This window comes from Arthrobacter sp. UM1 (assembly GCF_020483305.1).
In the GTDB taxonomy this organism is placed as follows: Bacteria; Actinomycetota; Actinomycetes; order Actinomycetales; family Micrococcaceae; genus Falsarthrobacter.
Window position 1 is genome coordinate 1 of record NZ_JACWAB010000012.1, and the last position, 41,679, is coordinate 41,679.

General features: G+C 70.0%; 33 protein-coding genes. 16 read left to right on the top strand and 17 right to left on the bottom strand.

Annotated features, from left to right (window positions below; genetic code table 11):
• Positions 1–99 precede the first annotated feature (99 nt).
• The 3 genes from H9I38_RS10445 to H9I38_RS10455 are packed head-to-tail and all read right to left on the bottom strand — an operon-like array spanning position 100 to position 2,524.
• Positions 100–861, bottom strand: coding sequence for an SDR family oxidoreductase (locus H9I38_RS10445; RefSeq protein ID WP_226338797.1), 762 nt, complete (start codon positions 859–861; stop codon positions 100–102).
• Positions 862–866: 5 nt separating this feature from the next.
• Positions 867–1,937: an NAD-dependent epimerase/dehydratase family protein gene (locus tag H9I38_RS10450; RefSeq protein WP_226338765.1), complete on the bottom strand. Its 1,071-nt coding sequence runs from the start codon at positions 1,935–1,937 to the stop codon at positions 867–869.
• 2 nt (positions 1,938–1,939) lie between these two features.
• A complete protein-coding gene (locus H9I38_RS10455) occupies positions 1,940–2,524 on the bottom strand; it encodes a dihydrofolate reductase family protein (protein ID WP_226338766.1) in 585 nt (194 codons plus the stop codon).
• Positions 2,525–2,782: 258 nt separating this feature from the next.
• Between H9I38_RS10455 and H9I38_RS10460 the strand changes: the two genes are divergently transcribed.
• Positions 2,783–3,721, top strand: a complete 939-nt coding sequence (locus H9I38_RS10460) for an EamA family transporter (RefSeq protein ID WP_226338767.1) — start codon at positions 2,783–2,785, stop codon at positions 3,719–3,721.
• Positions 3,722–3,746: 25 nt separating this feature from the next.
• Here H9I38_RS10460 and H9I38_RS10465 read toward each other — a convergent pair whose 3' ends face one another.
• Together H9I38_RS10465 and H9I38_RS10470 are read right to left on the bottom strand one after the other, a co-directional pair.
• On the bottom strand, positions 3,747–5,804 hold the full coding sequence (locus tag H9I38_RS10465) for a DUF6541 family protein (protein ID WP_226338768.1): 2,058 nt from the start codon (positions 5,802–5,804) through the stop codon (positions 3,747–3,749).
• 63 nt (positions 5,805–5,867) lie between these two features.
• On the bottom strand, positions 5,868–7,961 hold the full coding sequence (locus H9I38_RS10470) for a DUF6541 family protein (RefSeq protein ID WP_226338769.1): 2,094 nt from the start codon (positions 7,959–7,961) through the stop codon (positions 5,868–5,870).
• A gap of 224 nt (positions 7,962–8,185) precedes the next feature.
• Between H9I38_RS10470 and H9I38_RS10475 the strand changes: the two genes are divergently transcribed.
• Positions 8,186–9,280, top strand: a complete 1,095-nt coding sequence (locus H9I38_RS10475) for a glutathione S-transferase family protein (RefSeq protein ID WP_226338770.1) — start codon at positions 8,186–8,188, stop codon at positions 9,278–9,280.
• A 180-nt stretch (positions 9,281–9,460) separates the two neighbouring features.
• Positions 9,461–9,868, top strand: coding sequence for a hypothetical protein (locus H9I38_RS10480; protein WP_226338771.1), 408 nt, complete (start codon positions 9,461–9,463; stop codon positions 9,866–9,868).
• Between the two features lie 27 nt (positions 9,869–9,895).
• On the opposite strand, the gene H9I38_RS10485 is transcribed toward H9I38_RS10480, so the two are convergent.
• From H9I38_RS10485 to H9I38_RS10500, 4 genes are all read right to left on the bottom strand, one after another.
• Positions 9,896–10,063, bottom strand: coding sequence for a hypothetical protein (locus H9I38_RS10485; protein ID WP_226338772.1), 168 nt, complete (start codon positions 10,061–10,063; stop codon positions 9,896–9,898).
• Positions 10,064–10,312: 249 nt separating this feature from the next.
• On the bottom strand, positions 10,313–13,306 hold the full coding sequence (locus tag H9I38_RS10490; protein WP_226338773.1) for an exo-alpha-sialidase: 2,994 nt from the start codon (positions 13,304–13,306) through the stop codon (positions 10,313–10,315).
• Positions 13,307–13,473: 167 nt separating this feature from the next.
• Positions 13,474–14,190: a FadR/GntR family transcriptional regulator gene (locus tag H9I38_RS10495; RefSeq protein ID WP_226338774.1), complete on the bottom strand. Its 717-nt coding sequence runs from the start codon at positions 14,188–14,190 to the stop codon at positions 13,474–13,476.
• Positions 14,191–14,598: 408 nt separating this feature from the next.
• Complete coding sequence (locus H9I38_RS10500) at positions 14,599–15,579, bottom strand: PRC and DUF2382 domain-containing protein (protein WP_226338775.1); 981 nt, start codon at positions 15,577–15,579, stop codon at positions 14,599–14,601.
• Positions 15,580–15,996: 417 nt separating this feature from the next.
• On the opposite strand from H9I38_RS10500, the gene H9I38_RS10505 reads away from it, so the two are divergent.
• Positions 15,997–18,516, top strand: coding sequence for an MDR family MFS transporter (locus H9I38_RS10505; protein WP_226338776.1), 2,520 nt, complete (start codon positions 15,997–15,999; stop codon positions 18,514–18,516).
• A 208-nt stretch (positions 18,517–18,724) separates the two neighbouring features.
• Positions 18,725–19,999 carry a kynureninase gene (gene kynU / locus H9I38_RS10510; protein WP_226338777.1) on the top strand — a complete coding sequence of 425 codons (1,275 nt, stop codon included), beginning with the start codon at positions 18,725–18,727 and terminating at the stop codon, positions 19,997–19,999.
• Positions 20,000–20,031: 32 nt separating this feature from the next.
• Here the strand turns inward: kynU and H9I38_RS10515 are convergent, their stop codons facing one another.
• From H9I38_RS10515 to H9I38_RS10525, 3 genes are read right to left on the bottom strand one after another with little or no spacing between them, the layout of a single operon-like run.
• Positions 20,032–20,904, bottom strand: a complete 873-nt coding sequence (locus H9I38_RS10515; RefSeq protein WP_226338778.1) for an alpha/beta hydrolase family protein — start codon at positions 20,902–20,904, stop codon at positions 20,032–20,034.
• An 11-nt stretch (positions 20,905–20,915) separates the two neighbouring features.
• The gene (kynA, locus tag H9I38_RS10520) at positions 20,916–21,854 is read right to left on the bottom strand and encodes a tryptophan 2,3-dioxygenase (RefSeq protein ID WP_226338779.1); all 939 of its coding nucleotides are present in this window, start codon (positions 21,852–21,854) and stop codon (positions 20,916–20,918) included.
• Between the two features lie 42 nt (positions 21,855–21,896).
• On the bottom strand, positions 21,897–22,517 hold the full coding sequence (locus tag H9I38_RS10525; protein WP_226338780.1) for a hypothetical protein: 621 nt from the start codon (positions 22,515–22,517) through the stop codon (positions 21,897–21,899).
• A 6-nt stretch (positions 22,518–22,523) separates the two neighbouring features.
• Between H9I38_RS10525 and H9I38_RS10530 the strand changes: the two genes are divergently transcribed.
• From H9I38_RS10530 to H9I38_RS10545, 4 genes are all read left to right on the top strand, one after another.
• The gene (locus H9I38_RS10530; protein WP_226338781.1) at positions 22,524–22,853 is read left to right on the top strand and encodes a hypothetical protein; all 330 of its coding nucleotides are present in this window, start codon (positions 22,524–22,526) and stop codon (positions 22,851–22,853) included.
• A 498-nt stretch (positions 22,854–23,351) separates the two neighbouring features.
• Entirely contained in the window at positions 23,352–23,822 is a 471-nt protein-coding gene (locus H9I38_RS10535; RefSeq protein ID WP_226338782.1) for an SRPBCC family protein, read from the top strand.
• 249 nt (positions 23,823–24,071) lie between these two features.
• A complete protein-coding gene (locus H9I38_RS10540; protein ID WP_226338783.1) occupies positions 24,072–24,578 on the top strand; it encodes a mycothiol transferase in 507 nt (168 codons plus the stop codon).
• Between the two features lie 127 nt (positions 24,579–24,705).
• Complete coding sequence (locus H9I38_RS10545) at positions 24,706–24,918, top strand: hypothetical protein (RefSeq protein WP_226338784.1); 213 nt, start codon at positions 24,706–24,708, stop codon at positions 24,916–24,918.
• Between the two features lie 198 nt (positions 24,919–25,116).
• Here the strand turns inward: H9I38_RS10545 and H9I38_RS10550 are convergent, their stop codons facing one another.
• Together H9I38_RS10550 and H9I38_RS10555 are read right to left on the bottom strand one after the other, a co-directional pair.
• Positions 25,117–26,439 (bottom strand): phytoene desaturase family protein, encoded by a 1,323-nt coding sequence (locus tag H9I38_RS10550; protein ID WP_226338785.1) that lies wholly within the window; start codon positions 26,437–26,439, stop codon positions 25,117–25,119.
• Positions 26,440–26,534: 95 nt separating this feature from the next.
• Entirely contained in the window at positions 26,535–27,647 is a 1,113-nt protein-coding gene (locus H9I38_RS10555) for a type I restriction endonuclease (protein ID WP_264177611.1), read from the bottom strand.
• A 223-nt stretch (positions 27,648–27,870) separates the two neighbouring features.
• On the opposite strand from H9I38_RS10555, the gene H9I38_RS10560 reads away from it, so the two are divergent.
• Positions 27,871–29,289: an MFS transporter gene (locus H9I38_RS10560; RefSeq protein WP_226338787.1), complete on the top strand. Its 1,419-nt coding sequence runs from the start codon at positions 27,871–27,873 to the stop codon at positions 29,287–29,289.
• Between the two features lie 74 nt (positions 29,290–29,363).
• The gene (locus tag H9I38_RS10565) at positions 29,364–30,659 is read left to right on the top strand and encodes a M20 family metallo-hydrolase (RefSeq protein ID WP_226338788.1); all 1,296 of its coding nucleotides are present in this window, start codon (positions 29,364–29,366) and stop codon (positions 30,657–30,659) included.
• Positions 30,660–30,670: 11 nt separating this feature from the next.
• Here the strand turns inward: H9I38_RS10565 and H9I38_RS10570 are convergent, their stop codons facing one another.
• Complete coding sequence (locus H9I38_RS10570; protein WP_226338789.1) at positions 30,671–31,225, bottom strand: hypothetical protein; 555 nt, start codon at positions 31,223–31,225, stop codon at positions 30,671–30,673.
• Between the two features lie 513 nt (positions 31,226–31,738).
• Between H9I38_RS10570 and H9I38_RS10575 the strand changes: the two genes are divergently transcribed.
• The 4 genes from H9I38_RS10575 to H9I38_RS10590 all read left to right on the top strand — a co-directional run bounded on the left by H9I38_RS10575 (position 31,739) and on the right by H9I38_RS10590 (position 35,328).
• Entirely contained in the window at positions 31,739–32,878 is a 1,140-nt protein-coding gene (locus H9I38_RS10575) for a FecCD family ABC transporter permease (protein ID WP_226338790.1), read from the top strand.
• Positions 32,875–33,750 carry an ABC transporter ATP-binding protein gene (locus tag H9I38_RS10580; RefSeq protein ID WP_226338791.1) on the top strand — a complete coding sequence of 292 codons (876 nt, stop codon included), beginning with the start codon at positions 32,875–32,877 and terminating at the stop codon, positions 33,748–33,750. The genes H9I38_RS10575 and H9I38_RS10580 overlap by 4 nt, the downstream gene beginning before the upstream one ends.
• A gap of 9 nt (positions 33,751–33,759) precedes the next feature.
• Positions 33,760–34,785 (top strand): ABC transporter substrate-binding protein, encoded by a 1,026-nt coding sequence (locus H9I38_RS10585; protein WP_226338792.1) that lies wholly within the window; start codon positions 33,760–33,762, stop codon positions 34,783–34,785.
• Between the two features lie 93 nt (positions 34,786–34,878).
• Positions 34,879–35,328 carry a hypothetical protein gene (locus tag H9I38_RS10590; RefSeq protein WP_226338793.1) on the top strand — a complete coding sequence of 150 codons (450 nt, stop codon included), beginning with the start codon at positions 34,879–34,881 and terminating at the stop codon, positions 35,326–35,328.
• A gap of 128 nt (positions 35,329–35,456) precedes the next feature.
• Here H9I38_RS10590 and H9I38_RS10595 read toward each other — a convergent pair whose 3' ends face one another.
• Positions 35,457–36,731: a hypothetical protein gene (locus tag H9I38_RS10595; RefSeq protein ID WP_226338794.1), complete on the bottom strand. Its 1,275-nt coding sequence runs from the start codon at positions 36,729–36,731 to the stop codon at positions 35,457–35,459.
• A gap of 254 nt (positions 36,732–36,985) precedes the next feature.
• On the opposite strand from H9I38_RS10595, the gene H9I38_RS10600 reads away from it, so the two are divergent.
• Positions 36,986–37,141 (top strand): zinc transporter permease, encoded by a 156-nt coding sequence (locus tag H9I38_RS10600; protein ID WP_226338795.1) that lies wholly within the window; start codon positions 36,986–36,988, stop codon positions 37,139–37,141.
• 376 nt (positions 37,142–37,517) lie between these two features.
• On the opposite strand, the gene H9I38_RS10605 is transcribed toward H9I38_RS10600, so the two are convergent.
• Complete coding sequence (locus H9I38_RS10605; protein WP_226338796.1) at positions 37,518–41,123, bottom strand: SdrD B-like domain-containing protein; 3,606 nt, start codon at positions 41,121–41,123, stop codon at positions 37,518–37,520.
• Between the last annotated feature and the right edge of the window lie 556 nt (positions 41,124–41,679).

Sequence of the window (41,679 nt, forward strand, 5' to 3'; positions counted from 1 at the left end):
GCGTTTCGTGCGATTTCAGGCCGAATTCCGCACGAAACGCGCCACAAACCGGGGGGCTTGGGGGCCCAGGGGGCCCGGGGCGGGCTTGGGGCCGGGCCCTCAGCCCTGGGCCGCGATCCACTCCCGCAGGGTCTGCGCGCCGCGGCGGACGTCCCCGTGCGGCACGAGCGAGTCGTCCGTGATGGGCGCACCGAAGTAGGGGGCGTCCTCGGCGGGCTCGACTTCCCACTGCTCGCCCTTGGCCTGGAAGACCTCGCGGATGGCCTGCGGCATGGGCAGGCGGTCCGGGCCGGCGATCTCGACGACGGCGTCGTGCGCCGGGCCCTCCGCAATCTCGGCCACGTAGTCCGCGACCTCCGCGAGCGCCACGGGCTGGAACGCGTGCCCCGGCGCCACGATCTTCTTGCCGCGGGCCGTCTCCTCGACCATGGACATGGACATCATCTCGATGAACTCGAAGAACTGCGCCGCCCGGACGATCGTGAACGGCACGCCGGATCCGCGAACCGCAGCTTCCTGGACCTCCTTGGCCCGCATGTAGAAGCCCTGGTTGTCCGGCCGGCCCACACCGATGATGGACAGCATCACGTGGTGCGCCACCCCCGCCCTGGCGGCCGCGTCCGCGAGGGTCTTGCTCGAGACCTTGAAGAACGCCTCGACCTGCTCCGGCTCGAAGCTCGGCGGGTTGGTCAGCTCGACCACCACGTCCGCGCCCTGCAGCGCATCGTCCACGCCCTCGCCGGTGACGAGGTCCACGCCGGTGGAGCGGGAGGCGCGGACCACCTCGTGCCCGTTCTTCTCGAGAGCGTCCGAGACCAGCGTTCCGCTGGCTCCGCTTGCTCCGATGACCACGATCTTCATCCTGTTCACGCCCTTTCGACGTAGTCGCGTGCTGTGTCTTCGATGGTGGTGCGCGCAGGCCGGGCTGTCCACCCCAGGACGTCCTGGGCGCGCTGGGCGTTGACGGTGAGGTGCCGGCCCAGCATGGACACGAGCGGGTGCAGGTTCTTGTCCAGCTTCGCGGCCAGCCGGAACGCCACGTCCGGCATCGTGACGACGCGCCGCGGCCCCTTCTTCTCCGCTCCGGGCCGGGCCGGGTTGACGGCGCCCGCGGCGGCCATCTCCCGCCGGACCCCGCCGGCGATCTCCGCGACCTGCTTCATGGTGAGCACTTCGCCCGCCGTGAGGAAGCGGTGACCGGCGGCGGCCGGCCGCTCGAACGCGTCCACGAGCAGGCTCGCGACGTCCCGCACGTCCACCACCGCCATCTCCACGCGCGGAACAGCGGGCATGCCGCGCCCGGTGACCATGCGCTCCACCATCTGGGCCGAGCTCGCGCTCACGCCGGGCAGGGCCGGGCCGAGCACCGCCCCGGGCAGCACCGTGGCGAGCTCCATCCGCGGGTGCGCGACGGCGAACTCCCACGCCGCCTTCTCCGCCAGCACCTTGGAGAGGCGGTACGGGCTGAGATGAGGGCTCTCCGGGTCGGTCCAGAGGTTGTCGTCCATGACCACGTCCCCGTGAGCCGCAGGCGTGCAAGCCGCAGCCGAGGAGACGAGGACGGCCCGATCCACCCCGGCCCGCTCGGCCGCGCGGAGCACGCGCAGCGTCCCCTCGACGGCGGGGCCCACGAACGCCTCCACATCCTCCGGGTCCTCCGGGTTGAGCGGGGACGCGACGTGCAGAACGCCGTCGACACCCCGGAGCGCGGCGTCCCAGCCGGCGTCCGAGGAGAGGTCCGCCTCGACGAACTCGATGCGGTCCACGAGATCCGAGGACACGCCCCGGATCGCCGAGGAGACGGCCTTGCGCACGCCGTCCGCCTTCGCGAGCGAGCGGACGGTGGTCCGCACGCGGAACCCCCGGTTGACGAGCTCCACGATGGTCCAGCTGCCGATGTACCCGGATCCTCCGGTGACCAGAACGGGGCGCGCCATGCCTAGCCCTTCACCACGTCGAAGGCGGACATGCGGATGCCGTTGCCGTAGGAGGCGCTGTCCACGAGCTTGAGCATCTGCTTCTCCGGCCCCGCCGCGGACTCGGGGAAGAGGCGCTTGCCCTGGCCCACGAACACGGGGAACTCGAGGAAGTGGTAGCGGTCCACAAGCCCCGCTGCGGCGAGCGACTGGACCAGGCGGGGCGAGCCGTGCACGTAGATCGGCGCGCCCTCGCCCTCCTTGAGCGCCCGCACGTCGTCCAGCGAGCGCAGCAGGTGCGAGTTCTCCCAGCCGGAGCCGGCCACGTCCTCCTCGGACAGCGTCTCGGAGACCACGTGCTTGGGCATCGCGTTGTAGAGCGGGAACTCGTCCGGCATGTTCGGCCAGGCGGACGCGAACTCCTGGAAGGTGACGCGGCCGAGCAGCAGCGCGCCGGCCTCCTCCTGCTCGCGGCCCTTCATCTCGTAGGCCTCGGGCAGGAACTCGATGTCCTTGAACGTCCAGCCGGCATGGGGATGGGTGCCGATGCCGGGGGAATCGACCACTCCGTCCATGGAGACGAGCTCGGTGACGATGATCTGGCGCATGGTTCTCCTTGGGGATGGGTGCCGCGGCCGCTGCAGGGCCGGCCGGCGCCGGCCGGCGCCGGCCGGCGCCGGCCGGAGGGCCCCGGACTGCACTCAGCCTAACGCCGTGCCCCTCCCGCCGGAGACGAATGTGGACAGCTTTCTGACCGGGCCATTCTGACCACGCCGCTCCGACCACGCCGCGGACGCCCGTCTGGACGGCGCCCGCTCGGGCGAGCACACTGGGACGGATCACTCCCCCGACCCCGGAGGCGCCCCATGCCGCAGCCCGCCGCCCCGCGCGGAAGCACCTCCCCCGCAGGCACCTCCCCCTCGGCCGGACGCGGCCCCGGCGTGGCCCTCGTCCTGGGCTCCTGCTTCTCCCTCCAGTTCGGCGCGGCGCTCGCCACGAAGCTCTTTCCGGCCCTCGGGCCGTGGGGCGTCTCCGCGCTGCGGCTCAGCCTCGCGGGGGTCATCCTCCTGGCCCTCGTCCGACCGCGGGTGCGCGCCTGGTCCCGCCGGCAGTGGTGGGCCGTGCTGCTCTTCGCGTTCTCCCTCGCCGCGATGAACGGCACCTTCTACTGCGCCATCGCGCGGATTCCGGTGGGCCCGGCGGTCGCCGTCGAGTTCCTGGGGCCGCTCATCCTCTCGGCCTGCCTCTCCCGGACGGCCCGGGATCTGCTCTGGGTGGGCGTGGCGTTCGCGGGCATGGGCCTCCTCGGGCTGGACTCCCTCCTCTCGACGACGACGGGGCTCGATCCCCTCGGCGTCCTCCTCGCCGGCATCGCCGGCGCCTTCTGGGCGCTCTACGTGGTGTGCAGCGCCCGTGTGGGCCGCGAGGTTCCGGGCCAGGACGGCCTCGCCGTGGCGATGATGCTCGGCGGGTTGGCCCTGCTGCCCGTCGGCGGCGCCTCGGCGGCGAGCGCGTTCACGCAGCCGGCGGTGCTCGGGCTGGCCGCCCTCACGGCGCTCCTCGCCTCGGTCATCCCGTACTCGCTGGAGATGGCCGCCCTGCGCCGCCTTCCCAGCGCGGTCTTCAGCATCCTGCTCAGCCTCGAGCCGGTGGTGGCCGCGTTCATGGGGTGGGTCCTCCTGGGCCAGGCCTCGGGGCCGCTGCGGCTGCTCGCGATCGGCCTCGTCGTCGCCGCGAGCGTGGGGACGGTCCTCTCCGCGCCGCGGAGGGCCGGGGAGACGAACGGGGTGGCCGAGTCCGGCTGATCCTGCCGGACCCACGGAGCCTCGCTCAGCCGCACCCCGTCACGGTGTAGAGGCGCGCCCGCCCCTCGAGGTCCACGAGTGCCACGCCCGGCCGGCGGTCCAGACCCTCTGTGCCCGGCAGGGGACGCTTGGCGTGGGCGAGGTAGGGCGGCCCGAAGTGGAGCGCGTGCCGGGCCCCCGTCCGCTTCACGGCCTCGCACACGGCGTAGTCCGTCCCCGCCAGGCCCCACCGGTCCAAGAGCGTCTGGGCGTCCGCCGAGACCCGTCCGTGGATGTGCGGCTTGAGCGTCGTGAGGCCCGCGAGCGCATAGACGAGCGACTCCCCGTTCCGCGGGTTGGCCACGATCACGGCGTCCTCCCCCACGAGCGCGGGAAGACGCTCGATGAGCCGCAGCTCGTCCGGGGAGATGAGCGCAGACCGCGCCCCCATCGAGTAGACGGAGTTGATCCGGGACTGCTCCCCCGTGAGGGCCCCGCGCTGGAGGATTCCGACGCCGACGACGAAGACACCGGCGGCCAGCACCCCGCCGAGCACCCGAACCGGACCGCGCCAGCGCACTGCTCCCTCGCCCTGCGGGCCCGGCACGCGACGCCGGAGGACCTCCCACGCCCGCTCCCAGAGCTGCGCCGCCCGCGCGACGAGGGAGACGGCGCCCACGACGGCGACCGGCACCGCCGCCACGGGAAGGAGGGCCACGAGGCGAGGCGGGTCGTTGTACCAGTTGCCCGTGAAGAACGTCCTCACCGGCCCGAACGGGGTGGCCGCGGCGATGAGGTAGAGCGCAGCCGCCATGCCGAACATCCCGAGCGCCCACCGGGGTCCCGAACGCGTGAAGAGCGCGAGCACGCCCGCCCCGATGAGCAGGAGCATGAACTCGCCGTGGGGCAGCCCCGCCGCGGTGCCGGTCAGGATCTCGCCCACCGCATGGGACCAGCTGCGGTTGGGGCTCCACGTGGAGGCCGCGGTCGGCGGGCGCAGCAGAACCCAGGCCGCGAACCCGCCGGCCAGGTACGCGCCGGCTCCGGCGCACGCCAGGGTCCTCGTGCGGCCGCCCTCGGCCCAGCGCCGCCGCGTCCAGACCGCCACGAGGGGCAGGGACAGGGCCACGAGCGCCAGGAACGCGCTCGGGTGGGCCAGCAGCATCCCCGGCAGAACCCCGGCCAGGACCACGGCTCCCCGGGCAGGGCTCGCGCCCGGCTCCCCGTGCGCCACGCCGAGCATCTCGAGCACGGCCGCGAGCGCCGCGGGAAGGAGGGCCGTGGCCAGGTGGGTCGGGTAGAGGACGCCCATGTCCACCATGAGGTACGGGAAGGAGGGGAACGCCGGGATCACGGCGGCCGCGGCGAGCAGGGCCGCGGGCCGGGACCCGGCCACGCAGGTCACGAGCCAGAGGGACGCGAGCGGCCAGACGACGGCGCCCGTCACGATGTTGAACGTGTTGACCGCCTCCGGCACGGTCAGCCCGAGCGCTGAGGCCGCGAGCGCCGTGACGTCATGCCACGCCGCCGGGTAGAAGGCTCGGGACGCCGGGGTGAGGTTGCCCAGGGTGAGCGAGGAGCCGTGGCCCGTCTCGAGGATCGTCCGGACGGCGTTGAGGTGGTAGACGTTGTCGAACGTCTGCGAGATCCCGGACAGCCCCCGGAAGCCGGAGGCGTAGCGGTACGCGATGATGCCGCCGGCCACGGCCGCCGCGCCCGCGAGCAGCCCCCGCCGCAGAAGAACCTCCCCGAGGAGCCCCGTCCGGGAGAGGACCGGGAGCCGCTTGAGATCCGGGAAGCCCAGCCGCGGCTTCAGCACCCGCGCGGACGGGCCCCTCCGCTTCCTCACGAGCAGCCGCACCGCCCACGCGGCCGCGGCGGCCACCGCCGTGCCGATCGCGTAGGCCCCGATCCCCCAGCCGAGGCCGAGCCTGTTCCACAGGACTGCGGTGACGGCGGCGAGCGTCGTCGCCATGGGCACCGCACCCGCCGCGAGGGCGAGCCCGCGGACTCCGGCGGCCCGCAGGACGAGCGCGCCGGGAACGGCGAGCAGGAGGGCCGCGCCGAGGACGGCGGGAAGAGCGAGAGTGAGAGCGGAAATCATGCTGGGGCTCCTTGTCCGGACCACCCAACACTACCGCATGTTATTTCTATGCTCCGGTCGGCCTCATCCGCAGGCCGTCAGGCGGTAGAGCTTCGCCTTGGCCCCCTCCTGTGCCACAAGCTCCACGCCCGGACGCTTGTCCAGGTCCGTCAGGCCGGGCAGGACGGGATGGGTCCAGGAGACGTACGGAGGGCCGAAGTCCAGGGCGTAGTCGGCCTTCTGGCTCCGCACGGCCCGGCACACCGCGGGGTTCGAGGCGGCCTCGCCCCAGTGGTCCAGCAGGAGCTGCCGCTCCGCGGAGACGGCGCCGTGCACGTGCGGCTTGAGCACCGGCACCCCCTCGAGGGCGTAGGCGAGCGAGCCGCCGTTGCGCGGGTTGGCCACCACCGCATGGCCCTGGGGAACCAGGCCGGGGAGCCGCTCCAGCAGCCTCCGCTCGGGCGCGTCGAGGAGTGAGGACTCCGAGTTGACGAGGTACCGCTTGGCGATCTTCTTCTGCTCCGTCTGCATGGCCTCGCCCTGGAGGCCCGCTCCGATCGCTGCGAGGGCAAGCGCCGTGATCGCCGCCGAGGCAGCCAGGCGCACGTCGATCCGCCGCAGGCGCCCGTCCTCCGCGAGGCCCCGGGCGGGCGCGCGCGTGAGCAGGCGCACCGCCGCCAGCAGGAGCGCCTCCGCCCCGATGACGACGACGGGCGCCGTCACCACGGGCAGCAGGGCGGCGAGACGGTTGGCGTCGTTGTACCAGCCACCCGTGAGGAACATCCGCAGCGGCCCCACGGGGAAGCCCGCGCAGACCACGTACAGCACCGCCCCCACCGCGAGCATCCCGAGCATCCAGCGCTGCCGCTGACGGAGGAGCAGGACCGCGATGCCGGCGCAGCTGAGCACGAGCATGGGAAGGCCGCCGGCGAGACCGAGCGGGGTCCCCGTGAGGACCTCGCCCACCGCCTGGGCGACGGTCCCCTCCGGCGGCCAGTTCGCCGCGGCCGCGGGCGGGCGCGCCTTGATCCAGAGCGCGAGTGTCAGGGCGGCGTAGGCACCGAACACCCCGCAGAACACGAGGAAGCGCCGCCGCTGCCGCGCGCCGAGACCCCGGGAGGCCCACTCCCGCACGAGCCGGGCGAGCATGAGCGGCAGGGAGAAGGCGAGCAGCGCGAGGACCGTCGTCGGATGCGAGAGCATCAGCCCCGGCAGGACGCCGCACAGGAGGACGGCGGGATGCGCGCTCCCCTCCCGGACAGGCCCGCGGGCCAGGCCGAGCAGCTCGACGACCGCGCCGAGCGCGACCGGCAGGACAGCCACCGCGAGGTGCGTGGGATAGAGCACGCCCATGTCCACGAGCAGGTACGGGAAGGCGGGGAACGCAGGAGCGACGACGCCCGTGAGCAGCACCGGCAGCACCCGGCTCCCGGTCACGCGCGTCACGAGGAAGAGGAGGGACAGCGGCCACACGAGTGCCCCGACCACGATGTTGACGAGGTTCACCGTCACGGGGATCGAGAGGCCCAGGAAGGAGACCGCGAGCGCCGTGACGTCATGCCACGCGGCGGGATAGAAGCCCCGCGTCTCCGGCGTGAGGTTGCCGAGGGTGAGGGAGGAGCCGCTGCCGGTGTCGAGGATCGTGCGGACGGCGCTGAGGTGGTAGACGTTGTCGAACGTCTGGGAGACGCGGTCAGGCGCCCCGAACCCGTGCGCGTAGCGGTAGAACACCACGAATCCGGAGACGACGACGGCGGCCGCGCACGCCAGCGCGAAGACCGCCTCGGGTCCCCGGCCTCGGAGCGAGTCCGCCCAGCCCCGGCCCCGGCCCCGGAGAGCGCTCGCCCGGACTCGGCTCAGGGCCGAGCTTCCCGCGGGGCGGTGCCGGGCCGGGCTTTCCCCGCGACGCAGACGGGCCGAGCGGGCGCGGAGGATGCGGACGCCCAGACCCGCGAGAGAGAACAGCACCGTGGCGGCGAGCAGGAGGGGCACCGTGAAGCGGAGCCCCAGGGGCTGAGCCAGGACGGCCGTGATCGCCGCGATGCCCGCCGTGGCCGGGACGGCGCCGGCCGGCACGGCGAGTCCCCGCACGCCCCAGGCGCGCAGGGCCACTGCGCCCGGCACCGCCAGGAAGAGCGCGGTGGCCACGAGCCACGGAACGGTCTGCATCCAGCTCATCGTCTCTCCCCCTTGAGAATCGGACCCAGCATACTCGTCGGTTAGGAATCCTATGAAAACGAGGGAGTCTGGGCCACAGTCCCTGCCGGGCCGGTGCCGGCGCTGCGCCAGGGCCGCGCAGACGGGGGCCAGGCCCGCGGGCGAGGAGCGGCCCCGCGGACGAGGGGTCTTGCGTCGTCGTGACTGAGGAGTAGCCTTGCAGGCGAGAGGAAGGTGTTTCAAAAGTGAAAGACACGGACGCCGTTTCCCCCAGCCAGGGCGAGCCCCGCTACCGGGACGAGACCCACGACCAGAAGGGCTCCTACGTCCACCCGGGCCAGGAGTTCACGCGAGACACGAACTACATCGAGTCGCGGATCACCGCGGACGGCCGGGACGGGTACCCGGTCGAGGCGAACCGCTACCGGCTCATCGCGGCGCGCGCCTGCCCGTGGGCCAACCGGGCCATGATCGCGCGGCGGATCTACGGGCTCGAGGACGTCATCTCGCTCGGCATCGCGGGCCCCACGCATGACAAGCGCTCCTGGACCTTCACCCTCGACCCGGATGAGAAGGACCCGGTCCTCGGCATCCACTTCCTCAAGGACGCCTACGAGAAGCGCTTCCCCGGCTACCCCCGCGGCATCACGGTCCCGGCCATGGTGGACGAGCGGACCGGCGAGGTGGTCACCAACGACTTCCCGAGCATGACGCTGGACTTCGGCTCCGAATGGCGGCAGTTCCACCGCCCCGGCGCGCCGGACCTCTACCCGGAGCGCCTGCGCGCGGAGATGGACCCGCTCATGAAGAAGGTGTTCACCGAGGTCAACAACGGCGTCTACCGGTGCGGGTTCGCCGGCTCGCAGGAGGCCTACGACCAGGCCTATGACCGCCTCTGGACCGCGCTCGACGAGCTCGAGGAGCGCCTCTCCACCCGCCGCTACCTCATGGGCCCGAGCATCACCGAGGCGGACGTGCGCCTCTACCCCACGCTCATCCGGTTCGACGCCGTCTACTACTCCCACTTCAAGGCCAACCGCCAGCCGCTCTTCACCCTGCCGAACCTCTGGAACTACACCAAGGACCTGTTCCAGACGCCCGGATTCGGCGACACCAACGACTTCGAGCAGGTCAAGGAGCACTACTACGCGGTGCACACGGACATCAATCCGACGGCGATCGTCCCCAAGGGCCCCTCGCTGGAGCGACTCCTCGAGCCGCACGACCGCGACCGCCTCGAGACCGACACCTGGGGCGACGGCGGCACCCCTCCGCCGCCTCCCCTCAAGGCCGAGGTGCCGGACCCGGCCCACACCCCGCTGCGGGTCGAGGGGCGGTAGAGGCAGCGGCGGACGAGTCGGGAGGGGGACGACGGAGACTGCGAGGCGCATGTCCACCCGCCCCTGAACAGACATGTATAGGGGTGGGTATACTCTTTTCATGAAGGATGCAAAGCGTGCTGCGCAGCATCGAGAGCGTCGTAGGTCATGTTCCGGACGCATGGAAGTGAAGGAGTGACGATGGCCAGAGAGAGGTACACGGCGGTGGCCACGCGCGAGGGGAAATGGTGGATCGTTGACGTCCCCTCGATGGAGGAGCGCACTCAGGCACGCTCCCTGGCGGAGGTCGAGGAGATGGCGCGGGATCTCATCGCTCTGGTCCTCGACACGGATGCACACAGCTTTGACCTTGACCTCACTGTTCAGACACCGAGGTCGGTGAAGCAGAGGCTCGGCGAAGCTGCGGAACTCGAGCATTCAGCGCAGCGCGTGCAAGCCGAAGCAGCCGAGGTCCGGCGAGCCGCGATCAGAAGCCTTCGAGAGGACTACGGACTCTCGGCCGTGGACATCGCCCGTTCGCTCGGCATGAGCCGTGGACGGGTCTACCAGCTCCTGGAGGAGAGGCCGCGCAGCAGCCGGGTCGCCTGACCAGAGCAGTGGGGACCACGCACCCGCTCACCGGACAGAACGCCGGGTGAGAAAGACCCCCGCCGCACACGCAGCCACGATGCCGACGAGGATCCACACGAGCCACATCGCGAGCGGCGAGCTGCCGGCCAGGATGCCCGGGATCGCAAGGATCAACAGGGCTCCTGACAGTGCCAGCCCGATGATGAAGGCCACCCGTTGACGAGTCTCAGACATGCCGTTCACTCCTCACGTCGAGCGGCGGCCTCCACGCTTCTCGCGGCCAACCCCGGCACCGCTCGTTCAGGCCGAACCTGACAACAGGCTGACACGGACGCCACGGCCCAGAGCCGATTGTTGCGCCTCTGTGACCGGGGGCCCGTTCGCCGCCCCGCCCGTGAGGGAAGAACGGCACGAGGCCCGCCCCGAACCGTGCAGCTCGGAGCGGGCCTCGTCAGCCGGGCGTCAGCCCTGCGGCGCCTCGGGCTCGTCCTTCCGGCGGCGCTTCGCCCCGACGAGCCACCACAGCCCGCCGAGCAGCGCGACGCCCGCGGCGATGACCACTCCGCCCGGCACCGGCGAGGCCTGGGAGGCGTTCCTCGCCTGCGCCGATTTCGTCGCCGACGCCGAGGGCGAGGCTGACGGTGTCGCGCTCGGCGCAGTCGAGCTCGGCGCGGACGGCGCACTCGCCGAACCCGAGCCTGCGCCCGAGCCCTTCGCCTCGGCCTTCTCGCCGGCGGCGCCCTTCGACGCCTCGGAGGCCTTCTCGGCCGCCTTCGCCCGAACCGCGGCCGAGGGGCACGTCATGATCGGCGCCTTGCCGGCCGGCTTCCGGACAGCCCCCGCCGGCGGCACGCGCTTGGCCGGCTTCGGCAGCGCGATCCGCCCCGGCCTCGCAGGCGCAGCCGCCCCGACGGGGATGGGCGCGGTCCTCGGGTCCGTCATCGTCGCCATCGGCATCCGAACGGCCTTCGGGGGCCGCGACGGCGCAGGCCTAGACGTCTGGTCCTTGGGCGCCTGCTTCTTCGGCGGCTCGACTCTGGACGGCGACGACGACGGCGGCTGCGGCATCGGCCGCTCCGACGGCACCGGGACCGGCTTGGGGGCCGGCTGCTCGGGGGCGGGCGCCGGTGTGCTCGGAACAGCGGGCTTGACCGGCTCTGCCGGCTTCGACGCAGACGGCGTGCTCGGCATCGGCGGCGTGCTCGGCTTCGGCGACGGTGCGGGCTCGGGCTTCGCCGCGGGAGGCTCGCTCGGCGCGGGCTTCTCCGGCTGAGGCATCGGGGCCGGCGTCGGCGTCTTCGTCGGGGCCGCGCTCGGAGCGGGCGCCGGCTTCGGCGATTCCGCCACCGCCGGAGGCTGCATCGGAGCGGACGGGCTGCTCGGAGCTGGCGTCAGACTCGGCGCCGGCGTGGGAACCGGCGCGGGCGGGGTCGGCACAGGCGAGGGGGCCGGCGTCGTCGTCGCGGGCGGAACCGGCGGCGCAGGCGGAGCCGGCTGCACAGGCGGAACCGGCTGCGCCACGGGGACGCGCGGGCCCGTCGCGGAGACGGTGGTGGTGAGGGCCGGGTTGGATCGGGCCGTGAAGGACATTGAGGCGGCCGGCTGGAACCAGCCGCGCTCCACGTCCTCCTGCGTCACGGTGTGCACGGCCGTGCTGCACGTGTAGTGGCCGTTCGCCGGGAGGTTGAGCCAGCGGCAGTTGGGGCGGCCGGTCGTGAGGAAGCCCTTCTCCAGGTTGCCGGAGACGGGCACCGCGTCCACCGCCTCGGCCGTGGTGCTGCGCACGCGCAGGCCCACCTTGACCTGCTCGCCCACGCGGAGCGGCTGGGCGGCGTAGTCGCGGGGCTCGAGCACCCACACCTCCACCGTGCCCGTCACTGCCAGGGGAGTCGGCGCCACCGCGCTGAACGTGCCCTGCGCCCGCTGGCCGCCGGCCGTGACCACCACGGCCTCGAGCCGCGTGGTGCCCTGCGCGCCCGAGGGGGCCCGGAGGTCCAGGCCCACGGTGATGGACTGGCCCGGGTCGAGGCGGGGCAGCGCGATCCGCGGCGCACTCCAGCCCTCAGGCGTGTCCACGGTGACGGCCGCGTCCACGAGCGGCTCGCTGCCCGTGTTGGTCACGGTGACGGGCACCTCCGCGAAATCCCCCGGCGTCACGGCGGTCTCCGGCGCGGAGACGGCGGCGCAGGTGTAGTTGAGCCAGGCGTCGTCGAACGAGGCGAAGGACATGCTCGCCGTGTACCCGGTCTCGTAGAGCACCCCGATCCGGCCCTCGTTCAGCCGCGTGGCCGTCGAGTAGGCCGAGAAGCCCGGGCGCACGGTGCGGACGCTGGACCAGGTGGCGCCGTCGTCGCAGGAGACCCGCGCGGAGACGTTCCGGCGGTCCCGCTCGTGGTTGGAGTTGGTGAAGAGGAGCTTCCGCGCGTCCGGGCTGCCCTGCGGCGCGTTGGGGAAGAGGCGCGTGATGGAGCCGTTGTTGCGCGGGTCCGTCAGCCTGCGGTCCAGGGTCACGGGGCCCCAGGTCCGGCCGCCGTCGTTCGAATAGGCCACCTTCCGGAAGCCCTCGCGCGCGAAGTTCCGGGAGTTGAGCATGAGCCGGCCGTCGGAGAGCTCCACGACCTTGTTCTCGTCCATGTCCATGCCCACGGGCTCGCCGCGCTGCCAGGTGGCGCCGTGGTCGTCCGAGTAGACGGAGAACGCCTGCATCGTCTCCCGCCCGTCCGCCTGCCGCACGAACCCGGCGAACTGCTGCACGAGCCGCCCCTTGTGCGCACCGTACTTGAGCTGGATGCCCTGGCCCGAGCTCGCGAACACGGTGCGGATGCCCCCCGCCTTCGCCTCCTCGCGGCTCACCGCGCTCTTCGCGACGGCGGTCACCGAGCGCGGCTCGCTCCACGTGAGCCCGCCGTCCGAGGACTCGACGACGACGGCGCCCATCACCGCCCGGTCCGCGTCGTCGGCACCCCAGGCGCTGTGCAGCAGGCCGGTGTCCTTGGAGTGCACGAAGAACGCGAAGACCGTGCCGTTCTCCTCGTCCACCACGAAACTCGGATCGGAGTACCCGAACTTTCCGGCCCGCGCCGCGTCCCCGCCCGGGCCCCGCGTGCCGTCCGCGCCGGTGAGGCTGCCGGTGGCGATGAAGCTGTAGTCGCTCCACGTGCGGCCGCCGTCCGTGCTGCGGCGCATGATGATCGAGTTGGGGTTCGGCGCGTCCGCGGAGGAGCCGGGCCTCGCGTCCCAGGCGGCGAGGACCACGCCGTTGCCGAGGTGCGCGAGCGCCGGGATCCGGTAGAAGAACTGCTTCTCCGTGCGGTCCCGGGCGAGGTTCTGCTCGGAGAAGTCGCCGGGCCCGCCTCGCGGGTCCAGCACGGGCAGCGGCTCGGCGGCGGCGCCGGCCCCGAGGGAGGCCAGGGCGAGCGACGCCCCGGCCGTGGTGAGCCACGTGGGCTTGTTCATGGTTTCCTCCTGGGACACTGCGCTGGATCATGCAGTTCTCATCCCAGGTGTCATTCTATGGAGTTCGCATCACACGTGTGTTCGCTGTGACACTGCGTGACGCTCTCGGGCGCCGCGCGACGCCCTCGCCGTCGGGCACTCAGAAAGGGGCGCCCAGGAGGGGGCACTCAGCGCGGGGCGCGAGGGTCCTCGCCGAGGTCCAGCCCGCTCGAGGCCCGGACGGCCTGGTCCATGTGGCCCTCCATCGCGTCGGCGGCGGCCTCCGCATCCCCGGCCCCGAGGGCCTCGAGAATGCGGGCGTGCCACCGGATCGCCCCGGCCCTCGCCTCCGACGACGCCGCCGTCTTGAGCCTCGCCGCCACGAGCACCTGGTCCAGCGCCGAGAACGCCCCGGCCAGGAACGCGCTGTCCGCGGCCGCGGCCACCCCGCGGTGGAACTCGAGGTCGGCATGCGCGCTCCGTGCGGAGTCGCCGTCGGCGTCGGCCCGCTTCATCTCCGCGAGGCAGTCGCGGAGGGAGCCGAGCTCGGAGGAGGTGATGCGCTCGGCGGCCAGGCGCGCCAGGGAGACCTCGAGGACGCGCCGCGCCTCGAGCAGCTGGCCCACCAGCCCCTCGGGAGCCGGGCTGAGGCGCGAGCGCAGGGCGAGGACGTCCGGATCGAGCACGCTCCAGGACTCGAGCGGCGCGACGCGGCCCCGCCGGCCGTGCCGCACCTCGATGACGCCCCGGGACGCGAGGCTCGTCACCGCCTCGCGGACGGTGAGCCGGGAGACGGCGCACTCTTCGGCGAGGACGGCCTCGGCAGGCAGCTCCTCGCCGATGGGGAACGAGCCGTCGGCGATGCCGCCCAGGATGCGCTGCGCCGCCGCCTCCGACATCTTCATGGGGACTCCTCTGGGTGACCGGACTGCGAGGGGCCGCTTCGTGTCCGCTCACCCATATCATGCCCCATCGCCGGGCCGATTCCGGGGCAGCGGGCCGGACAGATCGGTGACGATTCTGAAAACGAGAACCGTTATTCCGGAAAACGGCATCGATTAAGCCGGACTCGGGCGGGCTCGCGGCTGGATCGCGCCCCTTTTCCGGAAATCGGTGACCATTTTATAAATGAGCATCGATGTCAACACGCGCGCCGTGCCCGGAGCAGCCCCCACACACAGAAGAGCCCCGCCCGGACGGATCCGGGCGGGGCCCTTTCGCGTGGCCAGGCGGCTCAGCAGCGGGAGCGGTCAGCCCCGTCTGCCAGGCCGCGGCGGCGCCTCATCGGGCGCCCCGGCCGTTCGGCGACTGCCTCAGCGGCGGTCGTTGCGGCCATCGCGGCCCTCGCCGCGGCGGCCGGCCTCGTCGATGTCGATCTCCTCGCGGCGGACCTCGCCGGACACGCGCTCGGTGTCCTCGCGGACGTCCTTGTCGAGGGAGACGCGCTCGGTGGCGACGGTCTCGGTGCCGACGACGGGGCGCTCCTCGTGCGTGGTGATGACCGTCTCCTCGCCGTCGCCCTGGAAGGCGCGGTCACCGCTGACGCGGGCCTCGGCGGAGTTCGGGTCGATCTTCTCGCGCTCGATGTGGACCTCCTCGCGGCGGACCGGGACCTCGACGGTCTCGCGGTCGGTCACCACGTGCTTGCGCAGGCGCATGCGGCCCGTCTCGCGGCGCTCGGTCTCGCCGGTGGCGCGGAGGTGCTCCTCGTGGGCGACGACGTCGTTGTCGCCCGCAGCACCCCGGCCTGCCACACCCTCGCGGTCGCGAAGGTCGCGGTCGCCGTGCTCGTGGCCGCGGTGCTCGTGCTCGCGGTAGCCCTCGCGCTCGCGGAGGGCTTCGCGGTCCTCGACGCCGTCGCGGTTGTGGTGGCGCTCGTGGTCGGCCGAGACGCCTGCGGCAGCGCCGGCACCGGCGACACCGCCCTCGACGCGGCCGTGGTCGTGGCGGTCGTGGTCGCGCACACCGTCATGACGGCGGTCGCCGCCCATCTGGTAGTACTCGTAGATGCGCTGCTCCTCCTCCGGCGTGAGGTTGCCGTCCGCATCGATGTTCGGAGCGTCCTTGACGAACTCCTTGTCGAACGGAACCGTCAGGCCGTCAGCGGTCTGCTGGGCCTTGTCGAGCGGCACGAAGGTCTCCTTCATGCCGAACAGGCCCGTGTTCACCGTGGCGAACGTCGGCTGCTCGGTGCTGTCGTCGAGGTAGACCTCGCCGACCTTGCCGATCTTCTCGCCGTTCGAGCCGAAGACCGTGGCGTTGCGGATGGAGTCAAGGTTGATGTTCGCAGTCATCGTCACTCCTTGTTATTCGTCGGATTGCTGAACAATCTGATCGCGAGTATTACCGCTTCCTCGCAGCTACGAGATTCACACTTGTAGGAATTCCGATAAAACGCAACCGGCGCAACCCGGTTCCCTGAAAAGTCCAAGGTTCTGCCCAGGTGGGCGAAACCGGCGCCCGGGGACGGCGGCCGAGCGCGCCCCCGCTCGAGTGTCGGACGTCACCGGATGCCGCTCTCGCCTTCAAGTGCATAAGGCACTAAACTGTTCGAGGCCTTCCGGGACCTCGCCCCTGATCCCTGGGATCGACCCGCATTCCCCACGAAGAAGCCCACCCGGCGCCCGACGGCGTGCGCCCGCCCACGGCTCGCGCCTCGCGCGAACGCCGCCCCCAGCAGATCCACACTTCTTCAACCGTTAGGTTTCTCTATGTCCGCCACGGAGACCAAGCCAGCGGAGGCGCAGTCCGACTCCCCCGTCATGTCCCAGAGGCAGATCATGCTCGTCATGGTCGGCCTCATGTCCGGCATGTTCCTGGCTTCCCTCGACCAGACGATCGTCGGCACCGCCATCCGCACGATCGGCGATGACCTGCACGGCCTCGACAAGCAGGCCTGGGTCACCACCGCGTACCTCATCACCTCCACGATCGCCACGCCGATCTACGGCAAGCTCTCCGACCTCTTCGGGCGCCGGCCGCTCTACATCTTCGGCATCGCGGTGTTCATCGTCGGCTCGGTCCTCTCGAGCTTCTCGACCTCGATGATCATGCTCGCCGCCTTCCGCGCGGTCCAGGGCCTCGGCGCCGGCGCGCTCATGTCCCTGCCGCTCGCGATCATGGGCGACATGCTCGCCCCGCGCGAGCGCGCCAAGTACCAGGGCTACTTCCTGGCCGTGTTCGCGGTCTCCTCCGTGCTCGGCCCGCTCTTCGGCGGCATCTTCTCCGGCGCGTCGGAGATCCTCTTCATCGCCGGCTGGCGCTGGGTCTTCCTCATCAACGTGCCGATCGGCATCCTGGCGCTCGGGTTCGTCATCGCGTTCCTCCACCTTCCGCGCTTCCACGACCACGCCCGCCCGCGGGTGGACTGGTTCGGCGCCGCGGCCGTCATCCTCACGCTCGTCCCGCTCCTGCTCGTGGCGGAGCAGGGCCGCGAGTGGGGCTGGACGTCGTCGAGCTCGATCACGTGCTACGTGCTCGCCGTCGTCGGGCTCATCGCCTTCATCCTCATCGAGTCCCGCATGAAGACCGCCGCGATCATCCCGCTGCGCCTCTTCCGCTCGGAGACGTTCTCCATGGCCACGGTCCTCGGCTTCCTCGTGGGCTTCGCGATGTTCGGCGCCATGATGACCATCCCGCTCTACCTGCAGATCGTCATCGGCCTGACGCCCACGGAGTCCGGCTTCGCCACGCTCCCGATGGTGCTCGGCATCATGAGCGCCTCGATCCTCTCCGGCCAGATCATCGCCCGCACGGGCAAGTACCGGATGTTCCCCATCACGGGCACGTTCTCGACGGCGGTGGGCTACTTCATCCTCACGTTCATGGCGATCGACAAGCCGCTCTGGCTCCTCATGATCGGCATGTTCTTCATCGGCTTCGGCCTCGGCCAGCTCATGCAGACGCTCACGCTGGCCACGCAGTCCGCCGTCGAGCCCCGGGACATGGGCGTGGCGACGAGCGCTTCGACGTTCTTCCGCCAGATCGGCGGCACCATGGGCACCGCGGTGCTCCTCTCGGTGCTCTTCGCCGTGATGCCCACGAACATCTCCAACGCCACGAGCGACGAGGCCAACCTGCGCCCCGCCCTCTCCGCCGCCCTGGACCCGTCCGTGGCAGGCAAGCCTGAGAACCAGGGCGTCATGGAGAAGATGTGGAACCCGATCGTCAACCCGATCAAGGACAACATCCAGAAGCAGCTCGACGCGGGCACGGCCAAGGGCCAGCAGGCCGCCGACCAGGCCGTCCAGCAGAAGGTGTCCGAGGCTGTGAAGCAGCAGGTGGACGCCGGCAAGATCCCGGCCGCGATGGCGCCGAAGATCATCGAGGAGCAGGTGGCCAAGGCCCAGCCGCAGGCCAAGGAGCAGGTCCTCTCCACGGTCGCCGAGAAGGCCCACGCCTCCGTCAAGGACGGCAAGGTCCAGGTGGACTGGTCGAACCAGTCCCAGCGCGACTACTGGGTGGACCAGCTCGCCCCGAAGATCTCGGAGAAGGCCAAGGACTCCACGAAGGACAAGAAGAGCTCCGACTCCTCGACGAGCGACACCTCCTACCTCAACGGCGCCGACGCCCGCCTGACGCGCCCGTTCATGCTCGGCTTCAACGAGTCCTCTCGGAGCATCTACTGGGTGGGCCTCGGCGTCATCCTCCTGGCGTTCGTCCTCTCCTGGTTCTTCAAGACGCCGCCGCTGCGCCGCACCTCCGCGCTGCAGCAGCAGGCCGACGACAAGGCCGCCGCGGACAAGGCGACTGCTGACAAGGCGGACGCGGAGAACGCCGACGCTGGAAAGGCGGACGCGGGGAAGGCCAACACTGCGAAGGCCGACGACGGCGCACTCGCCGCCGGGGCCGGCACCGGCGCGGCCGGGGTCGCGGCAGAGGGCGGAACCGAGGCGGACCACCGCGCGGACCGCACCGCCCCGCGCCACTCCTCGGGCCGCTCGGCCGAGCGCGTGGCCTCGCGAGCCGTCACCCCGCCCCGCCGGGCCGTGGGCTCGGACACGAACGCGGCTTCTGAGGGCCAGCCCGAGGCTGAAGCCGGCCGCGGCGAGGGCCAGACCGAGAACCGGGACGGGCTCGGCGCAGGCCACGGCGTCAGCTCCAGCGCAGAGACCGGGCTCATGAACTCGGCCTCCACCGTCTCGCCGTCCCCGACGGGCTGCGAGGACTACACGGACGGAGTCGAGGGCGGCGAGGACGGCTCCAGCGCCGTCGAGCCCCCGCGCCGGTAGCCCGGTCCGCTGGGCCCATCCCGCTTGTGCACCCGGTTCGTTCGGTTTCAGCCCTGAAATCCGAACGAACCGGGTGCACAAGCCTTTTAAGACTGCGCCAAGCCGCCCCGCCGCCCTGCCTCACCGCCGCCCTGCAGCCCCGGCTTCCCAAGCCCGTCCCCGCCGCCCTAGGCTTCTGGGGAAAGACCACTGTGTGAGGAGTGCCACCATGCCCGCTGCCGCCCCGTCCACGCGCGAGGACTGCCTCGAGCTCGACCGCCGGGACCCGCTCGCCCGCTTCCGCGAGGAGTTCGTGCTGCCGGAGGGGGTCGTGTACCTGGACGGCAACTCCCTGGGCGCGCGGCCCAAGGGGGCCTCGGAGCGGGCGGCGCAGGTGATCGAGCAGGAGTGGGGCGAGGGGCTCATCCGCTCCTGGAACACGGCCGACTGGTTCACCCTCCCCGCCCGGCTCGGGGAGATGGTCGGGCGCTACCTCGGCGGCTCAAGCGGCACCGCCGTCGTCACCGACACCACCTCGATCAACCTCTTCAAGGCCGCGAGCGCCGCGCTCCGGATCGTGGAGGAGCGCTCGCCGGGGCGGCGCGTGATCGTGACGCAGCGGGAGAACTTCCCCTCGGACATCTACATGATGGAGGGGCTCGCGGAGCAGCTGGGGCAGGGGTACGAGGTCCGGCTCGTCGAGGACGAGGACCTGGTCAGCCGGCCGGAGTCGGTCATCGACGAGTCGGTGGCGCTCGTCCTCCTCACGCACGTCAACTACCGCACGGGCCGCCTCTTCGAGATGAAGGCCCTGACCGAGGTCATCCACGCAGCCGGCGCGATGGCCCTCTGGGACCTGTGCCACTCGGCGGGCGCCCTGCCGATCGACCTCGAGGCCGCCAACGCGGACATGGCCGTGGGCTGCACGTACAAGTACCTCAACGGCGGCCCGGGCTCGCCGGCGTTCATCTGGGTGGCCGAGCGGCACCAGGACGCGTTCGCGCAGCCGCTCTCCGGCTGGTGGGGCCACAAGGAGCCCTTCGCGATGACGCCGCACTACGAGCCGGCCTCCGGCATCCGCCGCTACCTCACGGGCACGCAGGGCATCATCTCGATGTCCGTGGCGGAGCTCGGCCTGACGCTCGCGGCGCGGGCGGACATCGAGGAGGTCCGCGCAAAGTCGCTCGCGCTGACGGACCTCTTCATCGAGCTCGTGCGGACGCGGCTCGCGGACCATCCGCTGACGCTCGTCACGCCGCTGGAGCACGAGCACCGCGGCTCGCAGGTGAGCATCGCGCACCCGGAGGGCTTCGCGGTCATGAGCGCGCTCATCGCCCGCGGCTTCATCGGCGACTACCGCGAGCCCGAGATCCTCCGCTTCGGCTTCACGCCGCTCTACACGAGCTACGCGGACGTGTGGGACACGGTCGAGGCGCTGCGGGACATCCTCGACAACCGCCTCTGGGACAAGGACGAGTTCAAGACGCGCGGCGCGGTCACGTAGGCCGGCCGGCTCGGCCGCTCGTCACGCCGCCGTCAGACTCCCAGCGCGCGGCGCACTGCGGCGAAGTGCGGGGAGGACGGGTCGATCAGGTCGAAGTGGTCCGCCCCCTCCAGCTCCGTGCACGGCGCGGGGAAGCGTCGGCTGAACGCGATGTCCACGGTGGCGTCCTCCGTGCCGTGGACCACCCGCACCCCGATCCGCTCGGGGATGAGCGCGGCCCGCGAGCGCGGGTCCTCGGCGAGGTACGGCCGCAGGTCCTCGTCAGGAAGGCATCCGAGGTACTGCGCCACGGCCCCTCCCGCGAGCCCCTGCCGCGCCTCCTCCACGAGATCGCTCACCGGGGCAAGGGCGACGACGACGGCGGACGGCCCCTCCGCCTCCTGCCAGCTGGCCCAGCTCAGGGCGAGGCTGCCCCCGGCCGAGTGGCCCGCGACCACGAGCCGCCGCCCTCCCAGCGGCCCCCACGGGGACTCGCCCCGGAGGATGGCGCCGAGGCAGGCCCGGACGTCCTCGAGGGTGCGGGGATGGCCACCGGCGCCCGGGCTGGGTGCAGTTGTGCCGCCGGCGCCCGGGTCGTGCGGACCTGGGTCGTGTGCGCCCGGGCCGCGTGAGCCCTGCCCGCGTGCAGCCGGGCCCGCCCGGCGGTACTCGACGAGCGCCACGGCAGCCCCGGCCTCCGCGAGTGCCGCGGCCAGGGGCCGGGCGTGGTCCAGCGGAATGGACTCGCGGAAGTAGCCGCCGTGGAGGAACACCACGAGAGTCTCGGCCGCGGCGGCGTCCCCGTAGAGCTCGGCGGCCTGGCCCGGGTGCTCGCCGTAGGCCCAGCGCTCGCCGGGCAGGACCGCCTGGGCGAGGATCCGCTGCAGATGGGCGTCCTCGCGGGCGGCGCCGTCGCCGTCGTTCACGGGAGGGGCGCTCACTGGCCGGGGGCGCGGTCCCGCACCTCGGTGCGGACGGAGAAGAGCTCGGGGAAGAAGGTGAGGTCGAGCGCGCGCTGGAGGAAGCCGACGCCGCTCGAGCCGCCCGTGCCGCGCTTCATGCCGATGACGCGCATGACCGTGCGGAGGTGGCGGAAGCGCCAGAACTGGAAGTTCTCCTCGAGGTCCACGAGCTCCTCGCACGTCTCGTAGACGGACCAGTTGGCGTTCGGGTCCTCGTAGATGCCCTGGAAGACGCGGATGAGGTCCTCGGACTCGGTGTGGGCGCGGGTGACGTCGCGCTCGAGGATCTCGCGCGGGACCTCGTAGCCGGCGCGGGCGAGGCAGCGGAGGAACTCGTCGTAGAGGCTCGGGCGGCGCAGGAGGTCGGAGAGGAGGGCGTGGGCCTGCGGGTCTGACTCGAAGACCTCGAGCATGCCCGCGTTCTTGTTGCCGAGGAGGAACTCCACCGCGCGGTACTGCCAGGACTGGAAGCCGGACGAGCTGCCGAGCGAGCCGCGGAACTCCGCGTACTCGGACGGGGTGAGGGTGGCGAGGACGGACCACTGCTCGGTGAGCGTCTTCTGGATGTGCTTGACGCGGGCGATCGGCTTGAGCGCCCGCTGCAGCTCGTCCCGGGCGATGAGCTCGCAGGCCTCGAGCAGCTCGTGGATCATGAGCTTGAGCCACAGCTCGGTGGTCTGGTGCTGGATGATGAACAGCATCTCGTCGTGGTGCGGGGGCTCGCTGACCGGGTGCTGGGCCGCGAGGAGCGTGTCCAGGCCGAGGTAGGAGCCGTAGGACATCCTGTCGCTGAAGTCGCGCTGGACGCCCTCCTCGATGGGGCGCTCGTTGCGGGTGACCTGCTCGCCGGGGGCGGTGCGGGGGCCGGGGGCAGCCGGGGTCTCGGGGGCCTCTTCGGGGCGGTGTTGGCTCATGAGCACGAGTCTATGGGGCGGAGTGACCGGGGTCACGGAGGGCTAGCGGGGGTTCTCGCTCTTCCCTGCCGCCCCGCCCCGGGCGACCCGCTCCTGAGCGACCCGGTCCTGAGCGATCCTCTCCAGGGCGGCGAGGAGCGCGTCGGCGTCGCTCACGTCGTAGAACGCGAAAGACTGCGATCCGATGAAGAGGTCCGCACCGGAGTTCTCCCACACGGCGAAGGGGAGGGACGGGGAGGGCCCGAAGGTCACATTCAGGTGGTCCTGGAACAGGTCGAGCGCCACCGGGCTCCGGGAGAGCCTGCGGGACTCGACGCCGTCCCGGCCCCGGAGGATGACGGCTCGCCGGTCCGTGAGCACGTACTGGATCCTCCGCTTGCGGCGGGCCTTCACCCCGAAGCGCCCGACGGCGATGAACAGGCCGACGGCAAACCCCACCGCGTTGGCCCACACGTCGAACGCCTGGGGATCCGGGCCCCGCAAGGCCCGTAGCAGCAGGTAGCCGACGTACCCGACGAAGAAGAGGGCCACGGACTCGATGAGGAGGTCGAACTTCGTGAAGTGCTGGCGCGGATCGGGGCGGCCGGCCCAGAGGAGCTCCTCGCCTGGGGCGAGGACGGCCTGGGCTCGGGCGTCGAGGCGTGACCGATCTACTGAATCCAATGGCCCTTGACCGTCATCGCAGGCAGGAACCCGCCCATGAACAGAATCATGGGCGCGATGAGACGGTTGTCCCATTTCATGGCATCGAGCATCGACTTCCCTTCCTCGCCAAGTACCCCTCTAAGGGAGCAGCTGGAAAATGAGGAGGATCCCACCGAAGAGGAGGCAGGCAAAAACGGCAATTGCGGCATACGTCTTGGAGGTCTGCGGCTTGTCCTGATACCTCCGTGTATAGAATCCGAACATCAAAATGCTCAGCGCGACTGCCCCAAATCTCATCCAAAATGGGAACTGGTCGAATCCATTCACTTCTTCCTCCTGACGAGGAAGAAGTAGATGACCGCAGAGAGCATGATGATCAACAACACTGGAGCAGCCGGAAGATTCCCCGTGGAGCTCCATCCGATGTAGTCCATCGCCCGCGCGCTACCTTCCTGGGCACTTGATCTTGTTTTGAGTTGCTTTCACGCCTCCCCCGAAGGAAAAGCGACCGATCACCCCTAGTGGCCACATGAGATGAGCGAGAAACTCGTGTTCATGAGTACTCGACCCCCTGAGACTGGTACACCGCCTGCAACCGTGCTCATTGGATGCGTCTGAAACCCAAACCCCTCAGACACGACTAAGAGTACACACAGCCGCCGAGCAGGAGGAGCACCTGGCACGAGTCGCCTTGACGGAGGTTTGACGGAGGAAACCCGCAGCACCTGCTCACTTAACACCGGGGCCAGCCATCCGCGCACCAATTACATCTCATGCGTTCGTTGTTCGCGGCGCCAGTCAGTCATAGGAAAATCTGAGCAAGCCCCAGAAAACCTGTTTAGGATCAGTGCCATGTCGACTTTCTCTGTGAGCCGTTCCATCACGATCGACGCTCCGCAGGAGCGCGTCCACTCCCTCATCAGCAACCTCCACGAGTGGGAGCAGTGGTCACCGTGGCAGGACACCGATCCGCGCATGGTCCAGACCTACAGCGGCCCCCAGTCCGGTGAAGGCGCCAGCATGCACTGGAGCGGAAACCGGGAGGCCGGCGAGGGCACGATGACGATCCTCAGCTCAACCCCGAACCAGATCGACGTGGCCATCGCCTTCCTCCGCCCGTTCAAGGCGGAGAACCGCGCCTCCTTCTCCCTCGGCGCCGCCCCCGACCACCACGAGGGCTCCGTCCGCGTCACGTGGACCATGAGCGGCGCTCAGAACCTGTTGCAGAAGGCCTTCTGGGTGCTCGGCGGCATGGAGCGCAAGCTCAACGGCGACTTCGACAAGGGCCTCCTCCGCCTCCGCAACCGCGCCGAGGGGAAGTAGGCCTCACCCGCTGCGCGCCCCGGCCTGTCGCAGGGACCCGCAGTCCTTGCGGACCCGCCCCCCCTTGTGCACCCAGCGCCCCCCCTTGTGCACCCAGCGCCTCCGCTTGTGCACCCTCTCTTGTCAAGATTCAGGCCGATTCCTGACAAGGGAGGGTGCACAAGCATGCTGAACGGGTGCACAAGCGGGCCAGCTCCGAACTGAGGCACCGGCCGGGGTGGGGTTGCGCCGGGTCCTAGCCTGGGACACATGGACGCCATCGCAGTGCTCAAGGACCTGGCCCAGCGGCCTCTCGACGCGGCCCGCCGCCTCGCGGACGGCCTCACCCCCGAGCAGCTCAACGCCCATCCGGGCTCGCAGGACAACTCGATCGCGTGGCTGCTGTGGCACACGGGCCGCGAGATCGATGCCCAGACCGCCCAGCTCTCCGGGGGCGAACAGGCCTGGACCGCGGACGGCTACGCGGACCGGTTCAACCTCTCCCTCGACCCCGCCGACCACGGCTACGGCCACACCGCCGAGCAGGCCCGCTCCGTCACGGTCGACGACGCCGGCCTCCTCCTCGACTACCTCGACGCCGCCGTCGCGGCCCAGACCGACTACCTCGGAACCCTGTCCGCCGAAGACCTGGACGAGGTCATCGATTCCAGCTTCGATCCGCCCGTGACCCGCGGTGCCCGGCTCGTCTCCCTGTCCGAGGACGCCCTCCAGCACGTGGGCCAGGCCGCCTACGCGAAGGGCGTGCTCGGGGACTGAGGCCCCTCGGCCCGCTTGCCCGTCCCCGCGCCGGCCCTTCCCGCACCAGACATTCCTCAGGTAGCCTCAGTTTCATCTGAGGCCCCCAGCCCGGAGCGGGCCCGGCACACACGAGAAAGGGCACTCCATGCCCAGGAAAACCGGCCTCTCCATCGGGTGGATCGTCTTCTTCGCCGCCCTCATCGCCGTCATGATGTTCTCGCGGAAGCCTGTGCTGGTGGTGGTCGTCGGCATCCCCCTGGCGGTCGCCTTCTACCTCTGGCACCGCGGCCGGAAGCCGGAGGGGGCCGACGCCCCAGACCGGACCGTCGGCACGGATGAGGGCGCACCGGGCGCCTGACCGCACCGCTGGAGGCAGCGCCAAGCGGCCCACAGCTCGCCCAACCCGCTTGTGCACCCGGTTCGTTCGGTTTCCGCCCCGAAAACCGAACGAACCGGGTGCACAAGCGCCGGGAGACCCGTGAGAAGGGTTTACTCCGCCCAGGCGGAATCCGCTCGGCCGCCCTGCGCCCGCCTCTGCCCTGCACCTGCCGCTGCCCTAACCCCGCCTTCGCCCGAGCTCCCGCAGGGCCAGGCGCGCCGCGATGTGCCCGCTCATCCCGTGCACGCCCGGCCCCGGCGGCGTGGCCCCCGAGCACAGGAACCACCCCTCGCGCGGCAGGGCCCACGGCGCGGCGAGCAGCCCGCGCTGGAGCCCCGTCCTGAACAGATGCCCCCTTCCGGACACAGGCCCGCTCCCCGACACCGGTCCCCTCGTCCGCAGCGTCCCGCTCGTGAGCAGCTGCCACCCCCGCGTGGCCCCGGAGGCGATGTCCCCGCCCACGCAGTTCGGGTTGTAGGCGGGGAAGTCGGCCGCCGTCGTCGTGGTGACGTCGAGGACCGTGGCGGCGAATCCCGGTGCGAACCGCTCGATCTCCCGCGTGATGACCTCCGCGGAGTCCGCGCTCGAGCCGTGCGGGACGTGCGCGTACGCCCAGACGGTGTGGAGGCCTTCGGGGGCGCGGGCGGGGTCGAAGAGCGAGGGCTGCGAGACGAGCGAGAACGGGTGCGCAGGGAGGCGGCCGGCGTTGACGTCGCGCTCGGCGCGGGCCACCTCGCCCCACGTGCCGCCGAGGTGGACGGTTCCGGCGCGGCGCAGGCGCTGGTCGCGCCAGGGGATGGGGGCACTCGTGACGAAGTCGGCCTTCGCGGCGCCCGGCCCGTACCGCCTGGACGACGACGGCGCGGCCGGACTCACCGCCCGATGTGCGGTTGCGGGGTCCGTGTCCCAGAGAACGAGGTCGGCGGCCTCGAGCTCGGCCGAGAGGTCAGCGGGGTCCACGCGACGCCCGCATTCGATGAGGACCCCGAGCGATTCGGCCCGCCGCACCAGGGCGTCCGCGATCGCCTGGGAGCCGCCCACGGGGATCGGCCACCCGGAGAGGAGGCCCGCGCCGCCGAGCAGCGCGCCCGTGCCGAGCGCCAGCGGTGAGGCCGGCGGCAGCATGGCGTGCGCGGCGACTCCGGCGAAGGACGCGGCAGCTCTCGCGGCGGAGCCGGTCAGCGAAGACAGGATGGATGGCTCGGCGGCGCCTGCCCCCATCGCCTGCGCCCACGCCCGCGGCGGGGTCACGAACCGGACCTCCCGCTCCAGCCCGAGCCGCCGGAAGAACGGCGAGATGCGGGCGAGGGGGTGGACGGCGGAGCAGTGGTCGTGAAGGGTGCCGAACCGCTCATTCCGGAACGAGCGCAGCCCGCCGCCCGGCGAGTCCGCCGCCTCGAGCACGCGGACGTGCAGGCCCGCCTCGGCCAGGGTGATGGCCGCGGCGAGCCCGTTGGGCCCGGACCCGACGACGACGGCGGTCCCTTCACCGCCCCTCATCTAGCCCGCCTTAGGCTGCCGGAAGACGATGTACGCGAACCTCCCGATAGCGGCAACAGCTGTGTTCAGGGCCATTCCCAGCACCCTTCTCTTGATCAGCGGTCCAGGTATCGCTTCAGCGATTCACGAATCGGCTCCGCAAGAGCGTAGATCTCTTCGAGATGCTGAATCGGGTTTCTGGTCTCCGTCTTCGACTCGTCAAACGTTCCCACGTAGCGCTGAGACCGATTGAACCACAGGCGGGCCAAGGGCAGACGGTTGTTGTCGTCGAGAATGACGGCGCAATAGGTCTTCGCGTCCCGGATCGTCACGCGGTCGATGGCCACGAGATCCCCCACGATCGCGCGAATAATGAGATGCGCTTGGACCTCGTCCTGCGTGGTTTCAAAACCATCGCCTGGGCTCTGCTCTTCCTTCTCAGGGGCTTCAGGCTTCTTGATCTCCCCGGTCCTCGTTGGTTCGGCCGGGGAAGACTCGTGCGTGCTCGGGGCCGGAGCATCACTGCCCAAAGCGCGCGTCAACCGCTCATTCACCTGGTCCGCGACAAATTGTTTCAGTCCTGTCTGGATGATGGGCGTCATCTGTTCGCGCACCTTCGCGGTGATCCGCCCGCCGTAGATGCGCCCGATGAAGAGGCTCGCGAAGTCGGCATCCATGTCTGCCATCTGCGTGCTCATGACCTTCTTGACCGCCGACACGTACTTCAGCTCCTCTGCGGCCATGAGAACGGAGTCGAGATCGAACGACTCCTTGGCGACCTTGGCAACCTGCGGCACAAGCACGGGGTCGATCGCCAGGAGGTCGAGTTCCATGAACGGCTTCGAGTCCATCTTGTTCTTTGAGTCAAGATCCGTATAGAAGTGCCAGTGCTGACCGTTGGTCAGAATGGCGATGCGCGCATTGGTCACATGGAAGTAGCGGAAGAGCTGCGATGCACTCTCCAGGGACAACGGCTGGCCGACCTTCTTGCACTCGATGAGAATCGAGACTTCTCCCTCGTGCAGGATGGCGTAGTCAATCTTCTCGCCCTTCTTGATGCCCACGTCCGTGATGAACTCGGGCACGACCTCGCCGATGTCGAAGACGTTGTAGCCGAGGACCTGTTGGATGAAAGGCATGACGATGGAGGTCTTGGTCGCCTCTTCGGTCAGAATCTGGCTTTTGGTCTGTTCAACCTTCTTGGCCATCGCGCTCAAACGGTCTGTCATACCCACAACAGGTCTCCTTTGATCCTGAGCTGCACGCGAAGCGGGAGCTTCGCGCCGTTGAACAGCACCATAGGACAAAGTCAGACTCTTGTGACCCTCATGACAGGAATTGACGCACCTTGTCTGCATCTCACCATTCGTCGCCCCGCGTGCATCCCGTCCCCGCCCCTGCAAGGATGAAGGCAGCCTAAAGAGATCCAGCTCACACAACCCTGGAGACCACATGAGCAGCACGTCCCCCGCACATCCCGGCGCGCCGGGCGAGGCCGGCGCCCCCAACAAGGGCGGCGCCCCACGCGAGACAGGCGCCCCGAACGAGGCCACGGTCCCCGCCGGCCACTCCCCCGCGGAACGCCTCACCTTCGACGAGTCGGTGACCAAGCGGGTCGCCCTCGCCTCGCTCGTGGGCACGGCGCTCGAGTGGTACGACTTCTTCCTCTTCACCACCGCCTCCGCGCTCGTCTTCAACATCCAGTACTTCACGAGCAAGGACCCCGTCGTCGCGGGCCTCGCCTCGTTCGGCACCCTCGCCGTCGGATTCGTAGCGCGGCCCATCGGCGGGCTCGTCTTCGGTGTGATGGGCGACAGGCTCGGGCGCAAGAAGGTCCTCATGATCACGGTGCTCGGCATCGGCACGGTGACGGGCCTCATCGGCGTCCTGCCGAACTACGCGGCGATCGGCGCGGCCGCTCCGATCCTCCTCATCCTTCTGCGCGTGCTGCAGGGCTTCGCCGTCGGCGGCGAGTGGGGCGGCGCCATCACCATCGCCGTCGAGAACGCGCCGCCCGAGAAGCGCGGCCGCTACGCCGCCCTTCCGCAGGTCGGCTCGCCGATCGGCACCATCCTCTCCTCCGGCGGCTTCGCCCTCCTCGCGGCGGTGCTCAGCAAGGACAGCTTCGACGCCTGGGGCTGGCGCATCCCGTTTCTCGCGGCGATCCCGCTGCTCGGCGTCTCCCTGTGGCTGCGGGCCAAGCTGTCCGAGTCGCCGGAGTTCGAGGCGATCCTCGAGGAGGGCGAGACCTCCTCCTCCCCGCTCAAGGGCACGCTCGCGCAGCAGTGGCGGCAGATCCTCGTGGGCGCGGCCACCGCGTTCCTCGGCGTGGGCGGGTTCTACCTCGTGACGACGTTCGTGGTGTTCTACGGAACCGCGGTCCTCAAGCTGGACCGCGGGCTCATGCTCACGGCCACCATCGTGGCCTCGGTGTTCGAGATCGGCATCCTCATCATGGGCGGCCGCCTCGCCGAGCGATTCGGCGGCATGCGCGTGGTCATCGGCGGCGGCCTGCTCACGGCGCTGCTCGCGTTCCCCGTCTTCCTCGCGGTGGAGTCCAAGGCCCCGGCGCTCGTCATCCTGGGCATGACCGTGGCGGTGTGCTCGCTGTCCATCCCGTACGCGGTGTCCGGCGCGGTGCTCACAGGCCTCTTCCCCACGCGCCTGCGCAACACGGGCGTCTCGGTGTCCTCCAACCTCGCGGGCCTGCTCAGCGGGTTCGTCCCGATGGCGGCCACGGCCACCCTCCACGCGAGCGGGAACTCGTGGGTGCCGAGCGCGTGGATCCTCGTGGGCATCGCGCTCCTCACCACGGTCTCCGGGTTCGCCATCCCGCGCCTCAGCGTGGACGAGCCCGGCCGCAAGCACTGACGGCCCCGCCCATTCCGACAGCGGCCGGCACCGCGCCCCGCACGTCCCGCTCCCGACGCCCCGAAGGAGACCCCATGCCCCCGCAGCCAGCCCAGTCCCCTGTGTCGGCCGAGTCCCCGCAGGCCCCCGCCGCCGAGGACTTCCTCCGCGATTTCCGCGCCATGAGCGAGTTCGGCGCCACCGGCCGCGGCGGCGTGGACCGCCAGGCCGCCACCGAGCCGGACGCCGAGCAGCGCCGCTGGCTCCGCCGGCTCCTCGAGGCGCGCGGCTTCACCGTCCGCTTCGACCGCATCGGCAACGAGTGGGGCCTCCTCGAGCGGGTGCCGGGCGCGCCGTTCGTCGTCGTCGGCTCCCACATGGACTCCCAGCCGACGGCCGGAAAATACGACGGCGCCTACGGCGTCCTCGCCGCAGCCCACGCCGCGTTCCGGCTTCAGGCGGAGTGGGAGGGCGGCGGGCGCCCCGAGCCGCGGTTCAACGTGGCCGTGGTCAACTGGTTCAACGAGGAGGGCAGCCGGTTCAAGCCCTCGATGATGGGTTCGTCCGTGTACACCGGGAAGATGCCGGCCGCGGAGGCGCTGGCGGTCCGGGATGCCGACGGCGAAAGCGTCGAGGACGCCCTCCGCGCGCACGGATTCCTCTCCGAGTGGGAGGGGCCCGAGGCGGCGTTCTGCGCCGAGATCCACGTGGAGCAGGGGCGCTCGATGGAGCGGGACGGGGTGCAGATCGGGCTCGTGCACTCGAACTGGGCGGCCAACAAGTACGAGTTCGCCGTTCACGGCGAGCAGGCGCACACCGGGTCCACCGAGATCCCGGACCGGAGGGACGCCCTGCTCGGCGCCTCGATGCTCGTGGTAGCGGCCCGGGAGATCGCGGACGCCTTCCCCGGGAAGGTCCACACGTCCGTGGGGCAGCTGGACGTCTACCCGAACTCGCCCGTGGTGGTGCCGTCCGAGGTGACGTTGCTGCTGGACCTGCGCAGCGCCGACGAAGACCTCCTGGCCCAGGCCGACGCCATGCTCCACGAGCGCGTGGCCCAGGCCGAGCGGGCCGCGCGGGTGGACGTGGAGCAGCGGACCTCGCACGCCTGGCCCGTCACGCCGTACCAGCCCGAGGGCGTGGAGCTCGGCGAGAAGGCCGCCGCCGGGCTGGGGCTCGCGCACGCCCGCGTCATGACGCTCGCCGGTCACGACTCCACGAACATGAAGGACCTGGTCCCCACCGTCATGCTGTTCGTGCCGTCCGTGGAGGGCATCTCCCACAACGAGCGCGAGTTCACCCGGGACGAGGACCTGACCGCCGGCGTGGACATGCTCACCGACGTCGTCGGCCGGCTCGCCGCCGGCGAGCTGGAAGGGCGGGCGGGGTAGGCGGGACGGCGTCAGCGCCGCAGGCTCTCCCGGATGCTGCACCACTCGGTCCAGCCGGGCACAGACTCCAGCCCGCGCGCCTGGCGCCACTCGAAGACCTCGCGCCCCAGCGCGTCCAGCTCCCCGAGCACTCGCCACTGCTCGCGCCCCGGGAGGCGCTCGAACCCGTCACGGTCGACGACGCTCGGCGCCACCCCTCCCCCACGCTTCGCGACGCCGGACAGCCGGATCTCGCACAGGGCGACGAGCTGGCCCCGGAATCCCGGCGTGCAGCGGCCCAAATCCCCCGCAAGGCAGTCGAAGATCGAGAGGTCCTCGTAGCGGGCGCAGAACCGGTCGGCCCAGAACTCCAGCGTGCACGCCGCCTCCGGATTCACCCACACGGGCAGCGCGGCGAGGTCCAGCTCCTGCTCGAAGAACTCGGCGGCCACGTCCGCCTCGCTCGCGACCCCCGGTAGTGGAACGCCCGGCTTCTGCGGGTTCGCCTCGGCCCGAAGGCCAGCCGCCTGCTCGGGCGCATCAGCGGCGGGGTTCCCGCGGCCAGTCCGCTGGGTCTCAGGGGGCATACGCACTCGATCCTTCGGGGAACTTCATTGACGGGGCCGCTCTTGCCGTGCGTTCCGCCCGGCGCGTCATGGCCGGCTGTCTCGTCAGAGCATCGTCGGGCCTCGTGAGGGGCGGCTCGCACAATCCCGTCGGGGCCTCCCCCACACACCGAGGTTTTCATTGTGGTGGGAATCAATAGCAGTTGTAAAGCCTCCCTCAACAACTGCGCATCTTCCTTCGCCTCGACTTTCAGCCTTCCCGACCGGACACGTTCACCCTGACCCCCAGAGCGCTTGACCCCCAACACCCCCCCCAACCGCTTTTGATACGCATTTGCCAGAGACATCATTTGAAACTACACCTCCCCCTGCGCGCAAAACGTGGGACAAACAGCCCCGCACCAGCGCCCTGCCAACCCCGCCCTCCGCGCCCGCCTGAGCACCCCACCCGCAGCCGCCACCTCTCCCCCAACCGCATATGCGACTCATTCTCAACAACTGCTACGCTGTGAACCTCACCCCAAGGAGGTCCACGTGCCCACTGCGCCCGCAGCGTCCCAGGCGGCCGCGCCGTCGTCGCCCCCACGCCCCGAGCGCCCCTTCCGCAGCCAGCGCCGCACCCGACTCCTCCTCCCCGCCCTCGCCGCAGCCCTCCTCCTCACCCTCGTCCTCGCCGGCGCCCTCGGCCCCGTGGAGACCACACCCCTCCAGTCAGCCCAGATCCTCCTGGGGCACCTCCTGCCGGACATGCCCTGGATGTCGGACGGCTCGCTCACGCCCGCCCAGGACCAGGCCGTCGTCGACTTCCGCCTCCCCCGCGCCGTCCTCGCCGCCCTCGCCGGGGCGTGTCTGGCCCTCGCCGGCGCCCTCCTCCAGGTCGCCGTCCGCAACCCGCTCGCGGAGCCGTATCTCATCGGCGTCTCCTCGGGCGCGGGACTCGGCGCCACAGCTGTCATCGTGCTCGGCAGCGCCGCCGGCATCACCGCCCTCACCCAGAAGGCCGGCAGCGCCCCCGGCGGACTCGCCTGGAGCAACGCGGCGGCCTTCGCGGGAGCCGTCCTGGCCATCGCGCTCGTCTATCTCGTGGCGCAGCAGAAGGGCATGCTCCTGCCCACGCGGCTCATCCTCGTGGGCGTTGCCCTCGGCGCGATGTTCTCCGCCGTCACCAACTTCCTCATCTCCACCACGGACGCGCAGAACGTCGTCGGCGTCCTCTACTTCCTCCTCGGCAGCGTGTCCGGGGCGGGGTACGGCTCGCTGTGGATGCCCGCCGTCGCGCTGGCCGTGGCACTCGCGGTCATCGCCCCGCGCGTCCGTCAGCTCGACGCGCTCATGGTGGGCGACGACGTGGCCGCCTCCCTCGGCGTCCGCGTCCCCCGCCTGCGCCTGCTCCTCTTCCTGCTGACCGCGCTGCTCACGGCGTCCACGGTGGCGGTGGCCGGGGGCATCGGGTTCGTGGGGCTCGTGGTGCCGCACGTCGCCCGCCTGGCCGTCGGGTCCTCGCACCGGGCCATGCTGCCGGTGGCCGCTCTCGGCGGGGCCGTGTTCCTCGCCGCGAGCGACCTCGCCGCCCGCACCGTCGCCGAGCCCCGCGAGATCCCGATCGGCATCATCACGTCTCTCGCCGGCGCCCCGTTCTTCCTCTACCTGCTGAGGCGGGAGGGCGGCGCATGAGGCTCGAGTTCCAGGACGTCCGCGTGGCCCGCGGCGGCCGCCCCATCCTCAACGGCGTCTCCCTCGCCGCCGAGCCCGGGCGGTTCCTGGGCCTCATCGGCGCGAACGGCTCCGGCAAGTCCACCCTCCTCAAGGCCGCCTACCGGGCCATGGCCCCCGACTCCGGCGAGGTTCTCGTGGACGGGCAGCCCGTCTCCAGGCTCTCGCAGCGCGAGCTCGCCCTGCGGATCGGCGTCATGAGCCAGGAGTTCGGCGCGGACTTCCCGCTGTCCGCGCGGGAGGTGATCGCGCTCGGGCGGGTCCCGCACCAGCGGGGGTTCGGCGCGGAGTCCGAGGCCGACGCCGAGGCCGTGCAGGAGGCCGCCCGCGCCACCGGCGCCCACCCCCTGCTGGGCCGCGCGTTCGGCGGGCTCTCCGGCGGGGAGAAGCAGCGGGTCCTCCTCGCGAAGGCGCTCGCGCAGGCCACGCCCGTGCTCCTGCTCGACGAGCCCACCAACCATGCCGACCTCGGCTTCCAGCGCGACCTCCTCCACCTCGTCCGCTCCCGCGGCGCCACCGTGGTGGCCGCGCTGCACGACCTCAACCTCGCCCTCGAGTACTGCGACGACGCCGCCCTCCTCACCGGCGGCCGCATCACCGCGGCGGGGCCGGCCGAGGACGTCCTCACCGCCGAGGCCGTGGACGCGGTCTTCGACGTGCACACCCTCCGCCTCCCCGACCCGCGCGGCGGCCACGTCTTCGCCTTCCGCCGGGCGGAGGACTCGCGCGGCCCGGACCCGGCCGACGACGCCGCTGCGGACACCGGGCCGTCCGGCTCCGCCGGCTCCGCCTCATCGCACAGCACCGCCTCACCACCGTCACCTCACTCCTGAAAGGCAGCCATGACTCCTCCTCGCATGACCTCCCGCACTCCCTCCGCGCGCGTCCGCTTCGCCGGAGTCGCGGCCCTCGCCGCCCTCTCCCTCGCGGCGTGCGGCCAGGGCGTCTCCGCCCCCAAGGCCTCCGACGGCGGCTCCGCCTCCGCGGCCTCCTTCTCGACGACGAACTGCGGCAGCCCCACGCAGTACAAGGCCAAGCCGCAGCGCGTCGTCGCCCTGTCCGTGGGGCAGGCGGAGATCCTGACGCGGCTCGGGCTGGCGGACAGCATCGTGGGCGTGGCGCAGCTCAACGGGCAGGAGCTGCCGCGGGAGCTGAAGGAGCGGGAGGGCAAGGGGCTGCAGGTGCTCTCGCAGGACTCCCCGCCCTCGCGGGAGACGCTGCTCAAGGCGCAGCCGGACCTGGTGCTCTCGCCGACCACGTACGAGTTCTCCGCGGACCAGGGCTTCGCCACGAAGGAGCAGCTGTCCAAGGGCGGCGCGCAGACCTACGTGGCGGCGGCCGGCTGCTTCGACCGCCGCGCCAAGGCCAAGGTGCGGGACCTCTTCACGGACATCGCGGCCTACGGGGAGATCTTCGGCAAGCAGAAGGAGGCGCAGCAGCTCGTCGAGCAGGGCGAGAAGACGCTCGCCGAGGCCAAAAAGCGCTCCGAGGGCAAGACGAAGCCGCGGACGGCGCAGCTGTTCATCGACGGGGACCACATCACGGCGATCGGCGCGGGCGTGGAGCACGACCTCCTCCTCGAGGCCGGCGCGCAGCCCGTGTTCTCCCCGAAGGACAAGGAGTTCTCCAGCTTCTTCGCGGCCGAGGTCTCCAAGGAGGCGGTGGCGGCGAAGGCGCCGGAGGTGATCGTGCTGACCGCCTCCGGCAAGGCACAGGAGAAGAAGGCGCGCGACTACCTCAAGGCCAACCTGCCGGACGTCCCGGCAGTGAAGAACAACCGGATCGTGGTGCTCGACTCCAACCAGGTCCTCCCCGGCACGTGGGGGCTCGTGGAGGGTGTGGAGAAGGTGTCGGAGGCGATGGAGTAGACCGTTCCATCCGGGGCAGGAAACGCGGAATCGAAAGCGAAGCGTTACACGGATCCCGTTTCCCCGGCTCCGCTCCTTTGCTGGGATGGGGATATGAGGAAACGCGGCGCGCTGGCGGCGATGGGCGCTCTGCTCATCGCCGCCACCGGATGCTCACAGGGGGCCAGCCCGTCCGGCCCCGCGCCTTCACGCGGCGCGGAGGACGAGGCCCGGCAGAGCATCGAGCGTCTGCAGAGCACCTTGAAGAAGACCCGCCACGGTCCGGCACCCGCCTGGGAGGCGGGCGGCGTGGCGGGCCAGGGCTCCCCCGACCGCACGTCTTTTGACCCCGTCCTTCCGGGACCGCCCACGGCGCGGTTCATCTGCGAGGGCGCCGAGGTCACCGTCTCCTTCAGCAACGGCCCGCAGAAGAAGGTTCCGTGCGGCAAGCTCGTGGAGTTCAACTCCATCGACCCGTACGCCGGGAAGAGCAAGGGCCTCTCGATCCAGGTCTCATCCCAGGGGAAGGCGACCTGGGCGGTGGAGATCAGAGCCCGGAAATAGACGACCCCCAAGATCACCGGCAGCCCCACCTCAACCACCTCAAGATACTTGCTGGAAAGGTCACCGGTTAGGTCGAACGCGATCCCGCGAGGAGGAATCTCACTGCGAAAGCCACGCGGCCATCAACATCAATCGGATTGCGCTCCAGACTTATAAGAACTCAAACTATCATTAATTTCTCGTAATTTATCATTTGAAGCACGCAGCCTACTTGAATAATATTCTTCGAGGCGTGAAGATGGGCTCCCAAGACAGCAATCAATCCTCGACTCAAGTCGATACAAGACATACCGGAGCCAGGAATGCACCGAATTTTGATAACATTTCTCCCCGAGTCCATGATCGCGATTCCTGCGTGATTTCGTCAGAAGCAGGCCAATCGACAGCCCGTAGCCAACCGGGAAGACATAAAACCAGAAGACAGCGGCTAAACTCCCGGTATCACCCCAGAGGTAGATAGCCAGCACGATCTCCATCAGCGACATCAGGATCGCAATTAAAACAAAAAACCAGCGGAAATTATCGCCACGTGGGCACGTCTTTAGCGATTCTGCTAGAACAAACAATAGAACAACGCAGCCCGATACATAGAAAACAGCCACCACACTGGCGAAAAACAACGGAAATGCGTTGGCGGGATCAATCCGGAGACCATGGCCTTTGCAGATCCAAGTGGTCGCTACGAACACGATCAGATCAACAATCACTCCCAGAAGCAAGATCCACACAGCCGTTATGCTTGTCCTTCCAATGGAGAATTTTCTCGAACTAATTGGCCATCTACTCTTTATGCCATTTACTTCAGCTTCCAGAAGGGGCAGTCGTCGCTTTAATTGGATACTGTCTAGAAGTTTTCCAACTCCACGATCCTCCCATCTAGCAACCGCCGCGAACGCACCGGCTTGTGAAATGATAATTATCAACAAGTTCTCCGCTATGCCTGATTTTGGACCTGTCGATCCGGACCAGTCATAATCCACAAGAGAAAGGATCGTACCCAGTGTAATTCCATGCAACGCAAAGGCGGATATGCCCGTCATGAGTTGTTGCTTCGAGTGCTCGGCAATCAACCAATCATCTCGCTCACCTGGCGCAAAATTCCCCATTTGTTTCTTGTCTACAGATCCAGTGAACGTGAAAAGTAGAACGAATATTGCCGAAATTGCACTTAGAGCGACCGAGGCATCGAGTTTGAGATAGCGAAATAACTCGCCTGTAATTTCGGAGAGCTTCGGGAAAAATTTCTCAATATCAAACGCTGTAGGGTAAGAAATCGAGACGAATGTCGCAAGGAGGGGGGCTCCAATTATGGTCACAATCGCCGAGGCTATGCTCCAAATGTATTTGATGCGATATTTCTTCCAGCCGTCTACTCCTACATCCACTGCCCGGATACTCGTCACCTAGCCCACCTTAAATAGATTTTCCACAGTTTAAGAAAACGTTAGCTGAAACCTGCCCACGCTCGCTAGCCAGCGAACCTCGAGGCCTGGCGCGACTAGCAAACCCATTGACTCGAGGGCTGGAAATCAAGGAGAGACCTGCGCACAGGAGTGCAGGACCGCACCCCGCGGCGTAGCCTGAACTATGTAGGGACGCTTTACATCGCCCCGAGCACCGAAGCAGTATCAAAGCACCACCCGAGGGGAGCACCGCCATGACGCAGCCGCACCACGAGGCCGAGCACACCGTCGCCGAGCACAAGCACGGCGAGGACTGCGGCCACGAGGCCGTCCAGCACGAGGACCACACGGACTACATCCACGACGGCCACCGCCACGCCGAGCACGGCGACCACTACGACGAGCACTGACCCGCTCGCCCACTCCACACAGACGTGCCGCCGGCCGCCCCTCGCGGGCTGCCGGCGGCACTGGTGTCTGAAGCCGTCCCAGACCCGAGCAGGCGCCCGCCTCACCCCAAGTCAGCTGAGTCAGGGCCCGCGCTCGCGCCATGCCAGCACCCGGACTGCGCCCTACGCCACTCCCCAGCACCGCCAGGCCACGTGCGGTCCCGCCCACACCCGTTTCCGTACCCGCCGTCGCTGACACCCGTTTCTGCTCAAAATCCCGAGCAAAAACGGGTGTCAGGGAAGCTTTTCGGGTGTGACGGCAGGAACGGGTGCTGTTGGCGCGCCCGGGCCTGGACCCCGGGCGCCCAGGAGGAGACCCGGGCGCCGACCTCACCGGCTACCGCTGCTCGCGCTCCTCACGACGACGGCGAGCCACCAGCACACCCGCAACGATCAGCACCACCGCGCCCAGGAGCAAGCCGCCCACGCGCACACCCGTGTAGGCCAGCGAGCCAGGCGTGTTCACACCGCCCGGATTCGAGCCCTGGCTCGGACCGCCCGGATTCGACGAGCCCGGCGTCGGGGCCGTGCTGCTGCCCGGAGTCCCGTTGCCGCCCGGACCCGACGTCGGCCCTGCCGAGGGTGCCGCGCTCGAGGACGGAGAGCTGCTCGGGCTCTTCCCCGGAGCCGGTGACGTCGCCGGAGCAGACGGGGAACCGGTCGGGCCGGTGGTCGGAGCCTTCGTCGGCGTGCCAGTCGGCGAGCCGGACGGACTCGGAGAACCGGTCGGCAGTCCGGTCGGGACGCCTGTCGGAGTACTCGTCGGAGTATCCGTCGGACTCGGAGTACTCGTGGGGCTGTCCGTCGGAGACGGAGTCGCCGTCGGCGAGTCAGTCGGCGTCGGCTCTCCCGGCTTGGCGAACCCGAAGTCCACACTGCCCACCGTCGCATCCCGCCCCAGGCTGATCGCCGAAGACGTCAGCGAGGCATCCGCGCCGTGAGCGCCCGAGTACGAATACGTCTGCTGCGCCCCCGAAAGAGCCTGCTGACCGTCCACCACCCGCACCGTGTAGCCGCCGGCCAACAGGGATCGGAAGGCGTAGTGCCCGGCGGCGTCCGTCGTCGTCGTTCCCAAGACGTCACCCGAGGCCGAGACGTCCTCAAGCCGCACCCCCGGGATGCCCGCCTCGGAGGACCCCTGGGCGCCGTTCTGGTCCTGGTCCCACCACACGGTTCCAGCCACCGCTGAGGCGAACAGAGCCGTGGTCACCGCATCCGGCGAGGGCACCGGCTGCGCGAGATCCGGGGACGTGCCGACGCCGAGGCGGTTGCTCACCGAGTCTCCCGCCTTAGCGCCGTCCACATGTGCGGAGAGCTGCACGAACTGGTTCGCGCCGGAGGGCAGGTCGGCCGTGTAACGAACGGCCGTGACCTCCGAGAGCGAGGACGGGCAGTCGCCGCCGGCGGTGTAGCTGTCACACCACACCGTCCCGCCCCCGGCCTGGTTGGAGGCGTCGGCCGGGTTGTTCGAGACCGAGGCCGGAGCCGCCTTCGAGTACTCAGCCTTCACACCCGCCGGCACGGTCGAGCGGTCCAGGACCACATGGCCGGCGGTCTTGGTGCCGTTGGCGTCGCCGTTGTAGGGCAGGACGTCGATCCACTGCGCGCTCGAGACGGGGATGGAGAGCGTGTTGGACAGCCCCATCGTCCAGGTCAGTCCCTCGTCGCGCTGCATCGACGACTTGTCCGCGGCCTTGCTCGCGAGGACCGCTGCCTGCCGCGTCAGCGTCAGGTTGCTGTCCGCGTTCGCAGGGACGTAGCGGACACCCGGATCCGCGTAGTCCACGGTCACCGACGCCGTCTGCCGGGTCTCCGTGGCCAACGGGGACATGCGGACCGGCAGGGTCATCTCCCTGTAGGCCCCCAGTTCGAAGGGCCCAAAGGGATGCGAGGCGGTCGCCGTCACCACCGTCGGGGTGTCATCCTCGCAGCCGGGGCCACCCGCTGCCTGCCCCGGCTGGACCTTGACGGTCCAGTCCGCGCCGAAATCCGGCGTGCCGTTCGGCGAGGCGCAGGGCGGAAGGGTGAACGTCAGCCGCGGAGTGGCGGTCTGCAGGGTTCCGTTCATCTGTCCGCTGACGCCGAACCCGAAGGAACCCGTTCCGCCGGGGCTCACCGTTCCGTTGGCGTAGCCCATGGCATAGGCGTTGAGCTGGGAGGCCGCGCCGATGGAGAACGCGGCGGCGCCGGTCCCCCAGCCGCTGGTCCGGCCCGTGGTCACGTAGCCGTGGTCCCACAGCTGAGGGGTGGCGCCGAACTCGTCGAGATCGGTCCGGTTGAGGTTCGGGGTGAACGGGATGCTGAACTCGATCCCGTTGACGGTGTCCACCGGCGCCTTGAGCGTGATGCGCACGGCGTTGATCGCCCCGCTCACCTTTGAGGGGTCCGTAGTCCACCCGCTGAGGGCGGACGGATCGCCGCAGCTCTGGTCGGCCCCGTCCTGGTGCGAGTAGTAAACGGTGTACTGGCTCGGGGCGAAGGGCTGCGGCCAGTTTCCGGAGAGCTCCGCGACCGTGATGGGCATCGTGGTCTGAAGCGACTGGTCACTCGGGTTCCAGACGTCGCAGGCGTCCACCGTGTACTGCCCGGGCAGGGGGCTCAGGCTCAGCTTCGAGTACGCCGTCTGTCCTGCGAAGAACCCGGGCGTGACGTACCTCGTCTGCCCCTGGGCGTTGCCGAGCGCAAGAGTCGGCTGGGAGTAGCCGTACTGATCCGTCACCCGCTTCTGCACGAGGTCCGCCGGGACGGTGTAGGCGATCTGAACGCGGACACAGTCGTTGTTGGGCATCCCTCCCATGGCCTGGAGCCCGCCCAGCGAGTCCGTGCCCTGGGTGCAGCTCGCCAGCTGCTGGCCGATCTGCGTTCCGCCGCCCATGTTGAGATCGCCCGTCGTGGTCTTGAGGACGGGCGAGTCCTGGGCCACGCGCACCGCGAAATCGGCGTTCAGCTGCGTCCCGGAGCCCGCGAGGGGCACGAGGACGTTCACCGCCGTCGCGAGCCCGACGATGTCCGGTCCGCCGTTCTGCGTGCCCCAGCCCGCGCTCGAGGTCTGCCGGAACTCGAAGGTGTCCGTGGGGTTGCCCTGCGTGTCCGCGAGGAGCGTCCCCGGCGGCGCGCCGACCAGGGCCAGCTTGACGCTCTGCCCGGAGATCGCGGGGATTCCCTTCTTCGCGGACACCCCGGACACGGGGATGCTGTCGCCTGTGACGTAGATGCTCTTCTGGATGTAGTACGCGCCGTTGACCTTGATCGGCGTGGCGACGTCTCCGAGGATCTGGAGGCGGAGATCCGCCTTGAGGTTCCGCAGGGCGGTGAAGCCGGCTCCCGTGGCCAAGGTGGAGGTGCTGCCGTCTGCCGCGGCCTGGAGGATCTGGGCGTCGGGAACCGTTGCGGCCGAGTTCGGAGGGACGGTGTACGTGAAGTCCTGCCGGTAGGAGAGGTTCACGTTCGGCTCGGGGGTGAGCGTGCAGGACGGGTAGGGCACTCCGTCGACCTGCACCATGTCCAGGCCGCCTCGAACGGTCCACTGGCCCGCCCGCGAGATGCAGAACGAGGCCAGGCCGTCGATGGCCGCCTGCGTGTTCCCGCCGAGCACGCCCGAGCCGATCTTGAACACCAGAGTCACGGGAGTGGGGTTCGCGTCGGACTTGATCGCGAGGTCCACCCGGTAGCCGACCTTGTCCAGCGTGCAGACGTAGTCGTCGGCGGCCGTTTCATCGCCGGGCGTGAAGCCGTGGGCGGCGTTGACCACGCACTGGTCGGCGGTGCCCTGGCCGGTGCCCGTGGAGGTCCGCTGGATCGAGGCGGTGACGGTGGGCGCGGCCGCGCGAGCTGCGGGGGCGAAGAGGCCCGTCGAGCCGGCCAAGACAGCGAGGAAGGCGAGGAACGCCATGATCAGACGCCGACGGCGGAGCGAAGCGGGAGCGAGTGACGTGACAGTCATGAGAACTCGTCTCTGGGGATGCGCGAGCGCAGAAGGAACGGGGATCCTCGTCGAGACGAGTTGAGGAGATTCTACTCGAAAAACGACGGTGATTCACAGCACGGGTTAGTTCTCCGTCGTAACTTTCCGTCCCGCTTCTCCGCGCATTCTGCACCCACCCTGGCGCCCGACGCCCGGCCCGCATCGCCTTCCACACCCGTTTCCGCTCGCCCCCGGACCGACACACCCGTTTCCGTACCGCCGGCCGTTCACACCCGTTTCCGCTCGCCCCGGCCTGACACACCCGTTTCCGCTCAAAAATCCGAGCGAAAGCGGGTGTCTAGGAACATTTCAGGGTGCGACGGCGAAAGCGGGTGCGGTTGGCGTGATCCAGACCAATCCCGATGCCGCAGATCAACAGATACCGCACCTCCGACCGCACACAGCAAGGGCGCGGACCCTTCGGCCCGCGCCCTCCCTGCAGACCAGCGCCCAGGTGGAAACCCGGGCGCCGATCTCACCGGCTACCGCTGCTCGCGCTCCTCACGACGACGGCGAGCCACCAGCACACCCGCCG

Coding starts and splice junctions, on each gene's coding strand:
- H9I38_RS10445 (WP_226338797.1), bottom strand. CDS start 861: ATGAAGATCGTGGTCATCGGAGCAAGCGGAGCCAGCGGAACGCTGGTC.
- H9I38_RS10450 (WP_226338765.1), bottom strand. CDS start 1,937: ATGGCGCGCCCCGTTCTGGTCACCGGAGGATCCGGGTACATCGGCAGC.
- H9I38_RS10455 (WP_226338766.1), bottom strand. CDS start 2,524: ATGCGCCAGATCATCGTCACCGAGCTCGTCTCCATGGACGGAGTGGTC.
- H9I38_RS10460 (WP_226338767.1), top strand. CDS start 2,783: ATGCCGCAGCCCGCCGCCCCGCGCGGAAGCACCTCCCCCGCAGGCACC.
- H9I38_RS10465 (WP_226338768.1), bottom strand. CDS start 5,804: ATGATTTCCGCTCTCACTCTCGCTCTTCCCGCCGTCCTCGGCGCGGCC.
- H9I38_RS10470 (WP_226338769.1), bottom strand. CDS start 7,961: ATGAGCTGGATGCAGACCGTTCCGTGGCTCGTGGCCACCGCGCTCTTC.
- H9I38_RS10480 (WP_226338771.1), top strand. CDS start 9,461: ATGGCCAGAGAGAGGTACACGGCGGTGGCCACGCGCGAGGGGAAATGG.
- H9I38_RS10490 (WP_226338773.1), bottom strand. CDS start 13,306: ATGAACAAGCCCACGTGGCTCACCACGGCCGGGGCGTCGCTCGCCCTG.
- H9I38_RS10495 (WP_226338774.1), bottom strand. CDS start 14,190: ATGAAGATGTCGGAGGCGGCGGCGCAGCGCATCCTGGGCGGCATCGCC.
- H9I38_RS10500 (WP_226338775.1), bottom strand. CDS start 15,579: ATGACTGCGAACATCAACCTTGACTCCATCCGCAACGCCACGGTCTTC.
- H9I38_RS10505 (WP_226338776.1), top strand. CDS start 15,997: ATGTCCGCCACGGAGACCAAGCCAGCGGAGGCGCAGTCCGACTCCCCC.
- kynU (WP_226338777.1), top strand. CDS start 18,725: ATGCCCGCTGCCGCCCCGTCCACGCGCGAGGACTGCCTCGAGCTCGAC.
- kynA (WP_226338779.1), bottom strand. CDS start 21,854: ATGAGCCAACACCGCCCCGAAGAGGCCCCCGAGACCCCGGCTGCCCCC.
- H9I38_RS10535 (WP_226338782.1), top strand. CDS start 23,352: ATGTCGACTTTCTCTGTGAGCCGTTCCATCACGATCGACGCTCCGCAG.
- H9I38_RS10540 (WP_226338783.1), top strand. CDS start 24,072: ATGGACGCCATCGCAGTGCTCAAGGACCTGGCCCAGCGGCCTCTCGAC.
- H9I38_RS10545 (WP_226338784.1), top strand. CDS start 24,706: ATGCCCAGGAAAACCGGCCTCTCCATCGGGTGGATCGTCTTCTTCGCC.
- H9I38_RS10550 (WP_226338785.1), bottom strand. CDS start 26,439: ATGAGGGGCGGTGAAGGGACCGCCGTCGTCGTCGGGTCCGGGCCCAAC.
- H9I38_RS10555 (WP_264177611.1), bottom strand. CDS start 27,647: ATGACAGACCGTTTGAGCGCGATGGCCAAGAAGGTTGAACAGACCAAA.
- H9I38_RS10560 (WP_226338787.1), top strand. CDS start 27,871: ATGAGCAGCACGTCCCCCGCACATCCCGGCGCGCCGGGCGAGGCCGGC.
- H9I38_RS10565 (WP_226338788.1), top strand. CDS start 29,364: ATGCCCCCGCAGCCAGCCCAGTCCCCTGTGTCGGCCGAGTCCCCGCAG.
- H9I38_RS10570 (WP_226338789.1), bottom strand. CDS start 31,225: ATGCCCCCTGAGACCCAGCGGACTGGCCGCGGGAACCCCGCCGCTGAT.
- H9I38_RS10580 (WP_226338791.1), top strand. CDS start 32,875: ATGAGGCTCGAGTTCCAGGACGTCCGCGTGGCCCGCGGCGGCCGCCCC.
- H9I38_RS10585 (WP_226338792.1), top strand. CDS start 33,760: ATGACTCCTCCTCGCATGACCTCCCGCACTCCCTCCGCGCGCGTCCGC.
- H9I38_RS10590 (WP_226338793.1), top strand. CDS start 34,879: ATGAGGAAACGCGGCGCGCTGGCGGCGATGGGCGCTCTGCTCATCGCC.
- H9I38_RS10600 (WP_226338795.1), top strand. CDS start 36,986: ATGACGCAGCCGCACCACGAGGCCGAGCACACCGTCGCCGAGCACAAG.
- H9I38_RS10605 (WP_226338796.1), bottom strand. CDS start 41,123: ATGACTGTCACGTCACTCGCTCCCGCTTCGCTCCGCCGTCGGCGTCTG.